A 57,500-nucleotide genomic window follows, 5' to 3' on the forward strand; every position below is an offset into this window, starting at 1 on the left:
CGGCCGTGTTGGTGGTGTCGGCGGAGTCGGCCGTGTTGGTGGTGTCGGCGGAGTCGGCCGTGTTGGTGGTGTTCGCATTGTCGGAGGTGTTGGCCGTGCCGGCCATGTTGGCGGTATTAGTCGTCTTGGTCGTGTCAGTCGTGAGCGATCCTTTTCGTACCATTTGCTCAAAATATCTTTGCCCAAATACAACAATGCACATACCAATGCATAAATCCCTACAAATGCTCCCCAGATAATATAGATGATACCAAACGCAAGGAATTTTAAAGACCTCTTCTTTAATGCCCCTAATCTACTTCTCATGTGATATTCACCCTCTTTTTACCACATAACATGATTTCACTTTTCCATTTTCATTTAGAGATAATAGTACTTTATGTCAAGGAAGAGGGACAGGTGTTAGGCAAATGGTCTTAGACATAAGCCTCGTATAAAAATAAACTCCATTATATGATCTGTCCCTTGCACGTTGATCCGAGCCAGCATTTAATATAACAAATCCATTAGAATGGAAATGTTGGTCTGGAAAGAATTAACATACAAAGGGTGATATGGTGAAGCGGCTCTCTATGTTTTTTACACTTACCGTTGCTTTTTTAGTGCTTTTTGGCTGTTCTGCTTCGGAGAAAACTTCAAAATTTATCCGCTCAGTTCCTCAAAGTATGGTATATCTTCGTGATACACCAAAACCGGCTAAAGAATATTTTGAAAAGAAAATAAAAGAAGGAGAGGGAGGGCTGCATGTTTTTCATGATGGTGACAAGACATACCTAATGCTTGCCGAACAAAACAGAATGATTGGCTTTATTCAAGAATATACTGACCATGTTCGTGTTTCGACTTTTCTCAATCCGTCCATAGGGCCCTCGGGTGGAACATATAACGGGGAAAATCAAATCCCTCTCGTTTTATATGTAATGGTTATTAATAAAATCGAGAAACCATATGGTGTTTTTCGTCAGGAGGACTTGAACTTAATTAAGAATTAAATATTTTTTGGATAATCGGAAAAGAGACAAACTGATATGACACGAATAGATGAAATCGCTCCTGATATTTTTCGTATCTCTATCTTCGTACCACAAGCCGGCATGCAGTTTAATCAATTTCTCATTCGGGATGATGAACCGCTTTTATTTACTACTGGGTTACCGGTATTGTGGGGGCTCAGGTTAATTCCTTCGCTGGTGATGGTAAGAAGGCTATTGAAGAATTGACTGAGGTTTGGAAAGAAGTATTAGGCGAATAAAAGAATGGTCTTTTACAACGAATCATCTCCTTCCAAATTACACCACACTATTTTTTTTGGCTGACGAATCGATCATTCGTACCACTCCCCACAATATCAACGTAGCGACCGCCATAAAGATGAAAAACCCACCTGCATGAAAGAACAAAATGAGGAGCCAGGCATGGCTCAAAATAAAATGAGAAGTACGCATAAATTTATTGCGTACACGCCTATAAAGCCACCCATAAATGGCTAATGCCAATAAGAGAAGGAAAGCAGCTATCCCTGTTAGAAGCTTCGAGTTATGAAGATCCGTAATTAAGTAATAACCCCCATGTATAATAATCAGGACCAATGCAGCCCAGCCTGTGTAAGTATGCAGGGAGTAAATCCTTTTTCCTATCTTTTTCAATGGTTTGGAAGGGGAGGTTAGCTTTTTCTTAAACAAGAACCACCAATAGCTCATCGCTGCGCATGCGATTGCAGCGTTTCCAAGCAATGTAAAATCAAAACCATTCTTTTCTTGCTTATGGCCTATACCCGTACGAGGCCCGTTTGGCGGGTGTACTCCAGTATGAGATTCCGCCGGGTTTGGCGCTGTATAAAAAGAGTAGATGACAAGCAAAACACTAGCAAGAACAATTATTATGACCGGAATAAACACACGACGACTCTGATTCAAATAAATTTCCCCTCACCTTTTTTACTATTTACCTTTAATTTAATCATAAAAAAATGAAAATACGGTGAAAATACTAAAGCAACCAATGATCACCTTTCGTTTCAAAAAAAGGGAGGCCGGGTAAGATGACAGGAGTTTGCAACTGTGTTTTCTCAATCAATTTTCCAGCAGAAAGAATTCAAACGTTAGGTTAAAGGAATTATAAATCATAATAGAAAGAGGATAGAGCAAATGGTCAATATCAAGAAGGGTGATGGTACGTTTTTTGTCGAGGAGGGCGGAGCAACCATTGCTGAGCTTCACTTTATTCCAAGCGGAGAAGACCGTCTTATTGCTGATCATACGCATGTTTCAGAGGAACTGCAGGGTCAAGGAATCGGAGAAGCGTTAGTGAAAAGGATGGTGGAATTTGCACGCGAAGAGGGGAAAAAACTTATTCCTTCATGCCCCTTTGTTAAAGCTCAAATTGACCGGCATAAGGAATATCAGGATATTCTTGCTTAATCGTCTCAACCGAGTAGGAGGGACCGGACTATATCAGCCCCTCTGCTCGGTTGTTGTGAATGTAATCAACTATTTCGCCTTGGCGGAAAAGCTGCGGATAAGTTTATAAATACCAAAGAAGATGAGAGCCCAGATTAACAAACCCAAAATGGAAAAGCCGCCCCCAAAACCACCGGTAAACGGGTGAAACAGGCTTCCTAATAACGCTCCTGCTCCCAATCCGCCTAAAAAAGGGAACAATCCACCGGCTCTGCCGGGAGCCGGGCCAGGGGTGGCTCGGTTCGGATTCCTAACATTGGGAGAAGGCGATCTGTATCCCGAATGGTACCCGCCAGGACTTGGTGCAACTCTGCCTGAACCCCCTCTAAAACGCGCTTGCGTGTGGACTTGCGGATTATCGGAAGAGTTTACACGTGTTTGAACGGTTCCGTTTTGAGAAGGATCCCCTCTAAGATAGGAACAGGCAGGCATCATTCCAAGTAATACAGTGAACGTCACAATAAGGCTGAAGATTTTTTTACTCATTATATAACTCTCCTGCTATTTTACTCGAATCGTTACTTTAGTAGTCCCCATTGAAAATAACATTATGCACAAGGTAAGGCTCTGCCAAATAGGTTCGCCGCAACTTTAAAGAACGAGGATATCTGCCTCAATCCCTGTTCCTTCGTTAAATTGTAAATCAACTTGTAGCTGGCCAGGAATAAAGTTGTGGTATTCTGCAAGGTACGTGGCTATCCCATCCACCATATCCTGCTCGGTAAGATGAATGTTTTCCGATCCTTTTCTAGCCTCAGTTGCAAATTTAGACGCTGGGTTAAACTGGAGGTCAACGTCCACGTCTTCCGGACGGCCATTATACCGCTGTGCAACAAATACACAACAGGCGTCAACAACATCTTGTTCGTTAAAATGTAGCTTCATTTTTTATCTCTCCTTCCTTTATAACGTAACCATATGCAATGAAAACATTCCACACAGGGAAGAAAATTGCTGCGCTTTGATGTTCCAGTATAAATCGTTGCGTAAGATCCATATTAATGAAGAAGCCTTACTGATCGCTGACAGTACATCAGAAATAAATTTTCCAAAGGAGAGCTGACGTTTATGAAAGTTTTTGTTGTTGGAGCAAACGGGCAAATTGGCCAACACCTCGTCCGTTTATTAAGCGAAAGCAAAGAACATTCCGTGAGAGCGATGATCCGAAAAGAAGAACAGGCAAAAGCCTTTGAACAATGGGGAGCAGAAACGGTTGTCGCAAATCTTGAGGGCAGCGTGGAAGGGATTATGGAAGCCGCGAATGGTTGTGAAGCCATCGTCTTTACGGCAGGATCGGGAGGGCATACCGGGGCGGATAAAACAATCCTGGTGGACCTTGACGGAGCGGTGAAAACGATCGAAGCCGCCGAGCAATTAGGGATTATGCGATTCATTATGGTGAGCTCCATTCATGCGAATAAAAGAGAGAAATGGTCCAACGCCATAAAGCCTTATCACGCGGCCAAGTATTATGCGGATAAGGCACTTATCGCGAGCCGGTTAAATTATACGATTGTCCGCCCTGGGGCTCTGGTCAACGAGCCTGGAACAGGAAAAGTTTCCGCTGGAGAAGAACTCGCCAGGGGAGAAATTTCTCGCGAGGACGTAGCCGCCACGATCGCGGCCGCACTCAATGAGGAGCACATATTTAAGCGTGGATTCGATTTAGTTTCCGGTGAAACCCCCATCACTGATGCACTAAAATCAATCTAAATACCTGAAAGGGAGGAAGCCCGTGTGGATATGGGAATGGCGGAATACAATGGAGTATTCCTGATCTTTTTTGCTGCTATGATGGTTGTAGTTCCCGCGCTTTTTGTTGCAGCGTATAAAATAGAAAAGGAGAAGGAATGAAAATGGATTTAACACCCGCGCAGCGTATCGAATTGTATGGCTTTAATAACCTTACAAAATCATTGAGTTTTAATATGTATGACATTTGCTATACAAGAACAAAAGAAGAACGTGAAGCCTACATAGAGTACATAGATGAACAGTATAACGCAGAAAGACTAACAAAGATTTTAAAACATGTAGCCGACATTATAGGCGCCCATGTATTAAATGTTGCTAAACAAGACTATGTCCCCCAGGGAGCAAGCGTGACCATTCTCGTCTCTGAGGGACCGGTCGTTGAAGTCCCAACTGAGTCATACAATGAATCTCCCGGTCCCCTGCCTGATTCGGTTGTAATGCAGCTGGATAAGAGCCATATAACCGTTCATACGTATCCTGAATACCATCCGGATGAAGGGATCAGCACGTTTCGGGCGGACATTGATGTGTCTACATGTGGTGAAATCTCACCGCTTAAAGCATTAAATTACCTCATTCATTCATTTGATACGGACATTATGACGATCGATTACCGGGTTCGGGGCTTTACCAGAGACATAAACGGACACAAGTTATTTATTGATCACGATATTAGTTCCATCCAAAATTACATCCCGGAAGAGGTAAAAGACTTATTCCACATGATTGACGTGAATGTATATCAGGATAATATTTTTCACACAAAATGTAAGCTTAGAGAATTTGACTTAAATAACTATCTATTTGGTTATACAAAAGAGAAGTTAAACCCGGAAGAGCTAGAGGAAATAACAGAAAGAGTCAAAATGGAAATGGACGAAATATTTTATGGAAAGAATATTAACCGTGGCTGGACCAACGCAATCGATCTGAATTGATCCTGGCGGGTTATTTTTACTATAATAAAGTTAGTTTGTTGATTTTAGTAAGTATAAATAATATAATTGTGTTTATAAATAGTTTAAGGAGGTTATCCCTTTGTCATTAAAAGGAAAACGTGTAGTCGTTGTCGGAGGCACTTCTGGTATTGGTTTATCCACTGCCAGGGCATTTCTCGGTGAATCCGCTCAAGTCATCATTGCCAGCCGTTCTGCTGCAAAGCTTTCTGAGGCGAAACAGGCGCTCGCTGATAATGTAGAAACATACGAGCTCGATTTTCGCAGCGAAGAAAAAGCAGCGGACCTTTTCAACCAAATCGGAAAATTCGATCACTTAGTGATTACCGCAGGAGAGGGCGCGATGGGTCTCTTTAGCGACTTGCCTGTCGTAAACGCGAAAGAGGCATTTGACAGCAAATTCTGGGGACAATACATAACCGTTCGGGCAGCTGTTCCTCACTTAAACAAGGGAGGCTCCATCACGTTAACGTCGGGTGTGTACGGTGTACGTCCTCCAAAGGGCGCCACTACGTTAGCGGCGATCAACTCGGCAATTGAAGGATTGGTACGAGGGCTAGCTGTCGATTTATCTCCCACCAGGGTAAACGTTGTCTCACCCGGAATTGTGGACACACCCATGTATGCCGGAATGCCGGAGGAGCAGCGCCAGGCAATGTACGCTGGAATAGGGGAGCAATTGCCGGTCGGGCGTGTTGCAAAATCAGAGGATATCGCTCAAACCTACGTCTACCTGGCGAAAAGTGAATTTACGACCGGATCTGTTGTTCTTATTGACGGAGGCGCTCACCTGGTGTAAACAGCTGGACTTGGAATACACTTAAATAATAGCAAGGAGATGGATATAGAATGGCAAAGCAAACACGGCTTGGGAAAACAGATTTACATGTAAATCCTATCGGGCTTGGAACCAATGCGGTTGGCGGGCATAATCTTTATCCAAACCTGGATGAAGAAGCAGGAAAAGAGTTAGTTCGAACCGCGCTGCAAAACGGGATTAATTTTTTAGATACGGCTTTTATTTACGGACCGGAACGCTCCGAGGAATTAATCGGGGAAGTGTTAAAAGAAACAGGAAATCGCAGCGACATTGTTCTTGCAACAAAAGGCGCGCACAAATTTGTTGGTGAGGACGTTGTGTTTGACAACTCGCCTGCTTTCTTAAAACAAGCAGTGGAAGGAAGTTTAAAACGACTCCAAACAGATTACATCGATGTATTCTATATTCATTTTCCGGACGAGAATACGCCAAAAGATGAAGCCGTTGCCGCTTTGAAACAGCTAAAGGATGAAGGGAAAATTAGAGCCATCGGTGTTTCTAACTTTTCCATTGATCAGTTAAAAGAAGCAAATAAAGACGGCTATGTCGATGTCTACCAGGGAGAATATAACTTATTGCAGCGAGAGGCGGAGAAAGAATTATTACCGTATACAACGGAACACAGCATTTCATTCATTCCTTACTTCCCGCTTGCCTCCGGCTTGTTAGCCGGCAAATATACGAAAGATATGGTGTTTAATGACTTGCGTGCTAAAATGCCTCACTTCCAGGGAGAAGCATTTGCACAAAACTTAGAAAAAGTAGAACAGATACGCAAAATAGCAGATGCTAAACATACGGAAGTGGCTCACGTTGTTCTTGCCTGGTATTTAACACGCGATTCCATTGACGCGATCATTCCAGGTGCTAAGAGAGCAGAACAAGTGCTGGACAATTTAAAAACGCTGGATGTTCACTTAACAGATGAGGAGACTAAAGAAATCGACCGTCTTTTCTCCTAGAATACTGCTGTGAAACGTCAAAAACCCGATTCAGACCGAATCGGGTTTTTCTTATTTAGTCTCATTCAACCTACAGTTTCTCCCGCCGGGTCGGTGCAGCGTTCATAATGTAGTAACTAATAACGAGTACGAGAATGGCGCAAGCGTAGAGGAGTGTATCGATCGGGTTATCATGATATACAATAATCAGACGTATCATTGCAGTAAGGCCGATATAAAGAAAGTACCGCAGCGGGAAATGATAGTCCTCCTGAAAATATTTTACGATCATTGCAATGAATTCAAAGTACATAAAGAAAACGAGGATGCTTTCAAGAAGATTGTAGTGGGTCTCAATTCCGCGGCTAAAAAGGGAAAAATGAATAAAATGCATAATTTCCTTGCCAAGCAAAATAGAAAAGGTAATGGCTATTAAAACTAGCGCTGTATTTAAAATAATCTGAAGGATCGTGGGAATGCTAAAGGCTTGTCTTTTACTTTCGTTTTGCGGTGCCATCCATATTCCTCCTAAAGAATTCATTGATATTATGCGTTGCGATGCCCTTTTAATACCTCATAGTCAGTAAATGAATGTAGCCAGTTCATCCTGAAGGATGAAGCGGAATCCAACTTGCGGATACGACACTTCACTCCGACCCCCGATATTCTATCGAAGGCATTGAGGATAAGATAAGAATTATTCGACGAAACGAGGGACAGGAGGGGGAACGTATGTCTGCTCATTCTGCAAGCAACAAACACATCTCTCATGCGAGGGAGAAATTTCTGGAACGCACCAGAAAAGTTACGCCTGGAACAAGCGCCAATCAACTGTATATCAATACATCCGACCCGGCGTATTATGAAAAAATTTTACGTTGCAACCGCCATCATGTGCCCGCACTTTATCAAATGGGAAGAAAGTGCGAAAAGCAAGGATACCTGCATCGGGCGGAAGAATATTATGAGAAGGCGATTGCGGTACAACCGACCTTCGAACCTGCGGTCGGGGCTTTGGTTCTTCTACGCCGCAGGCAAAAAGAAGAGGAGCGGATGTTACAGCAAATGGCTCTATCTTTGTCACCACCGAAAAAGAAGGTATCTAGCATACAGGTAATGGGTGTTGTGCTTATTATGTACCTATTCATGCTGCTTCTTCTTTTTGGTATTATCCTGCGTTAATATCAAAAAACACGGAAAAGAAAAGCCGTTCTGGTCCAGGAACGGCTTTTTGCTTTTGCTGTTATTAAGGCTGGGAGGTTGGTCTGACAATAATTTCATTTACAGAAACCGAGGCTGGCTGCTCAATCGCATAAAGAATCGCATTTGCAATGTCTTGACCTTGCAGCGGCTGCACATTGCCCATTTTACCGAACATCGATGCAACGTCCTCATCTGTAATTGTATGGGTAAGTTCGGTTGCCACCGCTCCTGGCGAGATGATGGTGGTGCGAATATTCTGCTCCGGGCGCAATTCTTTGCGCATGCCTTCTGTAATCACACGCACAGCGTGCTTGGTCGCGCTATAGACAGCACTGGAGGGGAAAATCTCATGTCCGGCGACTGAAGAAACATTGATGATATGCCCTTCGTTTCGCTCTTCCATATGCTTATACACAGCAGCGATACCGTATAGTACGCCCTTAATGTTCACATCAACCATGCGTTCCCATTCGTCTACTTTTAGTTTATTAATGAAGGAAAGCGGCATGAGACCGGCATTATTAACCAGGATATCGATCTGTCCGTAGGTTTCGATAGTTGTTTTTGCCAGTGCTTCCATATCACCGCGGGAAGTCACATCCGTCACTTTATAGCTTGCTTCTCCGCCAGCCTGTTTAATTTCTTCCTGGAGCTGCTGCAGGCGATCTTCCCGGCGGGCGGCCAGCATGACTTTGATTCCATTCTTTGCCAGCTCTTTTGCCGTCGCTTCGCCGATCCCGCTGCTGGCCCCTGTAATGATTGCAATTTTATTTCTCATTGTCTCGCTCCTTTGCATCGGGTTATAACTACGCTATATAGGATACCATATTTAACCTAATTTAAATATTAAACAACTGTCCGAAAATCTTCATTGATATATACATAAATGTCCGCTTGTCCTTACAGTGGACGTTCAGTGATACATATTGTAAAGCAGGAGAGGACAATAAGATATCGGTTTCTTTACATCGAATACGATATTCATACTATTTTGAATAGAGAGGAAAATGGTATTGTTATTGCAATATGCTAAGGCAGGTGATTGAAACGAGTTGAAATCACACTTATCTAAAGCAAATGGGAGGATTACGATGACCAAAGTCATACTTCAAGTTTATCCCACAATGGGTGATGTTGAGGAAATGAAAAAAAGGCAGCCGATCGGCCGTGATAGCGAAGCTTACCAGAATATGCTGTCCGGACTCATTGATCTTGTGAAGGCAGCCGACGAATTGGGCTATTGGGGGATTACCCACGTTGAGCACCACTTCCATTCGGAAGGTTTGGAAATTTCACCTTCCCCCCTCCTGCTAAATGCATATCTTGGACAATACACCAAGAGGCTGAATCACGGACAATTAGGAATCGTGCTTCCCACACACGATCCGCTCAGGCTTGCTGAAGAGACAGCCATGGTTGACCACATGCTGCAGGGACGTTTCTTCGTCGGTCTTGCCCGGGGCTATCAGGCTCGTTGGCAAAACATTATCGGCCAGAAGTTCAACGTCCAGTCCACTGCTTCCGATAAATCTCAGGCCGATATGAACAACCGCATGGTATTTGAAGAACACTATAAGATTATGAAAATGGCATGGGCTGAGGACTTGTTAAGGTATGACGGACCCACCTACAAAATCCCGAACCCGATTGAAGGAATTCCGAATTGGCCGCCTACCCATACGACTACGCTTCCTTACGGGACGCCGGGAGAAGTTGATGAGAACGGAACGGTAAGGGCGATCAGCGTCGTACCCAAATCGTATACACAGCCTCATCCGAAACTGTTCCAGGCGTTTGGGGCCAGTGAAAGAACATTGAAGTGGTGCGGAGAGGAAGATATCACACCTACGATTCTATGGGGGCCGATGGAAGGGGTAGAGAAACTCGTTCACTCTTACATGGAAGGCGCAGCCTCCAGAGGACGCAGCCTGGCTTTTGGCCAAAATGTAGGGCTCTGTCGCACATTCCACATTGTTGACAACAAGTCGGAGCTTTACGAAGCAGTAGAAAAATATGAAAAACCAGTTTGGGAAGGATGGTATCAACAATTCGGGTTCATGGAAGGAACACGATTCCCTGGAGAAGAAGGGCCTGTACCAAAACCAGGCGAACCCTTAGCCGAACGATTAATTAACAGCGGAATCTTAATCGGAGGTACGGTTGATGATATTAAGCGTCAGATAGACAGCATTCTAAACAAGGTCAATCTGGAATATTTCGTCTGGTTATTCCACTGGGGATTGATTCCACAGGATGAAGGTTTGCGGCAGCTGGAGATTTTCGCTACGAAAATTATGCCGGAATTCGGCATGGTTTACTCTGGCGCTTAATATATTTTGATTGACAAATATAGTGGAGGAAGTGAATCTCGTTGAAAGTAGTCACGTACCAGATATCCTCTCCTATGGGTCCCATACAACGGGTGGGGGTGCTGAGGAATCAAGAAATTGTAGATGTAGTTCAAGCCTATGCGCTCTATCTTCAGGAACGAAAATCAAACCACCGGGCCTATGAAACTGCGCAAGCCGTACTTGGAGAAACGATGCTTTCGTTTATTCAGGGCGGCCAGTCGTCCCTGGAAGCAGCGAAAATTGCATTAGATTTTCTCGATACGAAACCACGGGAACAATCGATTGGAAACGCCGGCCAAAAGATTATCTATTCCGAGGATGAGGTTGAATTGCAGGCACCTTTGAAACCTGTGTCCATCCGTGACTCGTTGAATTGTGAGACCCATTTCCGCAACTGCCTGAAAGTAGTTGGGCTATCAGAAATCCCTGCTCTTTTCTACGAGCGTCCTTATTACTACCGGACGAGCCACACGGCGATTGGCGGTCCCGGGAATGAGATTCCCTGGCCAGGTTTTGGAGAAAAATTGGACTATGAGCTTGAATTTGCCGTGATTATTGGGAAGGAAGGAACCAATATCCCGGCAGAACGAGCCCATGAATTTATTTTTGGGTATACGATTTTTAATGATATTAGCATCAGAGATTATCAAAGTTCGGATATGTTAACGACAATGGGGCCGTCAAAATGCAAAAACTTCACCCTCGGAAACATTATCGGTCCTTGTATTACAACGTCCGATGAGATGGATCCTTCTGACATACATCTGCAGGCGAGAGTGAATGGGGAAATATGGTCAGACAGCAGAAGTACAGATATGCACTATTCTTTTGCCCAGCTTATTGAATTTATTTCAAAAGAGGAAACCCTCTATCCCGGCGAAATGATCTGTTCGGGAACGATGGCATTCGGCTGCGGCCTGGAACTGAACCGCTTTTTAGCACCCAATGATGTCATAGAATTGGAAGTGGAAGGTATCGGTGTTCTTCGAAATAAAATGATTAGGTAAGGGAGAGTGACGTTGTGGAAACTTATTCGCAGGGAAACAAAAGGATAACCCTCATTGATTTAAGTGATTGTCTAAGCAATCAAACGAGCCCTTTTGAGCCCAACCCGCATCAAATCGAGTATTACAATCATGAACAGACGCTTGATGTGAGTAAAAATCTGTTCGGGCTTGATAAAGAAGACTGGCCGACCGGACACAGCTGGGCGGTAGAAACGGTCACTCTCTCTACGCATTCAGGGACCCATGTAGACGCCCCCTACCATTATGGTCCAGCATCCGGCGGTAAACCAGCCCAAACGATAGACCAGGTCCCCTTACGCTGGTGTTACGGGGATGGAGTCGTACTGGATATGACACATAAAAAAGCAGGCGAAAAAAATTATGGACGACGATATCAAAAAGGAATTGGAGCGTATTGAATATCAAATCAAGCCTTTTGATATTGTGCTCATCCGTACAGACACATCTAAAAAATTCAGCCAGCCGGGATACGACAAATTGCACCCAGGCCTAAGCCGGGCCGGAACTCAATTCCTCGTCGAAAACGGGGTTCGCCTGATCGGGATTGACGCCTGGGGGCTAGACCGGCCGTTCGATGTAATGGTGAAAGAGGCTAAAGAAGGGAACAGGGAACAACTGTGGGAATCCCATTTCTTTGGAACGGAAAAAGAATATTTGCAAATTGAACGATTAAGCAATCTGGAAGCCATCCCTATACCTTATGGATTCACGGTAGCTGCTTTTCCGGTTAAGATTGAAGCGGCAAGCGCGGGCTGGAGCAGGGTCGTGGCGATTATTGAGGAACCCGTGTGACATCAAACCTGAAGGGAGAACGTTTGGTGAAACTGCTCGGTATATCAGGTACAATTACAGGTTCCAAAACGGCCGTCGTTGTAAATCGGGTGCTGAAGGAAGTCCAAAACAACCATCCTGGGATTGAGGTTAAATTGCTCGATCTGCGGCAGTACGATGTGCAGTTTTGTGATGGACGGGATCCTGCCCAGTATAGCGGGGATACGAAAAAGGTGATTGAGCTTGTTTGCTCCTCTGATTTCTATGTAGTCGGCACCCCGATTTTCCAGGCATCGTTAACGGGGGCACTAAAGAATTTATTTGATCTGGTACCGCTATCTGCCTTCCGGTCAAAAGTGATGGGATTCATAGCGACAGGCGGAACATACCAGCACTATTTAGTCATTGAAAATCAGTTAAAGCCCATTGCCGGTTATTTTCGGGCCTATACAACACCGGGGTACGTCTATGTTCATCGCGATCACTTCAATAAAGACAATGAAATTGCGGATACAGACGTATTGAAAAGGATAGAGAACCTGGCGGCAGAACTGGTCTTTATGCAAAAAGGATTAAAGAAGGAATCCTGCATGTAAAAAATGCAGCTGATGAGAATTTCAGTCTGTATATCATATCGTCTATTTTTACTTTCAAGCATGGGATCCTTTCCCATGCCTTTTGCGTTATACTATGTATTATATATTCAATAAATTCTGATAATTATATTTTGGAGGGGCGGAAAAATTGGATACACGGGAATCTAACTGGCGTAAATTTGTCATTTTTGGTGAAGAAGACATTAATGTAAGAAAGCCTGTCATTGATTCGTGGAATAGAAGCAAGCAATCCGGCGTATCCCATGAAGAAAATAGAATCTTACCGTTTACGGAAAAAAAAGAATGGCTTGAGCAAGAACAGAAAAGCCAAACGCTTCTTTGTGCTGCAAAGCCTACTATGTATGAGATATTCAGCACCCTCAGAGGAGGAGGTTATCAGGTCGTCCTCACGGATGCACAAGGATATATTTTGGAAATTATGGCAGACAAAGAAGCAGAGGCAGCATCCAGCAGGATCGGCATATCCAAAGGAGTCAGATGGTTAGAAAAACATGTGGGGACCACAGGCCTGACAATTGCTCTTAAAACCCGTTCCGCTATGGTGACCTCAGGGGCAGAGCATTTCTGCATGATGCTGTGGAACTGGGATTGTGCCGCGGCCCCTATCTTTGTAAATCATCAATTTACGGGTGTGTTAAATATTTGCCGGCTAACGCTTGGCGATGGACTACAGGAGTTTCTATCCGTGGCTATTTCAGGGGCCAGAACGATTAGTCAACAAATGCAAATCGAAGCCTTGCAAATGAAAGAAAGAACGCTCTCCGATCTCCTATCGCTGTCCGAACAGGCGAATCATCCAACCGGTATTCTGGCTTTTAACAAGGAGGGGAGGTTAGTCTATAACAATAGAGCTGCTCATGACTTTTTGCATCCTCTCCGGAAGGAAAAGAATCTTCTGGATTTAACTAATCCTAATCAACTTCTTGAGGGTCGATCTATCCATGCTAAGGATGCTAAGGATAATGAAACAACGCATTTTATTTTGAAGAGAGCGGGAAAGAGTTTGTCATTGAGTCAAAGGAATGCCGAAGCGACGAGGAGATTACTTCCACCGTTCTATTCATCCACCCCAAACATCAATCTAAAGGCAGGGTTGTTTCATACGAATCCTCCCCGATACTGTCCTCTTTTCCGACAAAAGAGGAAGGGTTCAGAAAAATATTGAATAGGGCGGTTAAAATCGCAAAAAACGACGCATGCATTCTCCTGCAAGGGGAAAGTGGTACAGGCAAGGATTATATGGCTCGTGCGATACATAGAGAAAGCGGGAGAAGAAGCCGCCCTTTCATCGCTATTAATTGTGCCTCCCTGCCTGGTGAGCTTATCTCCTCTGAATTATTCGGGTATGGACCAGGAGCCTTTACAGGGGCGAGCCGGAATGGGAACATAGGGAAAATCGAGGCAGCCAACGGAGGAACGCTTTTCCTCGACGAAATTGGAGATATGCCACTGGATTTGCAGGCTATCCTGCTGCGTATTCTGGAGGACAAACAAGTGACGAGAATTGGCTGTACAAAATCGGTGACAGTTGATGTCCGATTTATTGCAGCCACGCATAAGAATTTAAAAGAGCTGGTCAAGTCAGGGAAGTTTCGGGAAGATTTATACTATCGTCTTTCGGTTTTCCCCCTTCATCTTCCGCCATTGAGGGAGAGACGGGCGGACCTGGAACAAATAATCAAGGGAATTATGGTTACCCTTTCCCAAAAGGATGGGCGGCCACCCATCCGTTTAACACCGAATGCCATAAAAACGCTGCAGAATTATCCCTGGAACGGAAACCTGCGTGAACTCCGCAATGTCATCGAACGAATGGTCCAGCTTCATGAAAGCGATGTCATCGATATAGAACATCTAGGCGATTATATGGATCTAAGTAGGGAGGACGGTAAGCTTGATGAAAAGGGGCTGTTGCTCTCGGCTCTGGAAAGAACCTCTGGAAACAGGGCTAAGGCAGCTCGGGAGCTTGGCATTTCACGGGCAGCTTTATACCGCAAGCTGGAAAGATACGGGCTGTAACAAAGCCCAGGCTAGAATCGAAAAAGTCCAGTACATATGCACATGTACTGGACTTTTTTTACATAGAACGGACAATTTCATTTTTAATTCAAAATAGTCAGAATAAAAATACTGCGTATTCAACTATTCACATATTTCATACACACTTATCCTATTCACACAAACTATCACAACTAGTAAAAAAGAAGACGCCATACCCAAAGTATTGTGAGAATAGTTTCAGTTGCCATGTAGATTACTGTGAGAAAGGTACCTTTTTTAATCCGTTTACAATAAGTTAACATTCTGGCTAATTTTACTTTACAAAGCAGCTTTATCATTTTAGTACGTAAGGTAAACAAAGGAGATGAATGGAATGAAAAGAAGTTTAATCGCAGGACTAGCTAGTGTATCCCTTTCCTTATCCTTGGCTCCTGTATTGCCAGTATTGGCAGTTCCCAGCCAGAGTGTAACAACAGAGAACGGGCAATCAACCTTGCGCCCAATTGTCAACAAAGTGGATGTTATTGCTCATCGGGGAGCGTCCGCTTATGGGCCGGAGCATACTTTCCCGGCTTATAAGAAGGCGATTCAGATGAAGGCGGACTACGTAGAATTGGATTTGCAGATGACCAAAGATGGGCAATTGATTGCCATGCATGATGAATCTTTGGCCAGAACAACCAATGCGAAGGAACTTTATCCGGACCGGGCTCCCTGGTCGGTGAAAGACTTTACGCTGGAGGAAATTCAACGTCTGGATGCAGGATCCTGGTTCAATAAAGCAAACCCAAATCTAGCACGCAAAGAATATGCCGGTTTGAAGGTGCCTACACTGGATGAAGCCATTCAATTCGTGAAGCAAAACGGGAATGGAAAAGTCGGCTTATACATAGAAACAAAGGCGCCTAATGTTTATCCAGGAATGGAAGAGAAGCTGATTGATACTCTGAAAAAATATAATCTACTTAACAACGGGCACATTATGCTTCAATCATTTAGTGAGGAAAGCCTGCGTAAACTGAAAACTCTTGCACCGAATCTGCCGCTTGTTCAACTCTATTCGAAGGACATGCTGCAAGGTAAGGATGTATATCAGGAATTTAAGCGAATCTCCGATTATGCTGCAGGCGTAGGCCCAACCCAAAGCCTGGTCGTTCCGAAACTTATAGAGGCTGCACACCAGAACCATCTGGTTGTCCACCCTTATACAGTAAACAAGCAGGATGATATGGTTGCCCTCCTTTCTCTCGGTGTTGATGGTGAATTCACAAACAACCCTGACCAATTGGTGGAATTACTGGACAAGCCGTTTATTTCACATGGAGTGGCCAGCGGAGATGTAACAGATACGTCAGCGGTATTATGGGCCCGGGCGAGCGGACCTGCCAACGTTAAATTTGAGATTTCTTCTGACAAGAACTTTAAAAATAAGTCGATTGTAAAAACCGGGCAGGCGGATGCGGAGCATGATTTCACGGTAAATGTAAATGTCGCCGGGTTAAAGGCGGATACGACATATTATTATCGGGCGCAGGCAGTTCCCGGCAAATATACCGTCAGCGGTTCGTTCAAAACAGCACCGAATAAGAACAGCCTGAAGCCGCTAACCATGGTATGGGGAGGAGACACAGGGGGCCAGGGAGAAATCCCGCCTTTCAAATCTTTTGAGGCGATGGCATCATTAAATCCTGATTTCTTCTTGTTCAGTGGAGACACCATCTATGCCGATAATAAGACACCGGCCGTTCCTAACCCGCCATCCACAACGGTGCAGGATTTCTGGGCCAAATACAAGGAAAACCGAACCGATGCCGGATTGCGGACTCTTTTACAAAAAACAGGTACTTTTTCGATTTGGGATGACCATGAAGTGAGCAATGACTTCTCAGGTCCCTCTAATCCTTTGACTCCGACCGGTTTACGAGCTTTCGAGAATTATTGGCCAATATCGGGAGAACGCAGCTCTGCGGATAAGCTGTACCATAAATATTCCTGGGGTAAAACCATGGATATGATGATTCTCAACAATCGGGGTTACCGGGATCCAAACACCAAGGTGGATGGGCCAGATAAGACCATGCTGGGGGAAGAACAACTCAAATGGCTGGAACAACAGCTTTTGGAATCAGACGCGCAAGTCAAGCTGGTGGCCACTTCGGTTCCGATCTCGATTCCGACCGGATCACAGAACCACCGGGACGGATGGGCAAATGGAAATAATGTAAATCCAAATGATCCAACCGGATATGAGAATGAATTCCGCAAAATCTCTGACTTTATTGTGGAAAAAGGGATTAAAAACGTGTATTTCGTGACAACGGATGTCCATTTTGCCGATATCATTCAGTATGATGCAAATCATGACGGCAAAGCAGATTATCATGAACTCGTTAGCGGTCCGCTTGGCGCCGTTAAGGTTAAGCCTGGGACGTTGGATCCAACTTTTGGTCCTAAGCGGCTGTATGCAGAAGGTGATTTCTTTAACTTCGGTGTGTTCCGGATCGATCCGAAACAAAATGAGGCTACGGTCGAAATTCGGGACGAATCTGGAAAGGTCCACTTCAGTAATACATTCCAGCTTGAACGTGTAAATACAAATAATAATCATCAAAATCAACATGATAACAATAACCAAGGCCAGCACGGTAACAATGAACAACATTAAAATGGACTGGTAATAAATAGGCAACAAATGTAGGTCCTGGATTATCCAGCGACCTACATTTGTTTATAGGGAAAATGCGGTTTACCCCTTACGTCAACTAGCTTTGCAACACCTTCAGATTAATAATCATAATTTTTTTCTTGCTCCTCTTCTACGATGGACTGCAAGTCAAAGGATGAAATCATAGAAATGTAGTAACCATATTTCTCATATCTTTTGTTAGCTTCTTCCAGAATAAATTTCGGTGAACCTTCTTTTTCGTCATCATACAGTACCAGGATTCCATCCGTATTGTCTAACAAAAACTTATTCTTTGCTTTAAACATCCAGGGACCTTCATAGGGGGCATTAAAGACGCTGGTGGTAAAATCAGCCTGTGCTAATATGCTGCGGTAATGATCCTGTTTTTCTTCCTTCCAGCTCGCTTCTTGCTCCAGGAAGGGGGTAATAATAGCCAGTTTTACGTCATACTCATTTTTCAATTCCAAAACAACTTCGGCAGCCCAAAGTTCGGCTCCTTGCTGGCCGCTTAGTATACACCACGCTAATCCTTCTTCGATAAAAGCAAGCAGCCGTTTCCTGAATGCTAATTTGATATAATGAATCCCTGCATGCTTGTTATCAAATATACCAAGTTCAGCCGGTTTATAGCCTGTAATTAATAATCTTTTAACCAATGAAAGAAGTCCTCCCGTTTATTTGTGTTTAGTAATCATTATAATGTAATTCGTGGTACTATATGAGAAAGAGGGGATTATACGTATGCAGAAGTACCGCTATTTAATTGGATTAGAGACACATATGATTTAGGGCGTAACCATTATGATCGTTTGGGGCATTTTGCCCAGGGTTTCATTCCGGCCATTTTAGTGCGTGAGATTCTTGTGCGAACGTCTCCATTATTTGAGTTGTTCGAGTTTGCTGTAGCAATGGCGACAGGAACTGCATCCGAAGCATTTCTAGCGACACAGGGGGATGTATGGGATACCCAATGAGATATGTTTTTTGCTCTGATCGGCGCTACCATTTCTTATCTTCTTCTACATAGACTTCATAATCATTATCTATCTAAATTATAAATAGGGGGGTTGTCATGAAGCATATTATTCTATATGCACATCCGGATCCAGGAAGCTTTAACCATACGATTTTAGAAACGACGGTAAAAACAGCAGAAAGCAAAGGCCATGAGGTTAACGTTAGAGATTTATATGCATTAGATTTTAATCCTGTCCTAAAAGAGAGCGACTTCGAAGGATTTCAATCCGGAAATACGCCGCAGGATATTAAAACCGAGCAGGAATACATCACAAACGCAGATGTCATTATTATGATTTATCCGATCTGGTGGACTGGAATGCCCGCTATTTTAAAAGGATATATTGACCGGGTCTTTTCATATGGATATGCCTACACAGAGGGTGAAGACGGCGACATGATTGGCCTGTTAAAAGGCAAGAAAGCCCTGGTTATCAACACGCACGGAACACCAAAAGAAGTGTATGACGATGCCGGGATGACACTTGCCCTGAAAAAAACATTGGACAAAGGAATCTTTGAATTTTGCGGTGTGGAAGTCGTAGACCATTTGCTGTTTGGGTCTATGCCGCCAGTTGACGAAGCGGAAGGAGAAGCTATACTTAGCCAGCTTGAGGATAAGATACATTCACTTTTCTAACAGGTAATAACATGAATACAAAGGCTTAACTCCTCTTACGGTGGTTGGGCCTTTCTTTTGAGAAGCAGGGGAGAAGATGAAACTCTGGCGAGTAAATTTACGTATATGAGGGTAAGACAAGCCTACAGCCCGGAAACTTGTCTGCCTATACCCATGGTGGTAGTATAGAAATCAAATTGGAAAAGTAGTAGGAGTGAAGCGAATGAAGGCAATATTGTTTACAATGTTTCGGTTGCTGTTTTCCGGCATGGCAGGGTTCGCCGGCCTGCTTGTTTCCTATTTTGCCTTTGACCTTCGTTTTATTGTTTCGGCTCTGATAGGTGTAGCCTCTTATATAGCAGCATCGTTTCTCATACGCCGAAGATACATGAATTCATCAAAGCCATTTGGTGGCTCAGGAGATTATGATCAGGCTTATATAAGGCGGAACCTGCGAGAAGCGCAGAAAAAGCTGAAGACCATTCGGCGCATTCAGTTTAAGCTTCGCTCAGTGACAGTCTGGCAGAAAACGTCTCACATTCATAAAGTAGTGAAGCGAATTCTAACGATTATTGAAGAGGACCCGCGCAGATTCCGGACAGTCCGGAATTTCTTCTCCAGTTACCTTGATTCAACGATTACAATTCTGGAGAAATATACATTCCTTTTGTCACAACCAGTGAGAAATGCGGAGATTACGCTGGCGCTGCGCAAAACAGAAGACATGCTGGATGATATTACTGCTGCTTTAGAGGAAGAACTGCTGCATGTGCTATCAGATGACGTGCTGAATCTCGATGTTGAGCTGGATGTTATGAGAAAGTCCATTCAAGCGAGCAGCAGCCACTCCATTACACTTCCGCCACGCGAAAAAAACGCCGACAAAGAAATAAAAATCAAAATGATGAAAGGAGATAAAAGGTACTATGAGCAGGTTTAAAAAAAATCCTTTCCATCCAGCTGCGGATGAATTATTTGGGACAACCCCTTCTATTGCACCTCTGCCAGGTGCTTCGTTCGGCTCTCCCGTACAGCCTGTAGCAACTCAGGAAAGCCAGCTCCCGCTTATCGAAAAGCTTGAGCCAGAACATCGTTCTAAAGCAATGGCTCTTGCTAAACAAATCGATCCGACTAACCGGCAGGCATTGCTGCAGTACGGTGTATCGGCACAATCCGATCTTTCCCGCTTCGCCGATAACATTCTTGATCATGTAAGGACAAAGGATACTGGGCCTGTGGGTGAGGTAATCGGGGACTTGATGCTTAAAATCAAGGCCGTAAACCCGGATGAACTAAGCCCGTCGAAAAAGAACTTTCTTTCCCGGATTTTCGGATCGGTGGCACAGTCAACGAATAAATTATTAAGCAGGTATCAAAAATTAGGAAGCGAAATTGACCAAATCGCTGATAAGCTTGATAAATCACGCCAGCAGCTTCTGCGCGATGTAACACTCTTAGAGGCTTTATTTGCGAAGAACCGGGATTACTTTCAGGAGCTTACCATTTATATTGCAGCCGCTAAACATAAACTGGATGAACTGCGAAACCATACGATTCCGGCATTGCAACAGAAGGTAAATGCTTCCGGAGATCCTTCTGCTGTACAGGAGCTGAACGATATCATCGGCTTTGCCGACCGCCTCGAGAAAAAAGCGCACGACTTGCTGCTGAGCCGTACGATTACAATGCAGACGGCACCGCAAATTCGCTTGATTCAAAATAATCACCAGATGCTGGTGGAAAAAATTCAATCTTCCATCCTGACTACGATCCCGCTCTGGAAAAATCAAATTGTCCTTTCCCTAACACTCTTCCGCCAGCAAAAAGCGGTGGAAATGCAAAAGCAGGTTACACAGACGACCAACGACCTTCTTCTGCGTAATTCTGAAATGCTGAAAATGAACAGCATTGAAGTCGCAAAAGAGAATGAACGCGGGATTGTAAGTGTAGAGACACTAAAGCGTACACAGGAGAATTTACTTAGTACCCTGGAAGAGACACTAAAAATCCAGCAGGAAGGCCGGATGAAACGCCAACAGGCTGAACGTGATCTTAGCCAGATGGAAGAAGAATTAAAAACAAAGTTATTATCCATGCGCTAAGTTTTTGGCGGTGGCAGAATGAGAAAAACATTGGGACCGTAGGGTTCCATGATAGGGATCTTACTTTATGACTTTAAAGCAACATATACTCCTATACCGGAACAAAAAGGATGTTTCTTATGAGACATCCTTTTTGTTCTTCTCGTACGAGTTGAGAATGAAAAATGAACCGCTACACAAACTATTTCTTATATAGTACTTGTCCCCATATTGTAAAGGAGAGAGTGAATAAATATGGCAAGAAGAAATAAAATCCTTGTTCCAGAGGCTGCGAAAGGATTAGATGAGCTAAAGGCCAAAGTAGCGAATACTGAAAATCCTTTAAATGCTAAATTTGAAGCTGCAGAAGAAGTAGGCGTTCCTCTAAAAAAAGGGTACAACGGACAGCTTACTTCCAAGCAGGCAGGTCAGGTCGGCGGCAGATTGGGTGGGAACATGGTGAAGGAACTTATAAAAATGGCTCAGGAAAATTTAAGTAAAAAATCTTAATTAAAATGGCTAAGTTTATTAATCCATCGGAGGAAAAAAGGATATGAATCAGGAAAAAAATATAGTTTCAGGTAAAATTGAAGCCATGGTTAGTATAGACACTAATTCAATATCGAAAGAAGAGACATTTACCACCCTCGAGGGCCTAATTAATGAATATAGTGCTCCTGTGTCCACAATTACGGTTAATTTAAGCGACGGGAGTAAAATTGAACTTAATATTAATGATTTTAAATTCAAGTGGAATGGCCTTTTGGATAATAAGAACTGTTAAACATTTAATTCCTCGTCAGGATTATATCCCTCCTTATCTAGAAATATAGTTAGTTGAAAGAAATGAATTTTACGGAGGGGTAAAATGCAAATTCATGTGGTACAGCAGGGGGAAACACTATGGGCCATCTCTAGGCAGTACGGCGTGACCGTTACTCAAATTGTAACAGCAAACGAGTTAGAAAATGCGAATCGATTAGTAGTCGGGCTGGCACTTGTCATTCCTACACCTCACCGGACTCATACTGTCCGGCCTGGGGAGACTCTGTGGATGATAGCCGAAAGGTATGGAATAACCGTTCAGGCAATTATCCGGGCAAACCGAATCGCTGACCCGGCACGTATTTCTCCAGGGACCGTTTTAATTATCCCTTTTCCTAAGCCTGTAATTGACGTAAACGCGTATACCATTACCCCAGGAGAAGAAGGGGCAAGACAGATTCGAGAAGTAGGGAGATATTTAACTTATTCCTCTCCATTTCCATATATCATGCGGGAGGATGGCGGTTTGAATGCCATAAATGATACCCCCATCATTCAGGCTTCCTTTTCCGAAAGAGTTGCTCCCATACTGTGTATAAGCAACTTTACCCCTCGTGACCCCGGTTCCCGCCTGGCGCATACCATCCTTTCCAGTACAGAAATCCAGGACCGGTTATTAACGAATATAATAAATATTATCAAAACCAAAGGATACCGGGGATTAAACGTTGACTTTGAAAATGTTTATCCACAGGACCGCGAGTTATACAATCAATTTTTAGAACGTGCCGTTGAAAGGCTGCATCCGGCAGGCTATTTTGTATCAACGGCTCTTGCTCCCAAAACAAGTGGCGAACAAAAAGGACTGCTCTATGAAGCGCATGATTATCCTGCACATGGCAGAATTGTCGACTTTGTCGTTTTAATGACATATGAATGGGGTTATAGGCTAGGTCCGCCACAGGCGATTTCGCCCCTGAATCAAATCAGGCGTGTGTTAGATTATGCAGTTTCAGTCATTCCAAGAAATAAGATATTTATGGGATTTCAAATCTACGCGCGTGACTGGCTTCTTCCGCATGTACAGGGGCAGCAGGCGGAGACATTCAGCCCGCAGGAAGCTGTCCTTAGGGCCATTCGATATGGAGCTGCCATTCAGTATGATCCGGTTGCCCAGTCTCCATTTTTCCGGTATACTGATGCACAGGGGCGAAACCATGAAGTGTGGTTTGAAGACGCACGCAGTGCCCAGGCCAAATTTGACACAGCCAAAGATTATGGGCTGCGCGGCATTAGCTACTGGGTATTAGGTTATCGATACCCACAAAATTGGCTGTTACTTGAAGACAACTTTTCTATCCGAAAATTGATATAGTTCGATGTTATGATATAAATGGAAAAATCCGCCGGTTTGGAAGAGGGTACTTAGTCACTTACTCCCCTTTCCAAACCGGCGGATTATTTTCTACCCTTTGCTGATCCCCCTTGCAGGGAACCCTCTATTGCATGACCGTTGATGTTAGCAGCATCAGCGGTCTTTTTTAATATATGTTGTTTTCAAGTTTTATTGTACCCGATCATGCGGAAAAAGAAAACGGGAAAGCTCTTTGTTACCCTCTTTTTGCGTTCCAGATCCCAAAGGCAACGTAATAACGAATGTAATCTCCGGCTCGTCATATTCAACATCAATAGACCCATGGTGTAATTCGATGATACTTTTGGTGATAGCGAGGCCTAACCCAGTACCTCCCTTGCTGGAAGAGCGGGAAGAGTCGACACGGTAGAATCGTTCGAACAGGCGTTTAACCGCTTCCTTTGAAAGAGGCTCACTGGTGGCGTTGGAAACTATGATACGAGCAGCGCCTTCACTTTTTTTCAATTTAACCCGGATTGTGCCTGGATGAAGGCTATACTTGATAGCGTTCATTAATATGTTCTCAAAGACTCGTACCATATGGTTAGGAGAGACCTTTATCATGATTCGCTCCGCGGGGAAATCTTTGCAGAAGGTAACATTATTCCCCTGAGCTGCGGGAACGAGCTCCTCCATTAACTGATCCAGCATTTGGTTCAGGCAAACCTGTTCCATTTTAAGCTGGATCCCTTTATGATTGAGCCGTGTAAAATCAAATAGAGCCTCAACTAATGTTTTTAATTGTTCTGATTTCCCATACGCAATATCGACATATTCATCGAGTTGGGTTTGGGATTGATATTGATGATCCTTCACCAGCCTCATATAGCCCATTATCGAGGTGAGGGGAGTGCGCAGATCATGGGAAACATTCGTAATCAACTCATCTTTTAATTTCTCCGTTTCACGCTGCCGTTCCATCATTTGATCCAATTCTTGCGCCATGTAATTAATATTGGATGCAAGGGAGCCAAGTTCATCGTTACTTTTCTCTTGAATCCTATGCTTTAAATTCCCCTTGGCGATTTCCATTAACCCCGAGGCAATTCCCTCAATTTCTTTCATTTTACGTTTAGTAATGTAGTAGAAGCATAAAATAAATGTAATAACAGCAAGAACATAAGGCGTAATGCCAGGCTCATTTACATAAATAACGGTGGGTTTTGGCGAGCCGCTCACAATTAAAAAAGCTTTAGGCCCGCTAAGGCTAATCGGATAGAAACTGGATAAGATGGGGTGCTCATCATGCTGTTGCGCGATATGAATCATTGTCGCATTCTCGATTATATGATGAAGATTTACCTGTGTGTCCTTCGAACCCGCCGAGTGGTATAGAACCTTTCCGTCCAAATCCGTGACTAAGACCTTGAGGTTATTTTTTTGTTTTGGCACATCGATTACATATTGGATGAGTTCATTTTTTGTCAGATGGTAAACCGATTTTCCTTCTGAAGGAATGGATAACCATTCCCCATTCCCCTTTGATAAGGGGAGGGGGCGATCGAGGAATTTTTGGCGGAAAATAGGATCTTCCATTCCCAGTTCTTTTACCAACCCATTTATATCCTGATTCATTTGATTAAACTGCCTGACCAAACCTCGCGCGTTTTCATCAATTGTGACCTGTCCTGAAGTAAAATCAAGCTTTCGCTCTTTAGTAACGAATTCGGTGCTGGAAACGAAACCGATAAGGGATGCAAGCAATAAACAACAGCTGAAAGTTAAAACCAACTGAATTCGTATACTTTTCTGCACATGTTGTAGTAGTTTTTGAATATATTTCCCTAATGAGAGTGAGGAAAGTGTCCAGCTTTTAAATTTCAATTTTATACCCGACCCCCATACTGTTTTAATATATTGAGGTGAACGAGGGTTTTTTTCCAATTTCTCACGTAAATTACGGATATGAACCATCACAGTATTTTCAGAATCATAAAACGGCTCATTCCACACGAGTTCATAAATCTTTTCTGTGCTAAAAACCACCCTGGGATTACGGCCCAGTAATTCTAGAATGGAAAACTCCCTTGGAGTTAATTTGACTTCTCTTCCTTCCACTGTAACGTCATGGGTAGTAATATTCATCACCAAACCATCAATGCAAATGACATCCATTTCCTGGTTTATTTTAGTATTCTGAGCCAGATCTGTCTGGTTGAGCCGAAGGTAACGGCGAAGTTGAGATTTTACTCGTGCCACTAATTCTAATGGTTGAAAGGGTTTTGTTACGTAGTCATCGGCTCCTGTTGTTAGTCCGAAAATTTTATCCATGTCCTGTGTTTTAGCAGACAGCATAATAATCGGAACATTTCTGCTCTCCCTAATCTTCATGCATGCCTGAATCCCGTCCATCCGCGGCATCATAAGATCGAGAATCACCAGGTGTACGTCTTCATTTTCAAGGTAACTCAATCCCTCGATGCCATCCGCCGCTTTTAACACCGAATAGCCCTCATTCGCGAGATAAATGCCTACGAGATCACGGATTTCCTTCTCATCATCTATAATTAAAATCGTTTCCTGGTTCAAAAGATAGCCCTCCTCATGTGTCCCAGTTTACAGTAGACTTCTTAAGAAAACGACAGGAAAATCTTAAGATTTTCTGAAGTTCATTCTTTATTCTTCAGAAATTCTTCAGAAATTATCACCGTTTTCCTTAAGAACTTATCTATAACATTTTACCTAACTGAGCAGAAAAGAGGCGTGAAGCGTGTTACCAAAAAACCGAATTCTTATCCTGTATAGCAATTACGGTGAAGGGCACCTCCAGGCGGCACGTGCCATCCAGGAAGCGGCGGAGAGAAAGGAAGGATGGCAGGCGACCCTGCTTGATATGATGGAATGCTCCCATCCATGGGTCCATTCCATCAGTCAGCCTTTGTTCATTAAGGGAGTCAGTTCTTTTCCCCGCTTGTATGGACATTTGTATAAAATTACGAAAAAACAGGATACGCCGTATCTTGTGAAGCAATTTTTACGAACCGGGCTAAAGCGGATGAAGATGTGGCTGGATGAAGTGAACCCAACGATGGTCATTAGCACCTTTCCTTTTGCAGCAGCTGCGATGTCTTTGATGAAAGCCTACGGTTTGACTTCCATTCCTACAGCGACCCTCATCACAGACTATTGCGATCACCGCTCCTGGATTCACCCGTATACCGACCGGTACTTTGTAGGGTCCCGGGATGTATTTAACGATTTGAGTGAGAAGTGGGTTTCACAGGATCGAATTCGTATCACGGGTATACCTGTCCGGCCTGTTTTTCAACGCCAATATAATGTGTCATCTTTAAAACAACAGTTAGGCCTGAGAACAGACCTTCCGACTTTACTCGTAATGGGCGGCGGATACGGGATGATCGGGGACGGCGTTTACGGAGCGTTAGAATCGATGGATAAGATGCTTCAAGTCATCATCATATGTGGAAAGAATGAGAAAAGGCGCAGAAATATGGAGGAAACTTTTGCGCATTCAAAACACCATGTCCTGACAAAGGGGTATGTTTATAATATTCACGAATGGATGGCGGCTTCTGATTTATTGCTTACAAAACCGGGGGGTTCGACAATTTCAGAAGCGCTCTCTATGAATCTGCCGATGCTTCTTTATCAGGCGCTTCCAGGCCAGGAACAAGCGAATGCTGATTTTCTTTGTCGGTGCCGGGTAGCAATAGAAGCCAAGAATAACCGGGAGCTAGGATATTGGCTGGACTCCATGATTTCCCACCCTTCTTTACGAACGACCATGAAACAACGAATGAGAGATTTTCACGCATCCAGTTCAACCGATCAAATTCTAGAACAAATTACACAATTTGCTTAACTCAGGGACGACTACAGCATCGGAGGGGAAGGGATGAAAAAAAAGCAAAAAGTTCTCATTCTCTTTGCCAGTTATGGAGAAGGGCACATCCAGGTATCTCAAGTGTTACAAAAGCATTTTTATAAAAATGGAATCACGGACGTACTGGTTACTGATTTATTTGCCGAAGCACATCCATGGATCGATACATTTACACAGTATTTGTATCTTAAAAGTTATTCCTTCGCATCGTCTTTGTACGGATGGACCTATTACTCCACGCAGGAGATGCAGCATGATATTTTGCTTTCCCGTTGGTTTAATGCCTTTGGCATACGTGAATTGAGAAAGATTATTCAAAGGGAACAACCCGATGTTGTTATTAATACTTTTCCTATGCTTGTTATGCCTGAATACCGCAGGAGAGGGGAAGGGTTTATCCCTACTTTTACGGTGCTCACGGATTTTGCCCTGCACAACCGGTGGCTTCATCCTGAAATCGATCTGTATTTTGTGCCAACGGAGGAAATGAAAATCCAGATGGCCGGCAGGGGAATTCCTCCCGGTAAAATCATTGTAAGCGGCATTCCATTACGGGAAGAATTCTCTTCTCCCCAGCTTCAGAAAAGCGAGCAGCCTTATGAAAAATATCGACTCGATCCCTCTAGAAAAACCGTATTAGTTATGGCCGGCACCTATGCTGCGGCTCTGATAAAAGAGATAGGCAACGTCCTATTATCTATACCGAATGTACAAACCGTATTTATATGCGGGAAAAATGAAGCATTAAAAAAAGAGCTGGAGCAGGAGTTTAAAGATGAACACGGCATACGAGTGCTTGGATTCGTCGAGGACATTCCTCAACTGATGAACATTTCTGCCTGTATTGTGACCAAAGCAGGAGCCGTTACCCTTTCTGAAGCTCTTGCCATGAATCTTCCCATTGTTATTTTTCGCCCTGTTCCCGGGCAGGAAAGAGAAAATGCCCGCTATTTAACAGAAATAGGGGCAGCTGTCACGACCCGGCATGTGGGCGAGCTGTTAGGAGAGCTGACACGGCTTTTAACGGAGGAGTCTTCGCTATTCCGGATGCAAAACGCTGTGCGGTCCATCTATAAACCTAACGCAACAGAAAGGGTTGTTGAAAATATTTTAGCCAGCCTGCAAAACCCTGCGGCCAGCTGGGGAAGGTGAGAATAGATGCTAAACGCACGCCAGCCATTCCCTAGGGATTTTATAAAAAGCCTGGCCGTTTTGGTCGTTGTTGAATTTGTGAGGGGCGCCTTTCTCATCAGTTTTTTACCAATCTACGCAACCAATCAACTGCACATTTCCATTTCGATGGTGGGAATTGCTGTTACAGCTCATTACCTTACGGACACGGCAGTTAAAATTGCCATCGGTTATTTATTGGATCGTTTTTCTTCTCGGGTCGTTGTACAAATTGGTTTACTCATTTCTTTATCAGGTTTATTGGGTGTCCTTTTCAGTCAACAGGGCTGGCTCCTTATTCTGTCTTCCGCCACCTTTGGTGTTGGCATTTCACCGATTTGGCTTGTTTGTTTAAGTAAGGTAAAAGAGGAAGAACGGGCAACGCAAATGGGGTTGTTATATTCCTTCTGGCTTGCGGGAATGGGTGCCGGGCCTGTCTTGATGAATTTTCTGATCGATCAAAGCTATACGCTCTCCTTCTGGATGCTTATTGTTTTATGGATAGCGGGAGGGCTCCTGTCATTTCAAATATCGAATGAAACGATATCTAAACCGGATGTCGTTTCTGTAAAAAAACAATTTCAACTGCTCTGGCAGAATCTAAAAAGGATGCGCCCATTACTTCCAGGAATGGTTCTGCAAACCGCCGCAGCCGGGATGCTCGTCCCGATTTTACCTCAATTTGCAACCCGGCACCTGGGGCTCACGTACAGCCAATACTCCTATTTATTAATGCTTGGTGGGGCAGGAGCTGTCATCGGGTTAATCCCGATGGGAAAGTTATCGGATACGTTCGGTAAGAAATGGTTTTTCGTCTTAGGGTTCGGCATATTTTCCATTGCCTTATATTCATTAACCTTTGTCTCTACGGTGTATAGTTCCATGGCCTGGGCATTAGTATTGGGCATATCGTATGCGGCTGTACTCCCGGCATGGAACGCCCTCATGTCGTACTATGTACCAAGCGGGCAGGAAGGGCTAGGCTGGGGCGTATTGTCCAGTGTAGAAGGAATCGGTGTTATTATCGGGCCTATACTTGGCGGTTGGATTGCCCAATGGTTCAATGACATCGTAACCGTCTGGGTAAGTGCCGGTTTATTAGGCTGTATCGCTTTGTTTTATCTTTTTTTTCCGTTCCAGCGTCTGCAAGGAGAAGAATAAATTGAGCGGATAAGGGGGATGGAGTTTATGTTCACTCTGTTACAATGGGCATGTATCCTGTTTTTTGTTTATACCATTATTCCGGGTATCGTCTCATTTGGGTTCGGCTTAGGTATAGTACGGAGGGGGCAAACTGGCCGTCAGGTGGCGTTTACTTTTGACGATGGCCCTGATCCACGCTACACCCCAAAACTGCTCGATCTGTTAAAAAAGCACCATGTGAAAGCGACCTTTTTTGTCTTAGGACATAAAGCAGAAGAAAATCCGGAGCTGATTCTTCGTATATACCAGGAAGGGCATTTGATTGGCATTCATAATTACGTGCATCGATCAAATTGGCTGATGACGCCCTGGACCCTGCGCCGTCAGCTTAAATGCTCGGCTTCGTTCATTGAGAAAATAACGGGTGAACGGCCCGTCTATTACCGGCCGCCCTGGGGATTGCTCAATCTGTTTGACTTTTCCTTAAGAAAACACTTTCGCATTGTACTATGGTCTTTAATGGCATGGGATTGGCGCAGTCAAGGTGGAAGTGAAAAAATCAGACGGCATATTCTCCGGAAACTGAAGGCAGGAGCTGTCGTTTTGTTACACGACAGTGGGGATACGGTAGGGGCCAATCAAGATGCACCTTCCCATACGATCCAGGCTCTAGAAAGTGTATTTCGGGAAATCCATTCCCAAGGTTATTCCTGTGTCCGATTGGATGGGATGCCTCTCAAACAAAGCAGGAAGAAACAATTCCTTGTTTATCTATGGATGAAGTGGGAAGCGCTATTTCATACTTTGTTTGCCATTAAACCCCTTGATCAAAAAGACTCCTTTTTTTACGTCCGTGTCCGTAAATACTATGGAAAAACCCTTCATTTATCGGATGGGAAACGAATTGAAAAAGGAGACAAAGTGGTGGAACTCCACTTCAATAATGAATTCCTTGCTCAAATGGTTTCTACCTGCAGCACCCCCATTCAATTGGCCGTTCAAATGGTTAGGCTAACGGAGCAGTTCCTTCCTCAACTCCTGGCTTTTATTCTGCAACATCCTGAAGGAGGCAGTATTAAAGGATTATATGGGATTTCCGTCATTTATCGAGGGAGCCGCCAGCTTGGATTTACCGTGCAGGACGTACCAAACCGTTTATTTGCCCGGATTTGCCAATTTTATCTGCGATTGCTGCTGTTTATTGTTCATCCGCAGGGGAGACGAAGGGTGCAAAAGAATGGAAACCTTCTTACTCCTAAGATTATTTCGATTTCCAAAGACGAACTTATAAGGAGATACTCCATTCATACTTAGAGAAATGTGGAGGGATTAAATACGATGCGCGCAGTATTGATTTATATCGGTAACTCCGGCACAAATGGCCCCAAGTATCCCGCTCATTATACACCTTATGAGCTAAATGTCCTGCCAGAATCCATCGACACTTTAATTATTGCCCCCCTTGGTGATGGTGAATATATTTACGGAGACACAACAGGTTATAACAGCGGAGTTACTTCAAGAGCTGCAGAATCTGTCAGATATTTCGTGCAAAATGTATTCAAAGCTTCTACCATGGCCGCTCGCGGAGTTAAACTGCATATCGGGTATCCTGGAATCGATATTAGGGATTCGAAGACGACAGGCGATAACAGACGAGCACATTCACTAAAAGGCATGCAAAATTACTATGGTATCTTTGTAAACTTCTATAAAGCTGTACAAACTAACCTGGGTACAGACTGGACTGACTATGTAGAGGGTTGCTACAACACGATCGAAACCGTTTATCCAAAAGCAGACCGTGATGTGTCGGCAGCCAGAAAGCTTGCTGCTGCAAACTCTGCCCGCAACCCCACAGCTAGCCTTTTTGGCCAGCTGTCAACATATGTCCACGGGCTTGGCAAGAAATTCTCATGGGCACCGTATTATGGTTATGGCCGTTTCCCGGCAGAAATCATTTGGAATATCGGGGTGCTTGTTAACAGAACAAATTATTTTGACTTCTGCATGATGCAGCCACATTATTACTTCCATGCTTCTGACGAATCCGGAAACTTAGCCTCTAACTTAACAGGGATTCGTTACAGCATAGTAAAAAACGCGATTACTTATCGTGATGGTGTAGTCGCTGCTGGACCTCGAACCCATACCCTTTGCAAAATAGGCGTGGATATGGAAATTAGTTCTGTGTTCCACCGTAACGGTGTATATGATTCAAATGGCGTTAGGATAACGGAAGCTACTGTCCCTGCAAACAAGTATGGCCAATTGGCTGGCTGCCGTCATCGTTATTATGAATATGAAGCAACATTCAAAGATTTTGTAAAAGACCCTGACGTACCTTTCATGTTTTATGCAGGTGCCCGTGGTGAACTGCTATCTGATCTAAGAGGTCAAACCGATTCCCAGCTTGTCCAGCCACAATCTGCTATTTACCAGGTGATTGGAGACTTCTACAGCCATTAACGGTTTATCCCATATGAAAATTACCCTCTCCGTGGTAAAATAAAAATGGATTACATGACTGGCGGAAGTGGGGAACCACAGGGGAGTGTAATCGACACAGCCGACCGCCTGGGCACATGCTCAGGGTTTTTTTATTCCCCTTTAGCATGTTCTATTGGTGAGGGAGTGAACAAATGAGCGCAACCATCATGAACGGGAAAGAAGTAGCGGCTCAGGTTAAAAGTGAATTAAAACAAGAGGTTGCTAAGCTGAATAGAGAATATGTGCAACCGGGACTGGCTGTATTATTAGTGGGAAACCATCCCGCATCGGAAACCTATGTGAAGGCGAAAGAAAAAGCGGCAGCAGAAATCGGCATTCGTTCCTTTTTAATTCGCTACCCGGAGACTGTTTCGCAGGCTGAATTGCTGCATAGAGTTGAACAGTTGAATCAAGACCCTCAAGTACATGGTATTCTCGTCCAGCTTCCACTGCCGAAACATATTCACGTTCAAACCGTTATTGACACAATTGACCCGCAAAAGGATGTGGATGGCTTCCATCCGCTGAATATTGGAAGCATGCAAGTTGGAAAAGAGGCGCTGTTGCCGTGTACACCGTTTGGGATTTTACAACTGTTAAAGCAGTACAAGGTGGATCTGCAGGGCAAACATGCGGTTATTGTCGGACATAGCCATATCGTTGGGAGACCGATGGCAACGTTGCTTTTGAATGAAAATGCAACCGTATCTGTATGTCATATTTATACCCAGAATTTAAAAGAAATGACGAGAATGGCCGACATTTTGATTGTCGCCGTTGGAAAAAAACACTTGATTACATCTGACATGGTCAAACCGGGTGCCGTTGTAGTTGATGTGGGGATTAACAGGGAAGAAAAGCGGATTTTTGGAGATTGTGATTTTGAATCCATTAAGGATATCGCTTCGTACATTACGCCTGTACCGGGAGGAGTCGGCCCCATGACGATTTCCATGCTGCTTCATAATACGTTACTGGCGGCACGCACTCAAGTGAAAGAGCTTGCTACAGTTTAATATAACGCGATCGTAAATACCGGCCGCATGGGCGATTATTCAGAAGCCTATGCGGTCGTTTTAATATATACTATCTTTCCTCTTTATTATTTACCCCGTTAACGCTTAGCTGCTGTAAGGCTTGTGCTGCGTAGTTCCTTGCTGTTTCCACATTATCAGAAGTGGACAGGGTTACGGCTATGCGCCGGCCTATTGAAGTAACCGGTTTTCCAAAAATGCGAACCTGGGTGTTCGATACGGATAAAGCCTGTTCCAGCCCTTGTATACTATAGGTCTCCAGCTCTTCATTTGCTTTTAGCGGCCGGCTTGCACCAGGGGAGATCAACGTAATCTCAGGGATAGGAAGCCCCAGAATTGCGCGGACATGGATAGCGAACTCAGAAAGATTCTGCGTGACTAAAGTGACCAAACCCGTGTCGTGTGGACGGGGAGAAACTTCGCTAAAATATACTTTATCTTTTGCCAGGAATAATTCCACACCGAATATGCCATATCCGCCAAGAGATTCCGTAATCGTGTAAGCAATTTTTTTCGCTTCTTCAATTTGTTGTTCTGTCATATTATGCGGCTGCCAGGATTCAATGTAATCACCGCTTTGTTGCACATGGCCGATCGGGGCGCAGTATAATGTTCCATTTACTGAACGAACGGTGAGGAGAGTAATCTCGGATTCAAACGTAATGAATTCCTCGACAATGACCCGGCCATGCTTTACTCTTCCGCCCTCCATCGCTTCTTTCCAACAACGCTCAATATCTTCTTCAGACCGGCAGATACTCTGTCCCTTTCCCGATGAGCTCATAATCGGTTTAACAACACAAGGAAATCCAATTGCTTTTATTGCCTGAATAAATTGTTCATATGTATCAGCAAACTCGTACTTCGCCGTAGGTAACTTTAACGTTTCTGCTGCTAATCGCCGGATTCCTTCTCTGTCCATCGTCAATTGTATGGCCCGGGCCGTAGGAATAACTCGAAATCCCTCGTCCTCTAATTTTAACAACTCAGATGTTGCGATGGCCTCAATCTCAGGAACGATTAAATCGGGTTTTTCTTCTTCCACGATTTTTCGTATTTGCTCTGGATCCAGCATATCAATCACATAGCTGCGATGTGCCACCTGCATAGCCGGAGCATCCGCATATCTATCAACGGCAATTGTTTCGATACCCAGACGCTGGGCTTCAATTATTACTTCCTTACCGAGTTCACCTGATCCTAACAGCAGCATTTTTTTTGATTGGTACATTATCTTTCCTCCCATTCATTGATATATATAATATATACGAACATTATATAGATTGAAATGATAAATTGTTCGTTTTTTATTTATTTTAAATACAATTGGGTAGGATAAGCGCCATTAAAACAGGCGATACACCGATTTGGAATTTCAGCCATATCGACGTCTACAGCTTTTAACAGGCCTTCATTACTTAAAAAGGCTAATGAATCCGCACCAATTAAATGCCCCATTGCCTGCTCTTCTTCAACCTTGCTGGCAAACAGTTCTTCCTTTGTCGGCATATCCACCCCATAAAAACAAGGATTTTTAACCATGGGAGAGCTAATCCGGACATGGACTTCTTTGGCGCCGGCTTGTCTGATTAACTGAACAATCCGTTTGCTCGTCGTCCCCCGTACGATGGAATCGTCAACCAAAACCACCCTTTTTCCATCCAGAATGTCTCGAACCGCACTTAATTTCAGCCGTACAGCCAATTCACGTAATTCTTGCGTCGGTTCAATGAATGAACGCCCAACATAAGGATTTTTAATGAGTCCGATCTCATAGGGAACCCCTGATTGTTCGGCATACCCAATGGCAGCGGGGATGCTGGATTCAGGAACGCCAATGACAATATCCGCTTCTACCGGATGCTCTTCCGCCAGAATTTGGCCTAGTTCTTTTCGGGTAGCTAACACGCTTTTCCCGCGGATCATACTGTCAGCACGGGCAAAATAAACGAATTCAAAGGAACATAGAGATTGCTTTTCCTGTGTGGCAAACCGGCCGGTTTGCACGCCATTTTCATCAATCAAAAGCCACTCTCCCGGCTCGACATCCCGCCAAAACCTGGCGTCTACCGCGTCCAGGGCACAGGTTTCAGAAGCGGCTACATAACTATCCCCGATTTTCCCAAGGCTGAGAGGACGCAGCCCATGTGGATCTAAGGCAATGATCATCTTTTTTTCGGTCATCATGAGCAAAGCAAATGCTCCTTCAATACGCTGCAGGACGGCTGGTGCCGCTTCCTCGAAGTGCTTTTTTGCCGAGCGTGCAAGCAGGTGAGCAATGATTTCTGTATCGGTTGTCGTTTGAAAAATACTTCCCTGTTCATGGAGAATTTTTCGCTCAAAATTCGCATTAACCAAATTTCCATTGTGAGCGATGGCCAAGTCTCCTTCACGGTATTTGAAAACAAGCGGCTGTGCATTGCGCACTAAGCTTTCTCCCGTGGTGGAGTAGCGAACATGGCCAATCGCCATCGTTCCATTCAATTGGTTCAGAATGTCCCGTGTAAATACTTGTGTAACCAGCCCCATCCCACGATGATAGTTGAATCTTTCACCATCGCTCACCACAATTCCCGCACTTTCCTGACCGCGGTGCTGTAAGGCGTGTAACCCGTAATACGTTAAATCAGCGGCCTTAGGGTGGTTGAATATACCAAACACCCCGCATTCTTCCTGTAGCTTTGAAGACATACTATCCCTCCCATCTTCCCTCTATTTACCCATATTCTCTACCCCTTAAGAGAATTTATCCTAATCCATACTGTCGGATTTTTATAAGTATAAATTCGTTAAGCAGGAAATCCTAACGTATGAATGAACAAAGGAAAGGAGTGAGATGGTTATGACTGGCCGGGTGGGGGTAATTATGGGGAGTACATCGGACTGGGAAACGATGAAAGAAACATGCCAGGTGCTGGATGAGCTAGAAATTTCTTATGAGAAGCAGGTCGTTTCTGCTCACCGGACTCCGGATTTAATGTTTGAATATGCGCAATCAGCCAAACATAGAGGGCTTGAAGTAATTATCGCAGGAGCGGGTGGTGCCGCTCATTTACCGGGGATGGTCGCTTCTAAAACTGAATTACCCGTCATTGGCGTCCCTATACAATCAGCAGCTTTAAACGGCCTTGATTCCTTGCTTTCCATTGTGCAAATGCCGGGAGGGGTCCCTGTAGCTACCGTAGCAATCGGAAAAGCGGGTGCCATAAATGCCGGACTATTGGCAGCCGAAATTCTCGGAATCAAATATCCCGAAATTCAACACAAAACTGTGGAACGGAGAGAGAAAATTCGGATAAGCGTACTGGAAGGAGGGCGGCTTCCTTGAAAATGGTTCAACCGGGCTCAACCATTGGAATTTTAGGTGGAGGGCAGCTAGGAAGGATGATGGCGCTGGCGGGACGGAATATGGGGTACCGTTTTGTTGTGCTCGATCCCACTGAGGATTCCCCATGCGGGCAGGTAGCAGATAACCAGATTACGGCTTCTTTTTCCGATATGGAAGCAGCCAGACAATTAGCCTTATTATCCGATGTGGTGACCTATGAATTTGAGAACGTGGACGCTCAGATAGCGGCACAGCTGGAAAGAGATTCTTTTGTTCCCCAGGGAAGTGAACTTCTCAGGATCACGCAGCATCGGGTTCGGGAAAAATCAACCTTAACGTCCGCCGGGGTTCCGATCGCTCCTTTCCAGGTTATCCAATCTGAGAAGGATTTACAAAAAGCGATCAGTGTTTTAGGATTGCCGTCCGTGGTGAAAACAGCCACAGGGGGCTATGACGGAAAAGGGCAGTGGGTCATTCGAAATGAAAAGCAGATTCCACTGGCTTTTCAAGAAGCGGCCAAAACAGGTCTTGAATTAATCGTTGAACAATTCATCCTGTTTGAAAAGGAGCTATCGGTCGTTATTGCACGGAATTTGCAGGGCGAAGTAAAGGCTTTTCCAGCAGGCGAAAACATACATATTGGCAACATTTTGCATCAGACTGTTGTGCCTGCCAGAATTAGCAAGGAACAAGCAAAAAGGGCAGAAGAAATTGCCTTCAAAATAGCTGATGCTTTACAAGTTGTGGGGCTGATTGCCGTTGAAATGTTCCTCACCACGGACGGAGATATCTTAGTGAATGAATTGGCGCCAAGGCCTCACAATTCCGGGCATTATACGATGGAAGCCTGTGTTACATCCCAATTCGAGCAGCATATCCGGGCTATCTGCGGGCTGCCTCTGGGGGATCCCTCCTTATTAACCCCGGTGGTCATGGTGAATATTCTGGGAGAACATCTGGATTTCGTCATGGAAAAAGTACAGCAATTGCCTAATACGGCCAAGCTTCATTTGTATGGGAAAGCGGAAAGCAGAGAAAAGAGGAAGATGGGGCACATCAACTTTTTGGCCCCTTCCGTGGAAAAAGCTCTTCAACAAATTGATCAGATGCAAATCTGGAACCATCCGGAGGAAAGAAATCATGGATAAACGGGAGCAGCTTTATGAAGGAAAAGCAAAAAAAGTATTCAAGACATCAGAACCTGGTTTATTTTGGCTTGAATACAAAGACGATGCTACCGCCTTTAATGGCGCGAAAAGAGCGCAAATTACAGGCAAAGGGGTTTTGAACAATGAAATTAGCTCGATTTTTTTGAGCTTGCTTAAGGAGAAAGGGATCGATAACCATTTTGTGAAGAGAATTTCCGATAGAGAACAAGTGGTTCGTGAAGTACAAATCATTCCCCTTGAAGTTGTCACTCGAAATATCGCTGCCGGATCGCTGGCCAAAAGGCTAGGCTGGGAGGAAGGAACCCGTCTTTCCAGACCGGTTGTGGAATGGTACTACAAGGACGATGAATTGGGCGATCCTATGATTAATGATGACCATATAGCCGCTCTTGAGTTAGCCACCGTGAAAGAACTGGCGCAAATTAAGGAGACAAGCCTAAAGGTCAATGACATTCTAAAGGAATACCTTGCTGCCCGGAACCTCATTCTCGTTGATTTCAAATTGGAATTCGGCAAAACAGCGGAGGGGCACCTTCTCCTGGCCGATGAAATTTCTCCGGATACGTGCCGTTTTTGGGATGCCACTACGATGGAAAAACTGGATAAAGACCGTTTCCGCCGTGATTTGGGAAATGTAGAAGATGCTTATCAGGAAATATTGCGCCGGTTAGGAGGAGAGGCTCATGTTTAAAGCTACGGTTTACGTAACCTTAAAGGAAAGCGTATTGGATCCTCAGGGCAATGCGGTTCGCGATTCCCTTCATTCTTTAGGTTTCGATGAAGTGGGAGAAGTTCGAATCGGAAAATATGTGGAGTTAGAAATTGATGCAGGCAAGGAAGAGGCAGCCCAGAAGCGGGTTAGAGAGATGTGTGAGAAACTCCTTGCGAATACTGTAATTGAAGACTATCGTCTCGAAATGAAGGAGGTGTAGGAATTGAAATTTGCTGTGCTTGTGTTTCCAGGCTCCAATTGTGATGTGGACATGTATAAGGGGGTCGAGGATTGCCTTGCGGAGCCCGTGGAGTATGTGTGGCAAACAGAAACGGACCTCTCGAAATATGACGCCCTCCTACTGCCAGGAGGATTTTCTTACGGTGATTATCTTCGGCCCGGCGCGATGGCCAGTTATGCTCCGGTTATGGAACAGGTCAAACAACTGGCGGAGAAGGGGAAGTTAATTCTTGGAATTTGCAACGGATTTCAGATTTTAACTGAGGCAGGCCTGCTGCCGGGAGCTTTAAGAAGAAATGCCAGCTTAAAATTCCAATGCAAAATGGTTGATTTAAAGGTGGAAAACAACCAGACTCCCTTTACTTCGGACTATGCAAAAGGGGAATGGATTAAAATCCCGATTGCCCATGGAGACGGCAATTATTACTGTGACGAGGAAACCCTGCAACAACTTGAAGAAAATAACCAAATTGTTTTTCGCTATGAGGGACTAAACCCGAATGGTTCCATTGCTGAAATTGCCGGTATTGTAAACAAAGGAGGAAATGTGCTGGGGATGATGCCCCATCCCGAACGTGCGGTTCATGAATGGTTAGGTTCTACAGATGGCAGGCGGATGTTTACATCCATCTTTAAGTACTGGAGGGAACGAAACGGTGCAGCATAGGGAGCCGAATTCTGATGAAATAAAGCAACAAAGGGTTTACCGTGAAATGGGTCTTACTGATGAAGAATACGACAAAGCAGTCGAAATTCTTGGACGAAAGCCGAATTATACGGAAACCGGGATTTTTAGCGTGATGTGGTCTGAACACTGCAGCTATAAAAACTCTAAAGTGGTTCTTCGGCGTTTTCCCACCAAGGGACCGCGGGTTCTTCAAGGGCCCGGAGAAGGTGCCGGAATTGTAGATATCGGAGACAACCAGGCGGTCGTTTTTAAAATCGAAAGCCATAACCATCCGTCAGCGATTGAGCCCTACCAGGGAGCTGCAACCGGGGTGGGTGGAATTATCCGCGATGTGTTCTCCATGGGGGCCAGACCGATCGCACTGCTAAATTCCCTGCGTTTTGGCGAGCTGGATAACGCCAGGACAAAGTATTTGTTCGAAAACGTAGTGGCCGGGATTGCAGGCTACGGAAATTGCATCGGGATTCCAACGGTGGGAGGAGAAATTTATTTCGATTCCTGTTATGAAGGCAATCCTTTAGTAAATGCGATGTGCGTTGGATTAATTGACCATAATCAAATCCAAAAAGGTGTTGCCAAAGGAATCGGCAATCCGGTGCTCTATGTGGGGGCGGCAACGGGAAGGGATGGGATTCATGGCGCTACTTTTGCCTCAGAGGAGTTAAATGAGGAGTCGGAGGCGAAACGTCCCGCCGTACAGGTCGGAGATCCCTTTATGGAAAAGCTTCTGCTTGAAGCTACGCTGGAACTGATTAATTCTGGGTACGTGGTAGGAATTCAGGATATGGGGGCAGCTGGATTAACGAGTTCCAGTTCGGAAATGGCGAGCAAGGCGGGAAATGGTATTGATCTAAATCTGGACCTGGTTCCCCAGCGGGAAAGGGAAATGTCCGCCTATGAGATGATGTTGTCTGAATCCCAGGAGCGGATGCTCGTTGTCGTCAAAGAAGGGAAAGAGGATGAAGTTAAGAAAATTTTCGATAAATGGGGCTTGCACTCTGCTGTTATCGGTCGTGTCACCGATGACAATATGCTCCGCGTGATTCACAAAGGAGGGGTTGTCGCAGAGATTCCTGCGGATAAGCTGGCTGAAGATGCCCCTGTTTACTGTAAGCCTTCGAAGGTTGCTGCTTATTATCATGAGTTTGCGGAAAAGGACCCGCTCCAGTTACCGGAAACGACGGATTATAACGATATACTGCTCAAGCTGTTAGCGTCGCCGACCATTGCCAATAAGGAATGGGTTTACCATCAATATGATTACATGGTTCGTACGAATACAGCGGTTCATCCCGGATCCGATGCAGCGGTAATTACAATTCGGGGAACACGGAAGGCGCTCGCTATGACCACGGATTGTAACGCGAGATACGTCTACCTGGATCCTTATGTGGGAGGAGCGATTGCGGTGGCGGAAGCGGCCCGCAACGTTGTGTGCTCCGGTGCTGAACCGTTAGCCATTACCGATAACTTGAATTTTGGAAGTCCGGAAAAACCAGAGGTCTTCTGGCAATTTGAACAGGCAGCAGATGGAATAAGCAAAGCATGCCTGGAGCTGGGAACACCGGTCATCGGCGGGAATGTCAGTTTATACAATGAAACGAGCGGCGTTGCGATTTATCCAACACCCACAATAGGGATGGTAGGACTTATCCATGATGTGGAGCACATTACAACCCAATCGTTTAAGACCGAAGGCGATTTAATTTTCCTCATTGGGACAACGAAAGCGGAGGTGGGAGGATCAGAATACCAAAAGCTTACCTTAGGTAAAATCGAAGGGCGTCCCCCTCAAATTGATTTACAAATAGAACGGAATGTGCAGTCGCTAACATTGGAGGCCATTCAAACAGGGTTAGTCAAGTCTGCACATGATCCGGCGGAAGGCGGATTGGCTGTGGCACTGGCCGAATCCTGCATGGGAGGCGGAATAGGGGCTCAGATTAAAGTCAGCTCCGAATTACGGGCGGATTTATTTCTATTCAGTGAATCCCAATCACGGATTTTATTGTCCGTTCCACCTGAACATGTTGAACAACTGAAAGAAATAGCCCAGGACAAAGGCATTATCCTAACGGAGCTTGGGAGCGTCCAGGGAGATGAGCTCTCTATCCGCGTGAATGGAGAAATCATTATCCAGCAGCCGGTTTCGGGATTAGAAAAGGTGTGGAAGGATACCATACCCCATATCATGAGATCGGGAACAATCAAAAGACAACTGACTACCACAGAAATATCCGCAAGTCTGCCATAGGAAGGAGGGCCACAACATGAGTGAAGCTTACCGGAGAGCCGGAGTAGACATTGATGCCGGAAATGAAGCAGTGGAACGAATGAAAAAGCATGTGCAAAAGACGTTACGCCCCGAGGTTTTAACGGGACTTGGAGGATTTGGCGCACTATTTCAGCTTGATTTGCAAAAATATCAGCAACCCGTTCTTGTTTCTGGAACGGATGGAGTGGGAACGAAGCTCATGCTTGCTTTTATGATGGACAAGCATGATACCATCGGCATTGACGCCGTGGCGATGTGTGTGAATGACGTAATTGTTCAGGGGGCAGAACCGCTCTTTTTTCTGGACTACCTGGCTTGCGGAAAAATTGAACCCCAAAAAATTGAAGCCATTGTCAAAGGAATTGCCGATGGATGCCAACGAGCGGGCTGTTCGTTAATCGGCGGGGAAACGGCTGAAATGCCGGGAATGTATGCTGACGGGGAGTATGATATTGCCGGGTTTACCGTAGGTGTTGTCGACCGGCCGCAGTTGATTGATGGTTCTTCAATTGAACCAGGCGATGTCCTTATTGGGCTAGCTTCCAGCGGCATTCACAGCAATGGATTTTCCCTCGCTCGCAAAGTGCTCCTGGAGGATGCGGGCTTGTCTTTGGATCAATCCATTGAATCCCTGGGAAGAACACTGGGTGAAGCCTTACTTGAACCGACCAGAATTTACGTAAAACCTATTCTTGAAACACTCAAGGAGTACACCATAAAGGGAATGGTACATATTACGGGAGGGGGATTCTATGATAATATCCCTCGGATTCTCCCGGATGGTACGGAAGCAAAGGTTGAACTGGGAACATGGCCCATTCATCCTGTTTTTTCACTTATTCAAAGCAAGGGGAATATCTCCAGTTATGATATGTTTCGTACCTTTAATATGGGAATTGGATTTATTCTTATGGTACGTCCAGAAGATGAAGTAGCTGTAATCAAGAAATTATCCTCACTAGGTGAAATTGCCTTTACCATTGGCAAAATTCGTTCGGGAAATCAGGGGTGCTCGGTTACGGTATAAGTTCAAATGTAAACATTTTTTAAAATGTAGTTGTAGAATAAAGAAAAGTAGAGTAAGATAAACAATATAAAATTTTTCCACTTCTTTTAGCAGATACAGCAGGATAAATACACGTTACGTTCGCATGAAAGATTACAACTGAATAGGATAGCTCTTATCCAGAGAGGCGGAGGGACTGGCCCGATGAAGCCCGGCAACCATCAGATGGGAAATGATATGTTTTCCCATTATGAACGGTGCCAATTCCTGTAGAACAATTTTGTTCTAACAGATGAGAGTGCAGCAGATTACCTTTCTGTATGCCAACACTCTTCCATCTGTGAAGAGTGTTTTTATTTTTATTGCAAAAAAATCAAGGAGGAAACATACATGCATATTGAAACTACTCTCGTTCGTTCCGGTGTAGCAAAGGATCCCAGAACCGGTTCTGTCAGCACACCGATCTACCAGTCAGCAACGTTTGAACATCCGGGCGGGGTAAGCACTGGCTATGATTATTCCCGTACAGCCAACCCGACACGCACAGCCATCGAAGAAGCCATTGCCGCACTTGAAAAAGGCGCGACAGGCCTGGCTTTCTCTTCCGGGATGTCTGCGATAACTACGGTGCTGTTTTTATTTAAACCAGGCGATCATCTTATCGTTTCAGAAGACTTGTACGGAGGGACGTACCGCCTTCTGGAAGAGGTATTCAATCACTATAGCATTGAAGTGAGTTTTGTGGACACAAGTGACATCTATGAAGTTGAGTCAGCCGTCCGTCCTTCTACAAAAGCCATCTTTGTTGAAACACCGACCAATCCTTTGATGAAGATTAGCGATTTAAAAGGCGTTATACAAATAGCCCAGGATAAGAGCCTGCTTACGATTGTAGATAATACGTTTATGACACCGTATTTTCAGCAGCCGCTTCTATTGGGAGCCGACATCGTAATACATAGCGCAACGAAGTATCTCGGGGGCCATAATGACGTCATCGCTGGTTTGCTTGTTGCCCGCGAACAATCGCTTGGCGAAAAACTTCGTTTCCTCCAGAACTCGGCAGGAACCATTCTGGGTCCACAGGATTCCTGGCTCCTCCTGCGCGGAATTAAGACACTGGCACTGCGCATGGAGCGCCATCAGGAAAATGCCGAGAAATTAGCAAAATGGCTGAAAGAGCAGCCTGAAGTTGAAGAAGTGTATTTTCCCGGGCTGCCTGAGCACCCCAATTACGAGATTGGCCGGGGGCAGTCATCCGGCTTTGGCGGAATGCTTTCTTTCACGGTCAAAGACAAGGAGCTCGTTTCTCATATCTTAGGAAACTTAAAATTGATTACTTTTGCAGAAAGCTTAGGCGGAGTAGAAAGTCTGATTACATTCCCGGCAAAGCAAACGCACGCGGATATCCCGGAAGAAATCCGCAACCAGCTTGGCATCACGGACCGTCTGCTTCGTCTGTCTGTAGGGATTGAACATGTGGAAGATTTAATTCAAGATTTCAAGGAGGCTTTCCATGGATGCTACTGTAAATAAACAACAATTGAGTTTCGGAACACAACTTATTCATGCGAAAACAGGGATTGACGGGCACTTCGGAGCCGTAGGTGTACCGATTTATCAGGTTTCGACGTTCAACCAGCAATCCCCGGATGAGGAAGTACGCTTTGACTACTCCCGGTCAGGGAATCCAACCCGCGAGGCACTGGAGACAACGATCGCCCAATTGGAGGGAGGCTGCGCAGGGTATGCCTTTGCTTCGGGGATGGCGGCGATTTCCTCCGTTCTATGCCTTCTAAGCAGTGGGGATCAAATTATTGTGTGCCGTGATATTTATGGGGGCACGTACCGTGTGCTGACTCAACTATTTTCACGTTTTGGTATCGAAGCTTGCTTTGTCGACACCACAAACTTGGATGAAATCCGCGCAGCGATTACCCCGGCAACACGGGCCCTTTTCCTTGAAAGCCCGTCTAATCCTTTTTTAAATGTTAGCGACATTGCTGGAGCTGCGAGTATTGCTAAGGAACACGGGATTATTACGATTGTTGATAATACATTCATGACGCCGTATCTTCAGCAGCCTCTTCTTCTGGGAGCGGATATTGTCGTTCACAGTGCTACGAAATACATTAGCGGCCACAGCGATGTAGTAGGCGGGCTTGTCGCAACGTCCAGTGAAGAACTGGCGGGGCAAATCGGCTTTATTCAGAACGCTTTTGGTGCGATTTTGGGACCGCAGGATGCCTGGCTTCTCCTGCGCGGCTTAAAAACGTTGAAGGTGAGAATGGATCAGCACCAGAAGACGGCGGCACAAATTGCTGAATGGCTGCAAACACAGCCACATATAAAGAATGTGTATTATCCGGGGTTAAAGAATCATGCCGGCCATCAGCTTGCTGCCGAGCAAGCGAGCGGATTTGGAGGGATTGTATCCTTTGAGGTAGAAAGTGCAGAAGTTGCCGAGCACTTCTTTAAAGAGGTAAAATTACCGGCTATTGCTGTGAGTCTGGGAGCAGTGGAAAGCATTCTTACCTACCCTATACGGATGTCGCATGCAAGCATTCCAGAGGAGAAGAGAAAAGAACTGGGGATTACAGATTCATTAATTCGCCTTTCGGTAGGCCTGGAGGAGCCGGAAGATTTACTGGCCGATTTAGGGCAGGCATTACAGAGTTATGAAGCCGCTTATGCTGAAAAGGCATATAGATAAGTGCATTATTTTTGAATGATGTAAAGAAGCCATGGAAAGTTTTTAAACTTTCCATGGCTTCTTTTTAACTCATAAAATTAAAATAGAGCTTTGCTTTCTTCAGGCTGGTACAATGGTGTACTTAAGTACCGCTCTCCGGTATCTGGAATAATGGCTAATACCTTTTTCCCTTTTCCTAATTCCTTCGCTACCTTAATCGCTGCAGCAATCGCTGCTCCGGACGAGATTCCTGCTAAAATTCCTTCTTCTCTTGCTACTTTTCTTGCATATTCAAAAGCTTCATCATTTGTAACCTGGATGATTTCATCATACAGACTCGTATTTAAAATATCGGGAATGAAATTTGCCCCAAGACCTTGAATTTTGTGTGGTCCTGGTTTTCCTCCGCTCAAAATAGGGGAATCAGCAGGCTCAACCGCATATAGTTTAATAGCCGGATATGCCTCTTTTAAAACTTCTCCAGCGCCGGTAATCGTTCCGCCTGTTCCAATCCCCGCCACAAATGCATCTAACTGATCTCCCATTTGCTCTACAATTTCTTTTCCTGTTGTATTGCGGTGAACCTGCGGATTGGCTTCGTTTTGAAATTGCTGCGGCATAAAATACCCATGTTTTTCTGCTAATTCTGCTGCCTTTTGAACGGCGCCTTTCATTCCTTCACTTCCAGGTGTCAATACAAGCTCTGCTCCGTAAGCACGAAGTAAAGTGCGGCGTTCTACACTCATAGTATCCGGCATTACGAGGATAGCGCGATAGCCTTTTGCTGCAGCTACCATAGCGAGTCCAATTCCTGTATTCCCGCTTGTCGGTTCCACAATGGTACCGCCTGGTTTTAATGTACCTTTCTTCTCAGCATCTTCAATCATAGCGAGTCCAATGCGGTCTTTAACACTGCTGCCTGGATTCATGAACTCAAGTTTTAAATAGATGTCGGCTGCATTCTCATCTCCAAGTTTGTTCAATTTTACAACTGGGGTTTGTCCGATTAATTCTGTAATAGAGTTTGCTACGCGTACCATTCTGCCACTCCCAATTCCGATTAAATTTATTGGATTTATATAAAACTTATCAATAATTTTCTAAATTGTCAATGTGCAAAGGCAGTCCCTTTAAATTATAAGGGACCGACTTTTTTTCTTTTAGAACAGGATGGATAAAAGCTCTGGGGCCAATATAGGCATTAATAAGGCAGAAAGCACCATACCCAGCATTCCCATGGTTCCTTCCAGCTCTCCCCACTGCGCAGCCCGGGCAGCTCCTACCATAGAAGCAGCCGTACCTAAAGCCAATCCTCTCGCCATCTTATTTTTAATCCCCATCCAGCGAAGAATGATAGGGCCGATTAGCATTCCGATTACAGCCGTCATCATGGTGAAAACTGCCGTGAGTTCTGGTAGCCCGCCAAGGGTATGGGAAACAGACACTGCCATGGGTGCGGTAACGGATTTAGGAGCTAAGGATGCAATCGTAGACAGACTGAAATGAAAAAGGCGGGATAATCCAATGACAAAAAGGATACCAGAACATGTACCGATGAAAACACCTGTTAAGATTGTAAAAATATATTGTTTTAATACGGAGGCATATCTATATATAGGGATAACCATCGCCAATTGAAGAGGACCAAGAAAAAAGGTAAGGGGTTGTGCAGCTGATCGGTAGGTGGGATAGTTAGTATGGGTCAACCATAAGATTAAGATTAGGAGAGCTGGACAGAAAAAAACGGGGCTGCTCCATGTATAGGGTAATTTTTTATGCACCCTGCATCCTACAACATAGGTGACCGATGTAAGAATGATCCACATTATCATGTGATATAGCATCATTTTAGTTCCCTCCTTTTTTTGCCCATCATGGTGATTAAGGCTGTAGAAATCAGCACGAAAGCCGTGCTTATCACAACGGTAAACATCAAATGCCATCCACCCTGCTGTAAAACGCCCCAATATTGAACAATCCCCACAATAACAGGGATAAAAAACAGCATCATATGACGGGAAAAGAACTGGCTCGAACGTTGTAAATGTTCCGGTCTTATTACCTTCGTTACAAGAAGCAGAAGCAGCACCCCCATACCGATAAGTACAGGCGGAACCGGCAGCGGTAAAAGATAACTAAACAGAACACTAAGTTGGTATAAAATACAAAGGAAAATCATCTCCAGTAAGAGTTTCATGTGGCGCTCTCCAATCTCTTTAGGATTTCTCCTACCTGGGACAGCTGAAATGGATTCACATGCCACCCCTGTATAAATGAATGTTTTTGATACTATTTAGCATACAGGGTTGAGGTGAAGATTACTGTTTGTATGTAAGATTTTATTGCATGATTTTTTACTTGTTTTCTATAAAAATGTAGTATGCTAACCTATACATAGTACGTAATACAGGAAAGGAAGAATGGCGAAGTGAGAGCCTTAAGAGATGCTGAAGTAGAAGATTTGCGACGGATTATCAACAGGATTAAAGACCCGAGTCCGAGTACGTTTGACAACTTTGAGGAAAGATTTAGAGAACACTTTTCAGTAGAGCCGAATTCCGACGCGGCGTACCGGGTTGCAGACTTTATCTTTGATAAAGGAATTGCCAAGTCGGAACAAGACTTGATGGGATGCAGCAATACCGCATTATGGGATGTGGCCCAATATATTAAAACAAAGCTGGCATAACGGACGAAGGACGTCCCAAAACAATAGGGGACGTCCTTATAAGGAAAATTGTTCAAAGTAGAGAAGGGGATGCGGCGTCAAGAAGAAAACTACAGGAGGAATATTTATGTTTCAATTTCTTAGATCTTTCTTTCTTAGAAATCAGGGGAGCAAGAGCCTGCCGGGTAAAATTGATTTGCCGGCTCCTCCTGACCAAATCCAATTTCAACCCGGAATCATGGCGTATCCCATTTTGAATTTACTCGATGATTCCTTTCCGCTTGAATATCAAACGAATATTATCCGCAGAGTTTCCGAAGAACATCCACAATGGTCACTCAACAGCTGCCGTGTCTATATGTATGAGTTTAAATGCTTCTTCATCCTTGCCAGCCTTTTTAAGGAAGTGGATATGTATAGCGCGGAAGTAGATGGGATCTGGCATACAGCCTTATGTTTACAAGAGAGTACGAATCACTGTGTCATTCTTTTGCCGGTGAAATGATTCATCACGCTCCACATACATCTGATAACAAACAACCTTCTTTTTCATTACAAAAAAGAACACAATTCCTTCTTTTCTACAATACGTTGTTTCCTGCAGAGGAGGGGCAGGTAAACCGAATGATTTGGAACATGGACAAAAAAGAACAGGTAGATATGCAATGGATGGAATGGGTAAGCAAACAGACTCCTGAAAAAATGACAGAGCAATATATACGTCCACAAGCAGTTGAAATATTTGGCGAGGACGTGATCACAAACATCCTCACGCTTATGATTAATAGCTTGCAGGACTTCTTTCTTCGTGTTGCGGAAAAAGGAAAGAATAACGTAATGCCCAGCAAACGCCGCCCATATTCTCCAAATAAGTCATCATCAAAAGACGATGCAAGTATGGATATTCTCTCGTTTGCATTTTTAGCCCAATGGGCCATAGATGACGATAAGTCCCATCATCATTCCCATATGAAGCACACACATCATGACACATCGGCACCAACAACGAATCATAGCCATCATTCAACCCACCATACCCACTCATCCTGTACGAGTCATTCATGCAGTTCTAGCAGTAGTAGTTGCAGTTCCTGTAGTTCTTGTGGCTCTTCTTAAAAAATTGATAGGTTTCTAAAGAAACATTAAAATGATGCTATATATTAAGAGCAGGCCACCGCAAGCTAGTCCACTTTTCCATTGCCCCACTCCGCAATGTAGACTTTGCGGTCCTGCCTTCCCCATTTTCTCGCTTGAGTTTTCGAACCTACGAAAACGTCCAATTTATTTCCGCGGATCGCTCCTCCGCGGTCTTCAACTACGTAAATACCAGGCAATCCCTCAATCCTTACCTTTGTTCCCATTGGAATATGTCTGCTCGCTGCAATGGTACGTCCCGCTCTGGCTTTTTTGCCGCTTGCGGTTCTGCCGCCAGCCGTTCCCTCTTCGCGAGAGGCGGTATAAGCTGAAATATTGGCTACAAATGAATAGGCAGCCCGCTGTTTCAGTGATGCTCTTTGACTTGTAGCAGTTGTTCTTTTCTTCGCCGTCGTTTCCTTAACAACAACCGAGCTTTTCTTGGATCTGGTTGCTTGATGCCTTTTTCTATGCTGAGCCATTTCTTTAACAACTACTGGGCTTTTCTTTAATGATTTTTGTTTTTTGATTGTGACTAACTTTTTTTCCAGCATTTCCGTTTTCTCTTCATTGAGAGACTCTTTCTCGGAAAGTGTAGATAGATTTACCATTGCCGGTTTTGGCGCAGCCTCTAAAACGCTTCGTCCTAAAGCTGGATTCTTTTGTTTTCCTCCCACTTGGTTGCTGCTTTGAGCACAAGAAACAGTGAACAGTAAGCCCATTAACACAAATAAAATGACTCCCATGGCTGCACGACCTTTTAGTATCATCTTATTCTCCCTTCGTCATCATTTTTATCGGCTGACTATACGACAATACGGCTATATTTTCTGAGTATATGTCGTCCATATAGAAATCATGCCGATATGAATCAGAGAAGCGCTTCGAAAGAGGGCAGATTTGCGGCAAGCATGGGTGTTATCTCTTATTTTCAGGGTATTACTATAGTATCTCTTATTAAGGGCACAACTCAGATTAACTATGTGGAGGAGATAGGGTGAATCGTAGTGGTGCAGCTAAGTCGATGAACAAAAAAACAAACAAAGCGTTGCGGAAATCTGCACAAGCCTCTTTGAGAGGAGAGAAACGTGGATTTAAACAAATTCTGCCTTTTTTAGGACCAGCCTTCATTGCAGCTGTTGCCTATATTGATCCAGGAAACTTTGCCACAAACATAACAGCGGGTTCTAAATACGGCTATATGCTCCTCTGGGTGATTGTTGCAGCCAATTTAATGGCGGCTCTTATCCAATCGATGTCAGCAAAATTAGGTATAGCGACGGGAAAAAATCTTCCGGAATTATGCGGAGAACACTTCTCAAAATGGACATCTATTTTTCTATGGATTCAAGCCGAACTTGTTATCATAGCTACTGATTTAGCTGAATTTATTGGCGCTTCATTAGGATTGCATTTGCTTTTTGGTATTTCGTTAGTGCCGGCCGCACTATTAACTGCCGCAGGTTCATTTGCTATTTTGGAGATGCAAAGAAAAGGGGTTCGGTCACTGGAGGCTATCATTTCCGGGATGATTTTCGTTGTCGTGCTTGCTTTTGGACTGCAGGTTTTTTATGCAAATCCAGAACCAGGCTCCATTCTCCATGGCATGTTTATCCCAGAATTTAAAGGAACAGATAGCATCCTGCTTGCAGCTGGAATTCTAGGTGCAACGGTCATGCCACACGCTATCTATCTCCATTCTTCTCTAACTCAAAAAAGGATTATTGGAGAAAATGAAAAAGAACGGAAGAAGATTTTTCGCTTTGAATTGCTGGATATCATCATTGCTATGCTGATTGCTGGTGCAATCAATGCCAGTATGGTCATCGTCGCAGCTGCACTTTTTCATAAAAACGGGCTGTACGTTGAGGATTTAGATGTTGCCTTCCAGCAATTCGAAAATTTAATTGGCCCTATTCCAGCCATTCTCTTTGGCGTTGGATTATTATCAGCCGGTTTATCAAGTTCATCAGTTGGTACAATGACCGGAGATGTCATTATGCAGGGTTACATCAAAAAGCATATTTCCGTTTATGTACGACGGGTGATTACCATGATTCCTCCACTAACCATTATTATGGCAGGAGTTAACCCATCGAAGGCACTTGTGATAAGCCAGGTTGCTTTGTCATTTGGTATTGCCTTTGCGCTTGTGCCATTAATTATCTTTACGAGCAATGAAAAATTAATGAAAGGACTGGTCAATCACAGACTAACAACAACCGTTGCGTGGATAATTGCCGTGATTATTGTAGGATTAAACTTATTTTTACTTTATCAAACAATTTTTGGATAAACAAATCGAGTAGTCAGGTGAGGTTACATGTCTGTTAATAAAAAAGATATCATTCATTTGCTGGAAACGATTGCAATCTACATGGAATTAAAGGGTGAAAACCCATTTAAGGTTTCCGCCTTCCGAAAGGCAGCAGGAGCGTTGGAAACCGATGAGCGAAGCCTGTCTACGATAGATGAGTTCACTTCCTTAAAAGGAATTGGCAAGGGCACTGCGGCTGTTATTGAGGAGTATATCCATGAGGGAAAATCGACCGTTCTCGCAGAGCTGCAGGAAGAAGTGCCAGAAGGGCTGATACCGCTTCTGCAGCTTCCAGGACTTGGCGGAAAAAAAATCGCCAAGCTTCATAAGGAGCTTCACATTCATGATATGCATGATTTACAAGTTGCCTGTGAAGAGGGCAGAGTAAGACAACTTGAAGGATTTGGAAAGAAAACGGAAGAAAAGATTCTTGCCGCCATTCATGAAGCTGGGTCAAGGCCAGACAGGCTCCCGCTTGCCTTCATGATGCCTATTGCCGATGAAATCGAGGCTGTGCTTCGAAACATGAACGATGTCATTCGATACTCCAGGGCAGGGAGCCTCCGCCGGGTGAGGGAGACGATAAAGGATCTGGATTTTATCATTTCCACCGACAAACCCGCCTCGGTAAAAGAGCAGCTGCTCGCCCTGGCTGGCATCAAACAGGTCATCTCTGCAGGAGATACAAAAGTTTCTGTCATCCTTGGATACCAGTATGATGTCTCCGTCGATTTCCGAATCGTGGAAGATACACAATTCACCACCGCCCTCCACCATTTCACCGGTTCCAAAGAGCACAATGTAAGGATGCGCCAGCTTGCCAAGGATAGGGGCGAGAAAATCAGCGAATACGGGGTCGAGGTTGCTGAGACAGGTGAAATCCTTACCTTTGAAAATGAAGAGGCCTTTTTTGCCCATTTTGGCCTCCCGTTCATTCCGCCGGAAACGCGTGAGGATGGAACAGAAGTAGACCATTTCAAGGAACCTGGAGAGTTGATATCACTCCCTGACATCCAGGGGGATCTGCATATGCATACGACCTGGAGCGATGGGGCCTATACAATTGAAGAGATGGTTGAGGCCTGCAGGGCCAAAGGATATAAATACATGGCGATCACCGATCACTCGCAATACTTGAAGGTCGCAAACGGACTCACGGCTGAAAGATTGCATGAACAGAAAAGAATCATTCATGAGCTGAATAAAAAGTATCATGACATTACCATACTTTCTGGAATTGAGATGGATATCCTTCCTAACGGTTCGCTTGATTATGATGATGAATTATTGGCTGAAATGGATATCGTTATCGCCGCAATCCACTCAAGCTTTTCACAGCCGAAGGCATCCATTATGAAACGGTTAAAAAACGCCCTGCAAAATCCAAATGTCGATATTATCGCCCATCCAACGGGAAGAGTCATCGGAAGAAGGCCAGGATATGAAGTGGATATGGATATGCTGATCGAGCTTGCGAAAGAGACGGACACAGCGCTTGAGTTGAATGCCAACCCACACCGGCTAGACCTGGCAGCTCCTTATTTAAGGCAGGCCCAGGAGGCAGGCGTTACCATCGTTATCAATACAGATGCGCACAGTATTGATATGCTTGAAGATATGAAAATCGGCGTCTCTACGGCAAAAAAAGGCTGGATTAGGAGAGATTCCGTCTTGAATGCCAAAAATGCAGATGGTTTGATCGCCTTCTTAAAAAGAAATGATTCATGACGATTGCGTATGATAAAGCGGGGACTCATTCTCCGTTTTTTTATTTTTTCGGAAACACTACCCTTATACATTCCTGTATGGAAGAGAGGGTATATGGATGAATCAAACGACATATGCACGATATGAGACACAAAACGAGTGCGATAAACGCCTTCATCACTGGGTAGAGCAGCACCGGAAATACACTGGCACAGGAGCATGTGCAGAATATATTCCCGCGCTGCGGCATGCGGATCCGGGCGCCCTTGGGATCTGTATTATTGGACACGATGGAGAAATCATTAAGGGAGGGGAAGCAGATGTCACATTTACGATGCAAAGCGTGTCTAAAGTAATTAGCTTTATGGCTGTTTGTCTTGCGCATGGTATCCCCTATGTGTTGGAGCATGTAGATGTAGAACCAACCGGTGATCCATATAATTCGATTATACGGCTTGAGCTTAAAAAGCCCGGAAAACCATTTAATCCGATGATTAATGCAGGCGCGATTACGGTTGCCTCATTGCTTCCGGGTACCTCAAAAGAGGAAAAATTCTCAGGACTGCTTGATATGATGGAAATGCTGCTGGGGCGGCGGCCCTCGGTCAATCACAGTGTATTCATCTCTGAGCGGGAGACCGCCCATTACAATTTTGCGCTGGCTCATTATTTAAAAGCGGAAGGACTGCTGGAATGTGCAGTGGATGATGCGATCGATATTTACCTGAGGCAATGCGCAATCGAAGTTACGACGGAAGATCTGGCAAAAATCGGACTTGTGCTGGCCTGTGATGGATATGATCCGCTGCAGAGGAAGCAGCTCATTCCTATCAAGCTCGCCAGACTGACCAAAGCGGTCATGCTAACGTGCGGCATGTACAATGCTTCCGGGAAATTTGCCGCCTTTGTCGGTGCGCCGTCAAAAAGCGGGGTTTCCGGTGCGATTATGACCGCCGTTCCACCCAGGCAGCATAAGACAACACCGTTTCATAACGGATGCGGTATCGGTATTTATGGCCCGGCCATTGACGAAGCGGGTAACAGCGCTGCAGGAGTCAAGTTGCTTGAGCATATAGCAGCAGAGTGGGAGCTTAGTGTATTTTAATCTTTGTACACAAAAAGAGACAAAACGAGACACCCGTCTCATTTTGTCTCTTTTTTGCTGCCTTATAAATGGCTAAATTCCTCCTTTTTAGGCCATTTCCATTTTGGCGTGATGCTTGCATTATTGTATAGTGACTCAAAATTACGATAGGAGGCTGGAAAATGGAAACGATGCAAAGCAAAGAGATAGTATTATCTCAGGAAAAGGCGCATTGGATGTATAAAAAGATGCTGGAAATCCGCAAATTTGAAGACAGAGTACATGAGTTATTCGCACAGGGAATCCTCCCGGGATTTGTTCATTTATATGCCGGAGAGGAAGCAGTAGCCGTTGGGGTTTGTGCTCATCTTACGGATCAAGACAGTATTACCAGTACCCATCGGGGGCATGGTCATTGTATTGCTAAAGGGTGCGATTTAAACGGGATGATGGCTGAAATTTATGGAAAGGTGACAGGATTGTGTAAAGGAAAAGGCGGATCCATGCATATTGCGGATTTAGACAAAGGAATGTTGGGAGCGAATGGAATCGTTGGAGGGGGCTTCCCGCTGGCCTGTGGTGCAGCTTTAACCGCAAAGTATAAGAAAACCAAAAATGTAAGCGTTTGCTTTTTTGGAGATGGTGCCAACAACCACGGCACGTTTCATGAAGGTATCAACCTGGCCGCCATTTGGAATCTTCCCGTTGTTTTTGTTGCAGAAAATAACGGCTATGCCGAGGCCACACCGTTTACCTATGCTTCAAGCTGTAAGTCCATTGTTGATCGTGCGATTGGTTACAATATCCCTGGGATTCGAGTGGATGGAAAAGATGTAGTAGCCGTTTACCAGGCTGCTGAAGAGGCAGTCCAAAGAGCCCGCAGGGGAGAAGGACCAACATTGATAGAGTGTGTGACCTATCGCAATTATGGCCACTTTGAGGGAGATGCCCAGAAATATAAAACCGAACAAGAAAAGAAAGACCATTTGCAGGAGAAGGACGCCATTGTTCAATTTAAACAGTATTTGCTGAAACAGCAGCTGTTGGATGAACAAGAATTGACCATACTAGAATCTTCTGTAGAAGAGACAGTTAAAGAAGCGGTTAAGTTCAGTGAAGAAAGTCCATATCCAAACGATTCCGAATTGTTAACAGATGTATATGTATCTTATTAATTAGAAAATAGGAGGAATTCATAATGACAAGAACATTGAGTATGTCGGCTGCCATTAATGAAGCGATGAAGCTTGCGATGAGAAAAGATGAGAACGTCATTCTGATGGGAGAGGATGTAGCGGGCGGAGCCGAAGTTGATCACCTGCAGGATGAAGAGGCCTGGGGAGGCGTATTAGGCGTCACAAAAGGACTGGTTCAAGAATTCGGCCGCGAGCGAATTTTAGATACACCCATTGCAGAAGCAGGTTATATGGGAGCAGCCATGGCAGCTGCTTCAACAGGCTTACGGCCGATTGCAGAGTTAATGTTTAACGATTTTATCGGAAGCTGTTTGGACGAGGTGATGAATCAAGGGGCAAAGTTCCGCTACATGTTTGGAGGAAAAGCCCAGGTCCCTATTACCATTCGCACGATGCATGGAGCAGGTTTTCGAGCTGCCGCTCAGCATTCCCAAAGCTTATATGGTCTGTTTACAGCTATTCCGGGGCTAAAAGTGGTCGTTCCATCGACCCCTTATGATGCAAAAGGTTTGTTGCTTGCTGCTATTGAAGATAACGATCCCGTCGTCTTTTTTGAGGACAAAACCCTTTATAACATGACTGGAGAAGTGCCGGAAGGATATTACACAGTTCCGCTTGGAAAAGCGGAAGTGAAGCGGGAAGGTATGGATTTAACGATCGTTGCCATCGGCAAACAAGTTCATACAGCTTTACAGGCAGCTGAACAGCTAGCAGCTAAAGGAATCCAAATTGAGGTCGTGGATCCGCGAAGCTTATCACCGCTTGATGAAGAAACGATTCTTTCCTCGGTTGCCAAAACCAATCGACTCATCGTTATTGATGAAGCAAACCCAAGATGCAGCATTGCTACCGATATTGCAGCTCTCGTTGCAGACAAAGGTTTCGATTCGCTCGATGCGCCAATTAAGCGGATTACAGCACCGCATACGCCCGTACCGTTTTCGCCACCGTTAGAAGATATCTATCTTCCTACCCCAGAGAAAGTAATCAAAGTAGTCTCAGAGTTATTAGGGGAAGCATTCCCTCTCGGCGTATAAGAGAACGAAGATAGAAGGGAGAGAAACCGGATGGCTGTAGAAGTGGTAATGCCGAAATTAGGAATGGCGATGAAGGAAGGCACAGTAGCGTTCTGGAATAAGCAGGTTGGGGATTCGGTCGAAAAGGGAGAAGCGATCGCGAGCGTCAATTCAGAGAAGATTGAAATTGATGTTGAATCTCCAACGGAGGGAACGGTTTTGAAAATCACGGTACCAGAGGGGCAAGGCGTCCCCCCTGGTACCGTCATATGCTATATCGGAAATCCAAGTGAAGAAGTGATAACGAACGAAGCCAGCGTAGAGGAAAACAAGCCGCAAATTGAAATGAAAGAAGCGCAAAGGACAGATGAGCTACATGAGTCGTCCACCCTGCCGATTAGCAGGGACGATGCCAGAGTTAAAATTTCTCCTGTTGCCCGGAAAATGGCACAGACAGCCAACCTTGAGCTTGAGAATATTCAAGGTACAGGACCGGGAGGGAGGATTACAAAGGAAGATGTCGAGGAAGCAATTAAGAGTTCCCATTCACCGGAAGCAACGCCCGAGAAAAAAGAAGGGAATATCGTTAATCCGGTGCAATTAGAAGCGAAAGGAAACCAGGTTCCGGTAAGCGGAATGCGAAAAGTAATTGCAGCCCGGATGCAGGACAGCTTACGAAATAGCGCGCAATTGACCATCACAATGAAGGTCGATGTAACGGATTTAATAGCGCTGCAAAAACAAGTAGCCTCAGTCATTCAAAAACGTACTGAAGCTAAGCTGACAGTGACAGATTTTGTGGCCCGTGCAGTGGTTCTTTCACTAAAAGAGCATCCGCAAATGAACAGTGCTTATATAGAAGATACGATCCACTTTTTTGACCATATCCATCTAGGAATCGCGGTAGCTCTTGAGAAAGGGTTAGTTGTCCCGGTCATTCAGCATGCTGAAAGCTGCACAATACTGGAGTTATCCAAAAAAAGTAAAGAACTTGCTGCACGAGCCAGACAAGGGCAGCTTACCAGTGAAGAAATGCAAGGTTCCACTTTTACTATTAGTAATCTTGGCAGCTACGGGGTAGAGCACTTCACCCCAATCTTAAA

59 protein-coding genes, 3 pseudogenes and 2 riboswitches (1 of these 64 running past the window's edge) are annotated in these 57,500 nt (G+C 44.6%); of the genes and pseudogenes, 48 read left to right on the forward strand and 14 right to left on the reverse strand.

The genetic code is table 11. From position 1 onward, the window contains the following. The 3 genes from MBEAL2_RS32275 to MBEAL2_RS13985 form a co-directional block, all read left to right on the forward strand. Positions 1-214 (forward strand): hypothetical protein (locus tag MBEAL2_RS32275; protein WP_047152910.1); only part of this gene is annotated, 214 nt, incomplete at its 5' end. A 358-nt stretch (positions 215-572) separates the two neighbouring features. Then, on the forward strand, positions 573-992 hold the full coding sequence (locus MBEAL2_RS13980) for a hypothetical protein (protein ID WP_047152911.1): 420 nt from the start codon (positions 573-575) through the stop codon (positions 990-992). Between the two features lie 36 nt (positions 993-1,028). Further along, entirely contained in the window at positions 1,029-1,220 is a 192-nt protein-coding gene (locus tag MBEAL2_RS13985) for a hypothetical protein (RefSeq protein WP_047152912.1), read from the forward strand. 69 nt (positions 1,221-1,289) lie between these two features. Here MBEAL2_RS13985 and MBEAL2_RS13990 read toward each other — a convergent pair whose 3' ends face one another. After that, positions 1,290-1,916 (reverse strand): hypothetical protein, encoded by a 627-nt coding sequence (locus MBEAL2_RS13990; RefSeq protein ID WP_047152913.1) that lies wholly within the window; start codon positions 1,914-1,916, stop codon positions 1,290-1,292. A 231-nt stretch (positions 1,917-2,147) separates the two neighbouring features. Between MBEAL2_RS13990 and MBEAL2_RS13995 the strand changes: the two genes are divergently transcribed. Then, positions 2,148-2,420, forward strand: coding sequence for a GNAT family N-acetyltransferase (locus tag MBEAL2_RS13995; protein WP_047152914.1), 273 nt, complete (start codon positions 2,148-2,150; stop codon positions 2,418-2,420). A gap of 69 nt (positions 2,421-2,489) precedes the next feature. Here MBEAL2_RS13995 and MBEAL2_RS14000 read toward each other — a convergent pair whose 3' ends face one another. Next, entirely contained in the window at positions 2,490-2,945 is a 456-nt protein-coding gene (locus MBEAL2_RS14000; protein WP_047152915.1) for a hypothetical protein, read from the reverse strand. A 105-nt stretch (positions 2,946-3,050) separates the two neighbouring features. Continuing rightward, a complete protein-coding gene (locus tag MBEAL2_RS14005) occupies positions 3,051-3,344 on the reverse strand; it encodes a DUF2653 family protein (protein ID WP_047152916.1) in 294 nt (97 codons plus the stop codon). Between the two features lie 183 nt (positions 3,345-3,527). Between MBEAL2_RS14005 and MBEAL2_RS14010 the strand changes: the two genes are divergently transcribed. From MBEAL2_RS14010 to MBEAL2_RS14025, 4 genes are all read left to right on the forward strand, one after another. After that, positions 3,528-4,172: an SDR family oxidoreductase gene (locus tag MBEAL2_RS14010; RefSeq protein ID WP_047152917.1), complete on the forward strand. Its 645-nt coding sequence runs from the start codon at positions 3,528-3,530 to the stop codon at positions 4,170-4,172. A gap of 143 nt (positions 4,173-4,315) precedes the next feature. Further along, positions 4,316-5,152 (forward strand): adenosylmethionine decarboxylase, encoded by an 837-nt coding sequence (gene speD / locus MBEAL2_RS14015; RefSeq protein ID WP_047152993.1) that lies wholly within the window; start codon positions 4,316-4,318, stop codon positions 5,150-5,152. 100 nt (positions 5,153-5,252) lie between these two features. After that, on the forward strand, positions 5,253-5,969 hold the full coding sequence (locus MBEAL2_RS14020) for an SDR family oxidoreductase (protein ID WP_047152918.1): 717 nt from the start codon (positions 5,253-5,255) through the stop codon (positions 5,967-5,969). A gap of 50 nt (positions 5,970-6,019) precedes the next feature. Further along, on the forward strand, positions 6,020-6,952 hold the full coding sequence (locus tag MBEAL2_RS14025; RefSeq protein ID WP_047152919.1) for an aldo/keto reductase: 933 nt from the start codon (positions 6,020-6,022) through the stop codon (positions 6,950-6,952). 70 nt (positions 6,953-7,022) lie between these two features. Here MBEAL2_RS14025 and psiE read toward each other — a convergent pair whose 3' ends face one another. Beyond that, a complete protein-coding gene (gene psiE / locus MBEAL2_RS14030) occupies positions 7,023-7,448 on the reverse strand; it encodes a phosphate-starvation-inducible protein PsiE (protein ID WP_047152920.1) in 426 nt (141 codons plus the stop codon). A gap of 215 nt (positions 7,449-7,663) precedes the next feature. Here psiE and MBEAL2_RS14035 point away from each other — a divergent pair, with 215 nt between their 5' ends. Next, positions 7,664-8,113 carry a tetratricopeptide repeat protein gene (locus tag MBEAL2_RS14035; RefSeq protein ID WP_047152921.1) on the forward strand — a complete coding sequence of 150 codons (450 nt, stop codon included), beginning with the start codon at positions 7,664-7,666 and terminating at the stop codon, positions 8,111-8,113. Between the two features lie 64 nt (positions 8,114-8,177). Here the strand turns inward: MBEAL2_RS14035 and MBEAL2_RS14040 are convergent, their stop codons facing one another. Next, a complete protein-coding gene (locus MBEAL2_RS14040; protein ID WP_047152922.1) occupies positions 8,178-8,912 on the reverse strand; it encodes an SDR family oxidoreductase in 735 nt (244 codons plus the stop codon). A 313-nt stretch (positions 8,913-9,225) separates the two neighbouring features. Between MBEAL2_RS14040 and MBEAL2_RS14045 the strand changes: the two genes are divergently transcribed. The 7 genes and pseudogenes from MBEAL2_RS14045 (at position 9,226) to MBEAL2_RS14075 (ending at position 17,567) form a co-directional block, all read left to right on the forward strand. Beyond that, positions 9,226-10,464 (forward strand): LLM class flavin-dependent oxidoreductase, encoded by a 1,239-nt coding sequence (locus MBEAL2_RS14045; protein WP_047152923.1) that lies wholly within the window; start codon positions 9,226-9,228, stop codon positions 10,462-10,464. Between the two features lie 41 nt (positions 10,465-10,505). Next, on the forward strand, positions 10,506-11,492 hold the full coding sequence (locus tag MBEAL2_RS14050; RefSeq protein WP_047152924.1) for a fumarylacetoacetate hydrolase family protein: 987 nt from the start codon (positions 10,506-10,508) through the stop codon (positions 11,490-11,492). 14 nt (positions 11,493-11,506) lie between these two features. Next, a pseudogene (locus MBEAL2_RS14055) lies at positions 11,507-12,305 on the forward strand (cyclase family protein). Positions 12,306-12,331: 26 nt separating this feature from the next. Next, entirely contained in the window at positions 12,332-12,880 is a 549-nt protein-coding gene (locus MBEAL2_RS14060) for an NADPH-dependent FMN reductase (RefSeq protein WP_047152925.1), read from the forward strand. 148 nt (positions 12,881-13,028) lie between these two features. Further along, entirely contained in the window at positions 13,029-14,066 is a 1,038-nt protein-coding gene (locus MBEAL2_RS14065; protein WP_047152926.1) for a GAF domain-containing protein, read from the forward strand. Next, positions 14,063-14,920 (forward strand): sigma-54 interaction domain-containing protein, encoded by an 858-nt coding sequence (locus MBEAL2_RS31795; RefSeq protein WP_052947723.1) that lies wholly within the window; start codon positions 14,063-14,065, stop codon positions 14,918-14,920. Before MBEAL2_RS14065 ends, MBEAL2_RS31795 begins: the two co-directional genes overlap by 4 nt. 355 nt (positions 14,921-15,275) lie before the next feature. Next, on the forward strand, positions 15,276-17,567 hold the full coding sequence (locus tag MBEAL2_RS14075) for a glycerophosphodiester phosphodiesterase family protein (RefSeq protein ID WP_082129939.1): 2,292 nt from the start codon (positions 15,276-15,278) through the stop codon (positions 17,565-17,567). Positions 17,568-17,686: 119 nt separating this feature from the next. Here the strand turns inward: MBEAL2_RS14075 and MBEAL2_RS14080 are convergent, their stop codons facing one another. Continuing rightward, complete coding sequence (locus MBEAL2_RS14080) at positions 17,687-18,244, reverse strand: SLOG family protein (RefSeq protein ID WP_047152927.1); 558 nt, start codon at positions 18,242-18,244, stop codon at positions 17,687-17,689. Positions 18,245-18,316: 72 nt separating this feature from the next. Here MBEAL2_RS14080 and MBEAL2_RS32895 point away from each other — a divergent pair. From MBEAL2_RS32895 to MBEAL2_RS14115, 7 genes and pseudogenes are all read left to right on the forward strand, one after another. Continuing rightward, a pseudogene (locus tag MBEAL2_RS32895) lies at positions 18,317-18,646 on the forward strand (DUF2238 domain-containing protein); the annotation flags it as partial. A gap of 14 nt (positions 18,647-18,660) precedes the next feature. After that, positions 18,661-19,245 carry an NAD(P)H-dependent oxidoreductase gene (locus tag MBEAL2_RS14090; protein WP_047152928.1) on the forward strand — a complete coding sequence of 195 codons (585 nt, stop codon included), beginning with the start codon at positions 18,661-18,663 and terminating at the stop codon, positions 19,243-19,245. A 202-nt stretch (positions 19,246-19,447) separates the two neighbouring features. Further along, on the forward strand, positions 19,448-20,164 hold the full coding sequence (locus MBEAL2_RS14095; RefSeq protein WP_047152929.1) for a 5-bromo-4-chloroindolyl phosphate hydrolysis family protein: 717 nt from the start codon (positions 19,448-19,450) through the stop codon (positions 20,162-20,164). Then, positions 20,151-21,326: a toxic anion resistance protein gene (locus MBEAL2_RS14100; RefSeq protein ID WP_047152930.1), complete on the forward strand. Its 1,176-nt coding sequence runs from the start codon at positions 20,151-20,153 to the stop codon at positions 21,324-21,326. The genes MBEAL2_RS14095 and MBEAL2_RS14100 overlap by 14 nt, the downstream gene beginning before the upstream one ends. A 234-nt stretch (positions 21,327-21,560) precedes the next feature. Next, the gene (locus MBEAL2_RS14105; RefSeq protein ID WP_047152931.1) at positions 21,561-21,815 is read left to right on the forward strand and encodes an alpha/beta-type small acid-soluble spore protein; all 255 of its coding nucleotides are present in this window, start codon (positions 21,561-21,563) and stop codon (positions 21,813-21,815) included. Between the two features lie 43 nt (positions 21,816-21,858). Continuing rightward, positions 21,859-22,089: a hypothetical protein gene (locus tag MBEAL2_RS14110; protein ID WP_047152932.1), complete on the forward strand. Its 231-nt coding sequence runs from the start codon at positions 21,859-21,861 to the stop codon at positions 22,087-22,089. Between the two features lie 84 nt (positions 22,090-22,173). After that, positions 22,174-23,445 carry a glycoside hydrolase family 18 protein gene (locus MBEAL2_RS14115; protein WP_047152933.1) on the forward strand — a complete coding sequence of 424 codons (1,272 nt, stop codon included), beginning with the start codon at positions 22,174-22,176 and terminating at the stop codon, positions 23,443-23,445. A 189-nt stretch (positions 23,446-23,634) separates the two neighbouring features. On the opposite strand, the gene MBEAL2_RS34360 is transcribed toward MBEAL2_RS14115, so the two are convergent. Further along, a complete protein-coding gene (locus MBEAL2_RS34360; RefSeq protein WP_439644872.1) occupies positions 23,635-25,059 on the reverse strand; it encodes a sensor histidine kinase in 1,425 nt (474 codons plus the stop codon). 255 nt (positions 25,060-25,314) lie between these two features. Then, positions 25,315-26,013: pseudogene (locus MBEAL2_RS34365) on the reverse strand (response regulator transcription factor); the annotation flags it as partial. A gap of 181 nt (positions 26,014-26,194) precedes the next feature. Here MBEAL2_RS34365 and MBEAL2_RS14125 point away from each other — a divergent pair. From MBEAL2_RS14125 to folD, 6 genes are all read left to right on the forward strand, one after another. Further along, positions 26,195-27,307: an MGDG synthase family glycosyltransferase gene (locus MBEAL2_RS14125; protein ID WP_047152934.1), complete on the forward strand. Its 1,113-nt coding sequence runs from the start codon at positions 26,195-26,197 to the stop codon at positions 27,305-27,307. A 33-nt stretch (positions 27,308-27,340) separates the two neighbouring features. Beyond that, on the forward strand, positions 27,341-28,480 hold the full coding sequence (locus tag MBEAL2_RS14130; protein WP_047152935.1) for an MGDG synthase family glycosyltransferase: 1,140 nt from the start codon (positions 27,341-27,343) through the stop codon (positions 28,478-28,480). Positions 28,481-28,486: 6 nt separating this feature from the next. After that, entirely contained in the window at positions 28,487-29,659 is a 1,173-nt protein-coding gene (locus tag MBEAL2_RS14135; protein WP_047152936.1) for an MFS transporter, read from the forward strand. Between the two features lie 27 nt (positions 29,660-29,686). Then, on the forward strand, positions 29,687-30,955 hold the full coding sequence (locus MBEAL2_RS14140; protein ID WP_047152937.1) for a polysaccharide deacetylase family protein: 1,269 nt from the start codon (positions 29,687-29,689) through the stop codon (positions 30,953-30,955). A gap of 24 nt (positions 30,956-30,979) precedes the next feature. After that, the gene (locus MBEAL2_RS14145; protein WP_047152938.1) at positions 30,980-32,110 is read left to right on the forward strand and encodes a DUF4855 domain-containing protein; all 1,131 of its coding nucleotides are present in this window, start codon (positions 30,980-30,982) and stop codon (positions 32,108-32,110) included. 44 nt (positions 32,111-32,154) lie between these two features. Then, positions 32,155-32,231, forward strand: a riboswitch (ZMP/ZTP riboswitch). 52 nt (positions 32,232-32,283) lie between these two features. Then, on the forward strand, positions 32,284-33,147 hold the full coding sequence (gene folD / locus MBEAL2_RS14150) for a bifunctional methylenetetrahydrofolate dehydrogenase/methenyltetrahydrofolate cyclohydrolase FolD (protein ID WP_047152939.1): 864 nt from the start codon (positions 32,284-32,286) through the stop codon (positions 33,145-33,147). A gap of 70 nt (positions 33,148-33,217) precedes the next feature. Here folD and purT read toward each other — a convergent pair whose 3' ends face one another. Then, on the reverse strand, positions 33,218-34,396 hold the full coding sequence (purT, locus tag MBEAL2_RS14155) for a phosphoribosylglycinamide formyltransferase 2 (protein ID WP_047152940.1): 1,179 nt from the start codon (positions 34,394-34,396) through the stop codon (positions 33,218-33,220). On the opposite strand from purT, the gene MBEAL2_RS33990 reads away from it, so the two are divergent. Then, the gene (locus MBEAL2_RS33990) at positions 34,363-34,452 is read left to right on the forward strand and encodes a hypothetical protein (RefSeq protein ID WP_369405503.1); all 90 of its coding nucleotides are present in this window, start codon (positions 34,363-34,365) and stop codon (positions 34,450-34,452) included. The two genes, purT and MBEAL2_RS33990, sit on opposite strands and share 34 nt — an antisense overlap. A gap of 24 nt (positions 34,453-34,476) precedes the next feature. On the opposite strand, the gene purF is transcribed toward MBEAL2_RS33990, so the two are convergent. Beyond that, positions 34,477-35,856, reverse strand: a complete 1,380-nt coding sequence (gene purF / locus MBEAL2_RS14160) for an amidophosphoribosyltransferase (RefSeq protein WP_047152941.1) — start codon at positions 35,854-35,856, stop codon at positions 34,477-34,479. A 151-nt stretch (positions 35,857-36,007) separates the two neighbouring features. On the opposite strand from purF, the gene purE reads away from it, so the two are divergent. The 9 genes from purE to MBEAL2_RS14205 all read left to right on the forward strand — a co-directional run bounded on the left by purE (position 36,008) and on the right by MBEAL2_RS14205 (position 45,296). Further along, positions 36,008-36,493: a 5-(carboxyamino)imidazole ribonucleotide mutase gene (purE, locus tag MBEAL2_RS14165; RefSeq protein WP_082129941.1), complete on the forward strand. Its 486-nt coding sequence runs from the start codon at positions 36,008-36,010 to the stop codon at positions 36,491-36,493. Between the two features lie 2 nt (positions 36,494-36,495). Continuing rightward, positions 36,496-37,641, forward strand: coding sequence for a 5-(carboxyamino)imidazole ribonucleotide synthase (gene purK, locus MBEAL2_RS14170; protein WP_047152997.1), 1,146 nt, complete (start codon positions 36,496-36,498; stop codon positions 37,639-37,641). Beyond that, complete coding sequence (gene purC / locus MBEAL2_RS14175; RefSeq protein ID WP_047152943.1) at positions 37,634-38,353, forward strand: phosphoribosylaminoimidazolesuccinocarboxamide synthase; 720 nt, start codon at positions 37,634-37,636, stop codon at positions 38,351-38,353. The genes purK and purC overlap by 8 nt, the downstream gene beginning before the upstream one ends. Beyond that, positions 38,346-38,594 (forward strand): phosphoribosylformylglycinamidine synthase subunit PurS, encoded by a 249-nt coding sequence (gene purS / locus MBEAL2_RS14180; RefSeq protein ID WP_047152944.1) that lies wholly within the window; start codon positions 38,346-38,348, stop codon positions 38,592-38,594. Before purC ends, purS begins: the two co-directional genes overlap by 8 nt. A gap of 3 nt (positions 38,595-38,597) precedes the next feature. After that, positions 38,598-39,281: a phosphoribosylformylglycinamidine synthase subunit PurQ gene (gene purQ, locus MBEAL2_RS14185; protein ID WP_047152945.1), complete on the forward strand. Its 684-nt coding sequence runs from the start codon at positions 38,598-38,600 to the stop codon at positions 39,279-39,281. Positions 39,282-39,327: 46 nt separating this feature from the next. Continuing rightward, a complete protein-coding gene (purL, locus tag MBEAL2_RS14190; RefSeq protein WP_236692856.1) occupies positions 39,328-41,556 on the forward strand; it encodes a phosphoribosylformylglycinamidine synthase subunit PurL in 2,229 nt (742 codons plus the stop codon). Positions 41,557-41,572: 16 nt separating this feature from the next. Then, on the forward strand, positions 41,573-42,604 hold the full coding sequence (gene purM / locus MBEAL2_RS14195; protein WP_047152947.1) for a phosphoribosylformylglycinamidine cyclo-ligase: 1,032 nt from the start codon (positions 41,573-41,575) through the stop codon (positions 42,602-42,604). Between the two features lie 151 nt (positions 42,605-42,755). Further along, positions 42,756-42,882: riboswitch (SAM riboswitch) on the forward strand. Between the two features lie 91 nt (positions 42,883-42,973). After that, positions 42,974-44,119, forward strand: coding sequence for a trans-sulfuration enzyme family protein (locus tag MBEAL2_RS14200; RefSeq protein ID WP_047152948.1), 1,146 nt, complete (start codon positions 42,974-42,976; stop codon positions 44,117-44,119). After that, positions 44,100-45,296 (forward strand): trans-sulfuration enzyme family protein, encoded by a 1,197-nt coding sequence (locus tag MBEAL2_RS14205; protein WP_047152949.1) that lies wholly within the window; start codon positions 44,100-44,102, stop codon positions 45,294-45,296. The genes MBEAL2_RS14200 and MBEAL2_RS14205 overlap by 20 nt, the downstream gene beginning before the upstream one ends. Before the next feature lie 77 nt (positions 45,297-45,373). Here the strand turns inward: MBEAL2_RS14205 and cysK are convergent, their stop codons facing one another. The 3 genes from cysK to MBEAL2_RS14220 form a co-directional block, all read right to left on the reverse strand. Next, positions 45,374-46,315 (reverse strand): cysteine synthase A, encoded by a 942-nt coding sequence (cysK, locus tag MBEAL2_RS14210; RefSeq protein ID WP_047152950.1) that lies wholly within the window; start codon positions 46,313-46,315, stop codon positions 45,374-45,376. A 120-nt stretch (positions 46,316-46,435) separates the two neighbouring features. Next, entirely contained in the window at positions 46,436-47,122 is a 687-nt protein-coding gene (locus MBEAL2_RS14215; protein ID WP_047152951.1) for an LrgB family protein, read from the reverse strand. Then, the gene (locus MBEAL2_RS14220) at positions 47,119-47,472 is read right to left on the reverse strand and encodes a CidA/LrgA family protein (protein WP_047152952.1); all 354 of its coding nucleotides are present in this window, start codon (positions 47,470-47,472) and stop codon (positions 47,119-47,121) included. Before MBEAL2_RS14220 ends, MBEAL2_RS14215 begins: the two co-directional genes overlap by 4 nt. Positions 47,473-47,703: 231 nt before the next feature. Here MBEAL2_RS14220 and MBEAL2_RS14225 point away from each other — a divergent pair, with 231 nt between their 5' ends. From MBEAL2_RS14225 to MBEAL2_RS14235, 3 genes are all read left to right on the forward strand, one after another. Next, positions 47,704-47,964, forward strand: coding sequence for a hypothetical protein (locus MBEAL2_RS14225; protein WP_047152953.1), 261 nt, complete (start codon positions 47,704-47,706; stop codon positions 47,962-47,964). A gap of 106 nt (positions 47,965-48,070) precedes the next feature. Then, positions 48,071-48,448 carry a hypothetical protein gene (locus MBEAL2_RS14230; RefSeq protein WP_047152954.1) on the forward strand — a complete coding sequence of 126 codons (378 nt, stop codon included), beginning with the start codon at positions 48,071-48,073 and terminating at the stop codon, positions 48,446-48,448. Positions 48,449-48,567: 119 nt separating this feature from the next. After that, a complete protein-coding gene (locus MBEAL2_RS14235) occupies positions 48,568-49,059 on the forward strand; it encodes a hypothetical protein (protein ID WP_047152955.1) in 492 nt (163 codons plus the stop codon). Positions 49,060-49,124: 65 nt separating this feature from the next. On the opposite strand, the gene MBEAL2_RS14240 is transcribed toward MBEAL2_RS14235, so the two are convergent. Further along, positions 49,125-49,847: a 3D domain-containing protein gene (locus MBEAL2_RS14240; RefSeq protein ID WP_047152956.1), complete on the reverse strand. Its 723-nt coding sequence runs from the start codon at positions 49,845-49,847 to the stop codon at positions 49,125-49,127. Positions 49,848-50,101: 254 nt separating this feature from the next. On the opposite strand from MBEAL2_RS14240, the gene MBEAL2_RS14245 reads away from it, so the two are divergent. The 6 genes from MBEAL2_RS14245 to MBEAL2_RS14270 form a co-directional block, all read left to right on the forward strand. Next, positions 50,102-51,373, forward strand: coding sequence for an Nramp family divalent metal transporter (locus MBEAL2_RS14245; protein WP_047152957.1), 1,272 nt, complete (start codon positions 50,102-50,104; stop codon positions 51,371-51,373). Positions 51,374-51,400: 27 nt separating this feature from the next. Then, positions 51,401-53,122 carry a DNA polymerase/3'-5' exonuclease PolX gene (gene polX / locus MBEAL2_RS14250; protein WP_047152958.1) on the forward strand — a complete coding sequence of 574 codons (1,722 nt, stop codon included), beginning with the start codon at positions 51,401-51,403 and terminating at the stop codon, positions 53,120-53,122. A gap of 97 nt (positions 53,123-53,219) precedes the next feature. Continuing rightward, positions 53,220-54,206, forward strand: coding sequence for a glutaminase (locus MBEAL2_RS14255; RefSeq protein WP_047152959.1), 987 nt, complete (start codon positions 53,220-53,222; stop codon positions 54,204-54,206). A gap of 161 nt (positions 54,207-54,367) precedes the next feature. Continuing rightward, positions 54,368-55,360 carry a thiamine pyrophosphate-dependent dehydrogenase E1 component subunit alpha gene (locus tag MBEAL2_RS14260; protein WP_047152960.1) on the forward strand — a complete coding sequence of 331 codons (993 nt, stop codon included), beginning with the start codon at positions 54,368-54,370 and terminating at the stop codon, positions 55,358-55,360. Between the two features lie 23 nt (positions 55,361-55,383). Next, a complete protein-coding gene (locus MBEAL2_RS14265) occupies positions 55,384-56,418 on the forward strand; it encodes an alpha-ketoacid dehydrogenase subunit beta (protein WP_047152961.1) in 1,035 nt (344 codons plus the stop codon). Between the two features lie 30 nt (positions 56,419-56,448). Continuing rightward, a protein-coding gene (locus MBEAL2_RS14270; RefSeq protein WP_047152962.1) for a dihydrolipoamide acetyltransferase family protein crosses the window boundary here: on the forward strand, positions 56,449-57,500 show its 5' portion. 196 nt of this gene lie beyond the right edge of the window; the window shows 1,052 of its 1,248 coding nt (coding positions 1-1,052); its start codon is at positions 56,449-56,451; the stop codon falls past the right edge of the window.

The sequence above is a fragment of the Aneurinibacillus tyrosinisolvens genome (assembly GCF_001015055.1).
Classification (GTDB): Bacteria; Bacillota; Bacilli; order Aneurinibacillales; family Aneurinibacillaceae; genus Aneurinibacillus_A; species Aneurinibacillus_A tyrosinisolvens.

Excerpts from the sequence above, each read along its gene's own strand:
- MBEAL2_RS13980 (WP_047152911.1), top strand. The coding sequence starts at position 573 with ATGTTTTTTACACTTACCGTTGCTTTTTTAGTGCTTTTTGGCTGTTCT.
- MBEAL2_RS13985 (WP_047152912.1), top strand. The coding sequence starts at position 1,029 with ATGACACGAATAGATGAAATCGCTCCTGATATTTTTCGTATCTCTATC.
- MBEAL2_RS13995 (WP_047152914.1), top strand. The coding sequence starts at position 2,148 with ATGGTCAATATCAAGAAGGGTGATGGTACGTTTTTTGTCGAGGAGGGC.
- MBEAL2_RS14000 (WP_047152915.1), bottom strand. The coding sequence starts at position 2,945 with ATGAGTAAAAAAATCTTCAGCCTTATTGTGACGTTCACTGTATTACTT.
- MBEAL2_RS14005 (WP_047152916.1), bottom strand. The coding sequence starts at position 3,344 with ATGAAGCTACATTTTAACGAACAAGATGTTGTTGACGCCTGTTGTGTA.
- MBEAL2_RS14010 (WP_047152917.1), top strand. The coding sequence starts at position 3,528 with ATGAAAGTTTTTGTTGTTGGAGCAAACGGGCAAATTGGCCAACACCTC.
- speD (WP_047152993.1), top strand. The coding sequence starts at position 4,316 with ATGGATTTAACACCCGCGCAGCGTATCGAATTGTATGGCTTTAATAAC.
- MBEAL2_RS14025 (WP_047152919.1), top strand. The coding sequence starts at position 6,020 with ATGGCAAAGCAAACACGGCTTGGGAAAACAGATTTACATGTAAATCCT.
- psiE (WP_047152920.1), bottom strand. The coding sequence starts at position 7,448 with ATGGCACCGCAAAACGAAAGTAAAAGACAAGCCTTTAGCATTCCCACG.
- MBEAL2_RS14035 (WP_047152921.1), top strand. The coding sequence starts at position 7,664 with ATGTCTGCTCATTCTGCAAGCAACAAACACATCTCTCATGCGAGGGAG.
- MBEAL2_RS14040 (WP_047152922.1), bottom strand. The coding sequence starts at position 8,912 with ATGAGAAATAAAATTGCAATCATTACAGGGGCCAGCAGCGGGATCGGC.
- MBEAL2_RS14045 (WP_047152923.1), top strand. The coding sequence starts at position 9,226 with ATGACCAAAGTCATACTTCAAGTTTATCCCACAATGGGTGATGTTGAG.
- MBEAL2_RS14075 (WP_082129939.1), top strand. The coding sequence starts at position 15,276 with ATGAAAAGAAGTTTAATCGCAGGACTAGCTAGTGTATCCCTTTCCTTA.
- MBEAL2_RS14090 (WP_047152928.1), top strand. The coding sequence starts at position 18,661 with ATGAAGCATATTATTCTATATGCACATCCGGATCCAGGAAGCTTTAAC.
- MBEAL2_RS14095 (WP_047152929.1), top strand. The coding sequence starts at position 19,448 with ATGAAGGCAATATTGTTTACAATGTTTCGGTTGCTGTTTTCCGGCATG.
- MBEAL2_RS14100 (WP_047152930.1), top strand. The coding sequence starts at position 20,151 with ATGAGCAGGTTTAAAAAAAATCCTTTCCATCCAGCTGCGGATGAATTA.
- MBEAL2_RS14105 (WP_047152931.1), top strand. The coding sequence starts at position 21,561 with ATGGCAAGAAGAAATAAAATCCTTGTTCCAGAGGCTGCGAAAGGATTA.
- MBEAL2_RS14110 (WP_047152932.1), top strand. The coding sequence starts at position 21,859 with ATGAATCAGGAAAAAAATATAGTTTCAGGTAAAATTGAAGCCATGGTT.
- MBEAL2_RS14115 (WP_047152933.1), top strand. The coding sequence starts at position 22,174 with ATGCAAATTCATGTGGTACAGCAGGGGGAAACACTATGGGCCATCTCT.
- MBEAL2_RS34360 (WP_439644872.1), bottom strand. The coding sequence starts at position 25,059 with ATGAATCAGGATATAAATGGGTTGGTAAAAGAACTGGGAATGGAAGAT.
- MBEAL2_RS14130 (WP_047152935.1), top strand. The coding sequence starts at position 27,341 with ATGAAAAAAAAGCAAAAAGTTCTCATTCTCTTTGCCAGTTATGGAGAA.
- MBEAL2_RS14135 (WP_047152936.1), top strand. The coding sequence starts at position 28,487 with ATGCTAAACGCACGCCAGCCATTCCCTAGGGATTTTATAAAAAGCCTG.
- MBEAL2_RS14140 (WP_047152937.1), top strand. The coding sequence starts at position 29,687 with ATGTTCACTCTGTTACAATGGGCATGTATCCTGTTTTTTGTTTATACC.
- MBEAL2_RS14145 (WP_047152938.1), top strand. The coding sequence starts at position 30,980 with ATGCGCGCAGTATTGATTTATATCGGTAACTCCGGCACAAATGGCCCC.
- folD (WP_047152939.1), top strand. The coding sequence starts at position 32,284 with ATGAGCGCAACCATCATGAACGGGAAAGAAGTAGCGGCTCAGGTTAAA.
- purT (WP_047152940.1), bottom strand. The coding sequence starts at position 34,396 with ATGTACCAATCAAAAAAAATGCTGCTGTTAGGATCAGGTGAACTCGGT.
- purF (WP_047152941.1), bottom strand. The coding sequence starts at position 35,856 with ATGTCTTCAAAGCTACAGGAAGAATGCGGGGTGTTTGGTATATTCAAC.
- purE (WP_082129941.1), top strand. The coding sequence starts at position 36,008 with ATGACTGGCCGGGTGGGGGTAATTATGGGGAGTACATCGGACTGGGAA.
- purK (WP_047152997.1), top strand. The coding sequence starts at position 36,496 with ATGGTTCAACCGGGCTCAACCATTGGAATTTTAGGTGGAGGGCAGCTA.
- purC (WP_047152943.1), top strand. The coding sequence starts at position 37,634 with ATGGATAAACGGGAGCAGCTTTATGAAGGAAAAGCAAAAAAAGTATTC.
- purS (WP_047152944.1), top strand. The coding sequence starts at position 38,346 with ATGTTTAAAGCTACGGTTTACGTAACCTTAAAGGAAAGCGTATTGGAT.
- purL (WP_236692856.1), top strand. The coding sequence starts at position 39,328 with ATGGGTCTTACTGATGAAGAATACGACAAAGCAGTCGAAATTCTTGGA.
- purM (WP_047152947.1), top strand. The coding sequence starts at position 41,573 with ATGAGTGAAGCTTACCGGAGAGCCGGAGTAGACATTGATGCCGGAAAT.
- MBEAL2_RS14200 (WP_047152948.1), top strand. The coding sequence starts at position 42,974 with ATGCATATTGAAACTACTCTCGTTCGTTCCGGTGTAGCAAAGGATCCC.
- MBEAL2_RS14205 (WP_047152949.1), top strand. The coding sequence starts at position 44,100 with ATGGATGCTACTGTAAATAAACAACAATTGAGTTTCGGAACACAACTT.
- cysK (WP_047152950.1), bottom strand. The coding sequence starts at position 46,315 with ATGGTACGCGTAGCAAACTCTATTACAGAATTAATCGGACAAACCCCA.
- MBEAL2_RS14215 (WP_047152951.1), bottom strand. The coding sequence starts at position 47,122 with ATGATGCTATATCACATGATAATGTGGATCATTCTTACATCGGTCACC.
- MBEAL2_RS14220 (WP_047152952.1), bottom strand. The coding sequence starts at position 47,472 with ATGAAACTCTTACTGGAGATGATTTTCCTTTGTATTTTATACCAACTT.
- MBEAL2_RS14230 (WP_047152954.1), top strand. The coding sequence starts at position 48,071 with ATGTTTCAATTTCTTAGATCTTTCTTTCTTAGAAATCAGGGGAGCAAG.
- MBEAL2_RS14235 (WP_047152955.1), top strand. The coding sequence starts at position 48,568 with ATGATTTGGAACATGGACAAAAAAGAACAGGTAGATATGCAATGGATG.
- MBEAL2_RS14240 (WP_047152956.1), bottom strand. The coding sequence starts at position 49,847 with ATGATACTAAAAGGTCGTGCAGCCATGGGAGTCATTTTATTTGTGTTA.
- MBEAL2_RS14245 (WP_047152957.1), top strand. The coding sequence starts at position 50,102 with ATGAACAAAAAAACAAACAAAGCGTTGCGGAAATCTGCACAAGCCTCT.
- polX (WP_047152958.1), top strand. The coding sequence starts at position 51,401 with ATGTCTGTTAATAAAAAAGATATCATTCATTTGCTGGAAACGATTGCA.
- MBEAL2_RS14255 (WP_047152959.1), top strand. The coding sequence starts at position 53,220 with ATGAATCAAACGACATATGCACGATATGAGACACAAAACGAGTGCGAT.
- MBEAL2_RS14260 (WP_047152960.1), top strand. The coding sequence starts at position 54,368 with ATGGAAACGATGCAAAGCAAAGAGATAGTATTATCTCAGGAAAAGGCG.
- MBEAL2_RS14265 (WP_047152961.1), top strand. The coding sequence starts at position 55,384 with ATGACAAGAACATTGAGTATGTCGGCTGCCATTAATGAAGCGATGAAG.